The sequence below is a fragment of the Bartonella henselae str. Houston-1 genome (assembly GCF_000046705.1).
In the GTDB taxonomy this organism is placed as follows: domain Bacteria; phylum Pseudomonadota; class Alphaproteobacteria; order Rhizobiales; family Rhizobiaceae; genus Bartonella; species Bartonella henselae.
This window is the reverse complement of record NC_005956.1, coordinates 1,094,315-1,151,985: the sequence shown is the minus strand read 5'-3', so window position 1 is coordinate 1,151,985 and position 57,671 is coordinate 1,094,315. Positions and strand designations below refer to the sequence as shown.

General features: G+C 37.9%; 50 protein-coding genes, 1 tRNA gene and 1 pseudogene (2 of these 52 running past the window's edge). 39 read left to right on the top strand and 13 right to left on the bottom strand.

The features are described from left to right. The 22 genes from rpmC to alaS all read left to right on the top strand — a co-directional run. On the top strand, positions 1-185 hold the 3' portion of the coding sequence (rpmC, locus tag AYT27_RS05320) for a 50S ribosomal protein L29 (RefSeq protein ID WP_011180906.1). It extends 16 nt beyond the left edge of the window; 185 of the gene's 201 nt are visible here — the last part of the coding sequence; the start codon falls outside the window, past its left edge; the stop codon is at positions 183-185. Between the two features lie 11 nt (positions 186-196). Beyond that, entirely contained in the window at positions 197-436 is a 240-nt protein-coding gene (gene rpsQ, locus AYT27_RS05315; RefSeq protein ID WP_011180905.1) for a 30S ribosomal protein S17, read from the top strand. Between the two features lie 144 nt (positions 437-580). After that, positions 581-949 carry a 50S ribosomal protein L14 gene (gene rplN / locus AYT27_RS05310; RefSeq protein ID WP_011180904.1) on the top strand — a complete coding sequence of 123 codons (369 nt, stop codon included), beginning with the start codon at positions 581-583 and terminating at the stop codon, positions 947-949. Between the two features lie 12 nt (positions 950-961). Beyond that, complete coding sequence (gene rplX, locus AYT27_RS05305; protein WP_011180903.1) at positions 962-1,276, top strand: 50S ribosomal protein L24; 315 nt, start codon at positions 962-964, stop codon at positions 1,274-1,276. Continuing rightward, positions 1,269-1,826 carry a 50S ribosomal protein L5 gene (gene rplE, locus AYT27_RS05300; protein ID WP_011180902.1) on the top strand — a complete coding sequence of 186 codons (558 nt, stop codon included), beginning with the start codon at positions 1,269-1,271 and terminating at the stop codon, positions 1,824-1,826. The genes rplX and rplE overlap by 8 nt, the downstream gene beginning before the upstream one ends. Before the next feature lie 24 nt (positions 1,827-1,850). After that, the gene (rpsN, locus tag AYT27_RS05295) at positions 1,851-2,156 is read left to right on the top strand and encodes a 30S ribosomal protein S14 (RefSeq protein WP_011180901.1); all 306 of its coding nucleotides are present in this window, start codon (positions 1,851-1,853) and stop codon (positions 2,154-2,156) included. A gap of 14 nt (positions 2,157-2,170) precedes the next feature. Beyond that, positions 2,171-2,569: a 30S ribosomal protein S8 gene (gene rpsH, locus AYT27_RS05290; protein WP_011180900.1), complete on the top strand. Its 399-nt coding sequence runs from the start codon at positions 2,171-2,173 to the stop codon at positions 2,567-2,569. A gap of 38 nt (positions 2,570-2,607) precedes the next feature. Continuing rightward, positions 2,608-3,141, top strand: a complete 534-nt coding sequence (rplF, locus tag AYT27_RS05285) for a 50S ribosomal protein L6 (RefSeq protein ID WP_011180899.1) — start codon at positions 2,608-2,610, stop codon at positions 3,139-3,141. 12 nt (positions 3,142-3,153) lie between these two features. Next, positions 3,154-3,516 (top strand): 50S ribosomal protein L18, encoded by a 363-nt coding sequence (gene rplR / locus AYT27_RS05280; protein WP_011180898.1) that lies wholly within the window; start codon positions 3,154-3,156, stop codon positions 3,514-3,516. 117 nt (positions 3,517-3,633) lie between these two features. After that, positions 3,634-4,182: a 30S ribosomal protein S5 gene (rpsE, locus tag AYT27_RS05275; RefSeq protein ID WP_011180897.1), complete on the top strand. Its 549-nt coding sequence runs from the start codon at positions 3,634-3,636 to the stop codon at positions 4,180-4,182. A gap of 31 nt (positions 4,183-4,213) precedes the next feature. Then, a complete protein-coding gene (gene rpmD / locus AYT27_RS05270; RefSeq protein WP_011180896.1) occupies positions 4,214-4,420 on the top strand; it encodes a 50S ribosomal protein L30 in 207 nt (68 codons plus the stop codon). Between the two features lie 20 nt (positions 4,421-4,440). Then, entirely contained in the window at positions 4,441-4,905 is a 465-nt protein-coding gene (rplO, locus tag AYT27_RS05265; RefSeq protein ID WP_011180895.1) for a 50S ribosomal protein L15, read from the top strand. 164 nt (positions 4,906-5,069) lie between these two features. Continuing rightward, a complete protein-coding gene (gene secY / locus AYT27_RS05260) occupies positions 5,070-6,416 on the top strand; it encodes a preprotein translocase subunit SecY (protein ID WP_011180894.1) in 1,347 nt (448 codons plus the stop codon). Further along, entirely contained in the window at positions 6,413-6,991 is a 579-nt protein-coding gene (locus AYT27_RS05255; protein WP_011180893.1) for an adenylate kinase, read from the top strand. The genes secY and AYT27_RS05255 overlap by 4 nt, the downstream gene beginning before the upstream one ends. Before the next feature lie 181 nt (positions 6,992-7,172). Then, positions 7,173-7,541: a 30S ribosomal protein S13 gene (gene rpsM, locus AYT27_RS05250; RefSeq protein ID WP_004859152.1), complete on the top strand. Its 369-nt coding sequence runs from the start codon at positions 7,173-7,175 to the stop codon at positions 7,539-7,541. Positions 7,542-7,689: 148 nt separating this feature from the next. Continuing rightward, positions 7,690-8,079, top strand: coding sequence for a 30S ribosomal protein S11 (gene rpsK / locus AYT27_RS05245; RefSeq protein ID WP_011180892.1), 390 nt, complete (start codon positions 7,690-7,692; stop codon positions 8,077-8,079). A gap of 94 nt (positions 8,080-8,173) precedes the next feature. Further along, positions 8,174-9,187, top strand: a complete 1,014-nt coding sequence (locus AYT27_RS05240; RefSeq protein WP_011180891.1) for a DNA-directed RNA polymerase subunit alpha — start codon at positions 8,174-8,176, stop codon at positions 9,185-9,187. A gap of 24 nt (positions 9,188-9,211) precedes the next feature. Then, positions 9,212-9,640 carry a 50S ribosomal protein L17 gene (gene rplQ / locus AYT27_RS05235; RefSeq protein ID WP_011180890.1) on the top strand — a complete coding sequence of 143 codons (429 nt, stop codon included), beginning with the start codon at positions 9,212-9,214 and terminating at the stop codon, positions 9,638-9,640. A gap of 284 nt (positions 9,641-9,924) precedes the next feature. Then, positions 9,925-11,316 carry a DegQ family serine endoprotease gene (locus AYT27_RS05230; protein ID WP_011180889.1) on the top strand — a complete coding sequence of 464 codons (1,392 nt, stop codon included), beginning with the start codon at positions 9,925-9,927 and terminating at the stop codon, positions 11,314-11,316. Positions 11,317-11,324: 8 nt separating this feature from the next. Next, the gene (locus tag AYT27_RS05225) at positions 11,325-12,644 is read left to right on the top strand and encodes a replication-associated recombination protein A (protein WP_011180888.1); all 1,320 of its coding nucleotides are present in this window, start codon (positions 11,325-11,327) and stop codon (positions 12,642-12,644) included. Positions 12,645-13,259: 615 nt separating this feature from the next. Next, positions 13,260-14,303 (top strand): recombinase RecA, encoded by a 1,044-nt coding sequence (gene recA, locus AYT27_RS05220; protein ID WP_011180887.1) that lies wholly within the window; start codon positions 13,260-13,262, stop codon positions 14,301-14,303. A 208-nt stretch (positions 14,304-14,511) separates the two neighbouring features. Beyond that, positions 14,512-17,175 (top strand): alanine--tRNA ligase, encoded by a 2,664-nt coding sequence (gene alaS, locus AYT27_RS05215; protein ID WP_011180886.1) that lies wholly within the window; start codon positions 14,512-14,514, stop codon positions 17,173-17,175. An 88-nt stretch (positions 17,176-17,263) separates the two neighbouring features. Here alaS and AYT27_RS05210 read toward each other — a convergent pair whose 3' ends face one another. After that, positions 17,264-19,051 (bottom strand): glucan ABC transporter ATP-binding protein/ permease, encoded by a 1,788-nt coding sequence (locus AYT27_RS05210; RefSeq protein ID WP_011180885.1) that lies wholly within the window; start codon positions 19,049-19,051, stop codon positions 17,264-17,266. Between the two features lie 238 nt (positions 19,052-19,289). Here AYT27_RS05210 and AYT27_RS05205 point away from each other — a divergent pair, with 238 nt between their 5' ends. Then, positions 19,290-20,273, top strand: a complete 984-nt coding sequence (locus AYT27_RS05205; RefSeq protein ID WP_011180884.1) for an RluA family pseudouridine synthase — start codon at positions 19,290-19,292, stop codon at positions 20,271-20,273. Positions 20,274-20,561: 288 nt separating this feature from the next. On the opposite strand, the pseudogene AYT27_RS09695 reads toward AYT27_RS05205, so the two are convergent. Further along, positions 20,562-20,771: pseudogene (locus AYT27_RS09695) on the bottom strand (transposase); the annotation flags it as partial. 245 nt (positions 20,772-21,016) lie between these two features. Here AYT27_RS09695 and AYT27_RS05195 point away from each other — a divergent pair. Beyond that, positions 21,017-21,799 carry an ATP12 family chaperone protein gene (locus tag AYT27_RS05195; protein ID WP_011180883.1) on the top strand — a complete coding sequence of 261 codons (783 nt, stop codon included), beginning with the start codon at positions 21,017-21,019 and terminating at the stop codon, positions 21,797-21,799. 44 nt (positions 21,800-21,843) lie between these two features. On the opposite strand, the gene AYT27_RS05190 is transcribed toward AYT27_RS05195, so the two are convergent. From AYT27_RS05190 to uvrA, 4 genes are all read right to left on the bottom strand, one after another. Beyond that, positions 21,844-22,389, bottom strand: coding sequence for a hypothetical protein (locus AYT27_RS05190; RefSeq protein WP_011180882.1), 546 nt, complete (start codon positions 22,387-22,389; stop codon positions 21,844-21,846). A gap of 151 nt (positions 22,390-22,540) precedes the next feature. Beyond that, on the bottom strand, positions 22,541-23,950 hold the full coding sequence (gene glnA / locus AYT27_RS05185) for a type I glutamate--ammonia ligase (protein ID WP_011180881.1): 1,410 nt from the start codon (positions 23,948-23,950) through the stop codon (positions 22,541-22,543). 56 nt (positions 23,951-24,006) lie between these two features. Further along, positions 24,007-24,345 (bottom strand): P-II family nitrogen regulator, encoded by a 339-nt coding sequence (locus AYT27_RS05180; protein WP_011180880.1) that lies wholly within the window; start codon positions 24,343-24,345, stop codon positions 24,007-24,009. Positions 24,346-24,621: 276 nt separating this feature from the next. After that, positions 24,622-27,537: an excinuclease ABC subunit UvrA gene (gene uvrA, locus AYT27_RS05175; protein ID WP_011180879.1), complete on the bottom strand. Its 2,916-nt coding sequence runs from the start codon at positions 27,535-27,537 to the stop codon at positions 24,622-24,624. Positions 27,538-27,877: 340 nt separating this feature from the next. On the opposite strand from uvrA, the gene ssb reads away from it, so the two are divergent. The 7 genes from ssb to AYT27_RS05140 all read left to right on the top strand — a co-directional run bounded on the left by ssb (position 27,878) and on the right by AYT27_RS05140 (position 37,333). Then, on the top strand, positions 27,878-28,396 hold the full coding sequence (gene ssb, locus AYT27_RS05170; protein ID WP_011180878.1) for a single-stranded DNA-binding protein: 519 nt from the start codon (positions 27,878-27,880) through the stop codon (positions 28,394-28,396). 232 nt (positions 28,397-28,628) lie between these two features. After that, positions 28,629-31,424 (top strand): DNA gyrase subunit A, encoded by a 2,796-nt coding sequence (gene gyrA / locus AYT27_RS05165; RefSeq protein WP_011180877.1) that lies wholly within the window; start codon positions 28,629-28,631, stop codon positions 31,422-31,424. A gap of 24 nt (positions 31,425-31,448) precedes the next feature. Then, a complete protein-coding gene (gene coaD / locus AYT27_RS05160; protein WP_034448154.1) occupies positions 31,449-31,967 on the top strand; it encodes a pantetheine-phosphate adenylyltransferase in 519 nt (172 codons plus the stop codon). Then, complete coding sequence (locus AYT27_RS05155) at positions 31,957-32,529, top strand: peptidylprolyl isomerase (RefSeq protein WP_011180875.1); 573 nt, start codon at positions 31,957-31,959, stop codon at positions 32,527-32,529. Before coaD ends, AYT27_RS05155 begins: the two co-directional genes overlap by 11 nt. Before the next feature lie 22 nt (positions 32,530-32,551). Beyond that, positions 32,552-33,064, top strand: coding sequence for a peptidylprolyl isomerase (locus tag AYT27_RS05150; protein WP_011180874.1), 513 nt, complete (start codon positions 32,552-32,554; stop codon positions 33,062-33,064). Positions 33,065-34,227: 1,163 nt separating this feature from the next. Further along, the gene (gene tgt, locus AYT27_RS05145; RefSeq protein ID WP_011180873.1) at positions 34,228-35,346 is read left to right on the top strand and encodes a tRNA guanosine(34) transglycosylase Tgt; all 1,119 of its coding nucleotides are present in this window, start codon (positions 34,228-34,230) and stop codon (positions 35,344-35,346) included. A 796-nt stretch (positions 35,347-36,142) separates the two neighbouring features. Next, positions 36,143-37,333, top strand: a complete 1,191-nt coding sequence (locus AYT27_RS05140) for an MFS transporter (protein ID WP_011180872.1) — start codon at positions 36,143-36,145, stop codon at positions 37,331-37,333. A gap of 44 nt (positions 37,334-37,377) precedes the next feature. On the opposite strand, the gene AYT27_RS05135 is transcribed toward AYT27_RS05140, so the two are convergent. From AYT27_RS05135 to AYT27_RS05125, 3 genes are all read right to left on the bottom strand, one after another. Then, positions 37,378-38,805: an MFS transporter gene (locus tag AYT27_RS05135; protein WP_011180871.1), complete on the bottom strand. Its 1,428-nt coding sequence runs from the start codon at positions 38,803-38,805 to the stop codon at positions 37,378-37,380. Positions 38,806-38,921: 116 nt separating this feature from the next. Beyond that, complete coding sequence (locus AYT27_RS05130; protein ID WP_011180870.1) at positions 38,922-40,136, bottom strand: NADP-dependent isocitrate dehydrogenase; 1,215 nt, start codon at positions 40,134-40,136, stop codon at positions 38,922-38,924. Positions 40,137-40,707: 571 nt separating this feature from the next. Continuing rightward, positions 40,708-40,782 (bottom strand) — tRNA-Glu (locus tag AYT27_RS05125). A gap of 1,619 nt (positions 40,783-42,401) precedes the next feature. Between AYT27_RS05125 and AYT27_RS05120 the strand changes: the two genes are divergently transcribed. Together AYT27_RS05120 and glpX are read left to right on the top strand one after the other, a co-directional pair. Beyond that, positions 42,402-43,712 carry a homoserine dehydrogenase gene (locus AYT27_RS05120; RefSeq protein ID WP_011180869.1) on the top strand — a complete coding sequence of 437 codons (1,311 nt, stop codon included), beginning with the start codon at positions 42,402-42,404 and terminating at the stop codon, positions 43,710-43,712. Positions 43,713-43,864: 152 nt separating this feature from the next. Next, on the top strand, positions 43,865-44,851 hold the full coding sequence (gene glpX, locus AYT27_RS05115; RefSeq protein ID WP_011180868.1) for a class II fructose-bisphosphatase: 987 nt from the start codon (positions 43,865-43,867) through the stop codon (positions 44,849-44,851). 125 nt (positions 44,852-44,976) lie between these two features. On the opposite strand, the gene AYT27_RS05110 is transcribed toward glpX, so the two are convergent. Further along, positions 44,977-46,083: a branched-chain amino acid aminotransferase gene (locus tag AYT27_RS05110; protein ID WP_011180867.1), complete on the bottom strand. Its 1,107-nt coding sequence runs from the start codon at positions 46,081-46,083 to the stop codon at positions 44,977-44,979. A gap of 307 nt (positions 46,084-46,390) precedes the next feature. On the opposite strand from AYT27_RS05110, the gene AYT27_RS05105 reads away from it, so the two are divergent. Beyond that, complete coding sequence (locus AYT27_RS05105; protein WP_011180866.1) at positions 46,391-46,666, top strand: hypothetical protein; 276 nt, start codon at positions 46,391-46,393, stop codon at positions 46,664-46,666. Between the two features lie 190 nt (positions 46,667-46,856). Here the strand turns inward: AYT27_RS05105 and AYT27_RS05100 are convergent, their stop codons facing one another. From AYT27_RS05100 to AYT27_RS05090, 3 genes are all read right to left on the bottom strand, one after another. Continuing rightward, positions 46,857-49,376 carry an SPOR domain-containing protein gene (locus AYT27_RS05100; protein ID WP_011180865.1) on the bottom strand — a complete coding sequence of 840 codons (2,520 nt, stop codon included), beginning with the start codon at positions 49,374-49,376 and terminating at the stop codon, positions 46,857-46,859. A gap of 143 nt (positions 49,377-49,519) precedes the next feature. Next, entirely contained in the window at positions 49,520-51,277 is a 1,758-nt protein-coding gene (gene argS / locus AYT27_RS05095; protein ID WP_011180864.1) for an arginine--tRNA ligase, read from the bottom strand. 30 nt (positions 51,278-51,307) lie between these two features. Continuing rightward, positions 51,308-52,510 (bottom strand): deoxyguanosinetriphosphate triphosphohydrolase, encoded by a 1,203-nt coding sequence (locus AYT27_RS05090; protein WP_011180863.1) that lies wholly within the window; start codon positions 52,508-52,510, stop codon positions 51,308-51,310. A 108-nt stretch (positions 52,511-52,618) separates the two neighbouring features. On the opposite strand from AYT27_RS05090, the gene erpA reads away from it, so the two are divergent. The 5 genes from erpA to glmS all read left to right on the top strand — a co-directional run. After that, the gene (gene erpA / locus AYT27_RS05085) at positions 52,619-52,942 is read left to right on the top strand and encodes an iron-sulfur cluster insertion protein ErpA (protein WP_011180862.1); all 324 of its coding nucleotides are present in this window, start codon (positions 52,619-52,621) and stop codon (positions 52,940-52,942) included. Between the two features lie 60 nt (positions 52,943-53,002). Then, positions 53,003-53,974, top strand: coding sequence for a carboxypeptidase-like regulatory domain-containing protein (locus AYT27_RS05080; protein WP_034448150.1), 972 nt, complete (start codon positions 53,003-53,005; stop codon positions 53,972-53,974). 46 nt (positions 53,975-54,020) lie between these two features. Further along, positions 54,021-54,809, top strand: coding sequence for a cytochrome c biogenesis CcdA family protein (locus AYT27_RS05075; protein ID WP_011180860.1), 789 nt, complete (start codon positions 54,021-54,023; stop codon positions 54,807-54,809). 16 nt (positions 54,810-54,825) lie between these two features. Then, positions 54,826-56,172: a bifunctional UDP-N-acetylglucosamine diphosphorylase/glucosamine-1-phosphate N-acetyltransferase GlmU gene (glmU, locus tag AYT27_RS05070; protein WP_011180859.1), complete on the top strand. Its 1,347-nt coding sequence runs from the start codon at positions 54,826-54,828 to the stop codon at positions 56,170-56,172. Positions 56,173-56,344: 172 nt separating this feature from the next. Continuing rightward, positions 56,345-57,671 carry the 5' portion of a glutamine--fructose-6-phosphate transaminase (isomerizing) gene (glmS, locus tag AYT27_RS05065; protein ID WP_011180858.1) on the top strand. It continues 497 nt past the right edge of the window, so the window shows 1,327 of its 1,824 coding nt (coding positions 1-1,327); its start codon is at positions 56,345-56,347; the stop codon falls past the right edge of the window.

Genomic DNA, 57,671 nt, shown 5'->3' with positions numbered 1-57,671 from the left:
TACGGGCGCAGACGCTCGACCAAATGAAAGATGAATTGGTAAAATTAAAGAAAGAGCAGTTTAATTTGCGCTTTCAGAAGGCGACAGGGCAATTAGAAAAGGTTTCGCGTGTTAAGCAGGTTCGGCGTGATATTGCGCGTGTTAAAACTTTTCTTCGTCAAAAGATAAACGAAAATAAGGTTTAAGGAAATAAGAGATGCCTAAACGCGTTTTGCAAGGTGTTGTTGTAAGTGATAAAAACGATAAAACTGTGGTTGTCAAAGTGGAACGCCGTTATTCTCATCCACTTCTCAAAAAGACTGTTAGGCAGTCTAAAAAGTATAAAGCACATGACGAGAGTAATCAGTTCAAGATTGGGGATCAAATTTTTATTCAGGAATCTAAACCAATTTCGAAAGATAAGCGTTGGATTGTTGTTAAAGACAGTGTAGCGTAGTTAACCAAGCTTATTATTTTAGAGTTTAACGGTAATTTTTTTGTTGGTAAATTTGAGAGCGAAAGCTTTATAGTTATTTGGCGGGCAGATCCGGGTATGTTAGAAGCATGACCGGATATAAATGTTAAGAGAAGGTAGTTGGTCATGATTCAGATGCAAACAAACCTCGACGTTGCCGATAATTCCGGTGCCCGTCGTGTCATGTGCATCAAGGTGTTAGGCGGTTCAAAGCGCAAATATGCTTCGGTCGGTGACATTATTGTTGTTTCGGTTAAGGATGCTATTCCTCGTGGCCGTGTTAAAAAAGGTGATGTGATGAAGGCTGTAGTGGTTCGTACTGCTAAGGATATTCGTCGGGCGGACGGTAGTGTTATTCGTTTTGATGGTAATGCTGCTGTTTTGGTGGATAATAAGAAAGAGCCGATCGGTACACGTATCTTTGGACCAGTTCCCCGCGAACTTCGCGCTAGGAATCATATGAAGATCATCTCGCTCGCTCCTGAAGTGTTATAAGGAGCAAATGTTATGCAGAAGATTCGAAAAGGTGATAAAGTTATTGTTTTATCCGGTAAGGATAAAGGATGTAGTGGTGAAGTGATTAAAGTGAATCCGAAGGAAAATAGAGCTTTTGTTCGTGGTGTGAATATGATTAAACGTCATCAGCGTCAAACACAAAATCAAGAAGCTGGGATTATTTCTAAAGAAGCTCCGATTCATTTATCTAATTTGGCCATTGCTGATCCTAAAGATGGTAAACCTACGCGTGTGGGTTTTCGTGTGAATGCAGATGGTAATAAGGTTCGTTTTGCCAAGCGTTCGGGAGAGTTGATTAATGGCTGAGGAAAAACAAACACCCCGCATGAAAACGCATTATTTTGAAGTGGTTCGTAAAACACTTCAAGAGAAGTTTAATTATAAAAATGTTATGCAAATTCCGCGGGTTGATAAAATTGTGATTAATATGGGAATTGGTGAGGCAACTGCCGATTCCAAGAAACCGTCTATTGCTGCTGAAGATTTGGGACTCATAACGGGTCAGAAGGCTGTTGTTACTCGTGCACGTAATTCTATTGCAACCTTTAAGGTTCGTGAAGGCATGCCACTTGGTGCTAAAGTCACATTGCGTAAAGATCGTATGTTTGAGTTTTTAGATCGTCTTGTTACGATTGCGCTTCCGCGGGTTCGTGACTTTCGTGGTCTGAACCCGAAAAGCTTTGATGGTCGTGGCAATTTTGCCATGGGTATTAAAGAGCACATTGTATTTCCAGAGATCAATTATGATAAAGTTGATCAAATTTGGGGTATGGATATTATCGTTTGTACGACAGCAAAAACGGATGATGAGGCGCGTGAATTGTTACGTGCTTTTAATTTTCCTTTTCGTTCGTAACGGCAAATGTAGCGAGGTAAGATTATGGCCAAAGTAAGTGCCGTTGAGAAAAATAAGCGTCGTGAGATAATGGTGAAGCGTTATGCTGCACGTCGTGCACGTTTAAAAGCGATAGTTATGGATCAGAAGATTTCTCTTGAAGAGCGTTTTAAAGCTTCTGTTCAATTGGCAGAATTACCACGTAATTCTGCAAAAGTTCGTGTTCGTAATCGTTGTGAAGTTTCAGGGCGTCCTCGGGCTTATTATCGTAAGTTAAAGATGTCGCGAATTGCATTGCGTGAACTTGGTTCTGTGGGACATATTCCCGGTATTATTAAGTCTAGTTGGTGAGAGGAGATTACTCAATGTCTATGTCAGATCCTCTTGGTGATATGTTAACACGTATTCGTAATGCCCTTGCTCGTAAAAAAGGTAAAGTAGTTACACCTGCTTCTAAGCTTCGTGCACGTGTACTTGATGTTCTTCAGTCGGAAGGTTATATTCGCGGATATAATCAAGTCGATTTAGGTGATGGAAAGTCTGAAATTGAAATCGAGTTGAAATATTTTGAAGGATTGGCTGCTATTCGTGAGATTTCACGTGTTTCAAAGCCAGGCCGTCGTGTATATGTTTCTGCTAAGTCAATTCCTCACGTGGCAAATGGTCTTGGTATTTCGATTTTATCAACTCCTAAAGGCGTTATGGCGGATTATGAAGCGCGTAAACAAAATGTCGGTGGAGAGCTTCTTTGTCGTGTTTTCTAAGTTGTATCAAGAAAACAGAAGAAAAATAGGTTAGAACAATGTCTCGTATTGGGAAAAAGCCCATTTCAGTTCCTTCTGGTGTTACCGCGACTGTCGAAGGTCAGTTGGTTAAGGCAAAAGGTCCAAAAGGTGAACTAAGTTATCTTGTCAATGATGAAGTCTTAGTTAAACTTGAGGAAAGTTTTATATCAGTTTCTCCCCGTGATCAATCAAAAGATGCGCGTTCCAAATGGGGTATGTCGCGTTCAATGATTGAGAATATTTTTTGTGGTGTCAAGGATGGTTTTGAAAAAAGGTTGGAGATCAACGGTGTTGGTTATCGTGCTGCTTTGCAGGGTAAGGATATTCAGTTATCGTTAGGTTTTTCGCACGATGTGATTTATAAAGTGCCGTCGGGTGTGACTGTGAGCATCCCTAAGCCTACAGAAATTGTTGTTTCTGGAATTGATAAGCAGCAAGTTGGGCAAGTCGCAGCAGAAATTCGAGAATATCGTAGGCCTGAACCTTATAAAGGCAAAGGTATTAAACATGCAGATGAGCGTATCTTTCGTAAAGAAGGCAAAAAGAAATAAGGGTTTTGCATCATGGTTTCATCTAAGGACATTATTCAGCGTCGTGCAAGGCGTGTTCGGCGTAGAATTAAAATGGTTTCTGGTAATCGTCTGCGGCTTAGTATTTATCGTTCAAATCAAAATATCTATGCTCAAATTATCGATGATTTGCGTGGGTGTACGCTTGTTTCTGCATCTACCCTTGACGGTGATTTGAAAAAATCGTTAAAAAGTGGTTCTGATAAAGAAGCTGCCTTTGCTGTTGGTAAATTAATTGCTGAGCGTGCCAAGAAAGCTGGTGTTAATGAAGTGGTTTTTGATCGTGGTGCCTATGTTTACCATGGTAGAGTAAAAGCTCTGGCTGAAGCTGCTCGTGAGGGTGGTTTAAACTTCTAAGGTACCTTATTTAGGAGAAATTGAGGTAAAGAAATTTTAGGGCGTTTCGTTTAAGTTCCTTTGCTTTGATAATGGGACTGTGTTAACGTGCTTCCGGAAAAGAAAAAGGAATGAGGAATGGCACAAAAAGAACGTAGTGAGCGAGATGAACGTGAGAGTGAATTTGTCGATAGGCTTGTTCATATCAATCGTGTTGCTAAGGTTGTAAAGGGTGGTCGGCGTTTTGGTTTTGCCGCCCTTGTTGTTGTTGGAGATCAAAAAGGACGTGTGGGGTTTGGTCATGGTAAAGCACGTGAAGTGCCAGAGGCAGTTCGTAAAGCTACAGAATCTGCGAAGCGTGGGATGATTTATGTTCCACTTCGTTCTGGACGTACTTTGCATCATGATCTTGAAGGTCATCATGGAGCTGGTCGTGTTTTATTGCGTTCTGCTTCTGCAGGTACCGGTATTATTGCTGGGGGACCAATGCGGGCTATTTTTGAAACCCTTGGTATGCAAGATGTTGTTGCAAAATCACTAGGGTCTTCCAATCCTTATAACATGGTGCGCGCAACTTTTGATGCATTAAAACGTCAGATGCATCCTAGAGATATTGCAGCTCAACGTGGTATCAAATATTCGACTTTGCAGGCACGTCGTCAGCATTTAGTTGATGCGGAAGGATAATTTCTGAGATTATCAGAAAAGGAATTAAGAAATGGTTCAGAAAAAATCTCAGAGTAGTAAAACTGTGACGGTCGAACAAATTGGAAGTCCGATTCGGAATTCGCAGATTCAGCGTGCGACTTTGAAAGGACTTGGATTAAATAAAATGCATCGGCGACGTGTTTTAGAGGATACACTTTGCGTACGGGGGATGATCGCTAAAGTTCAGCATCTTGTTCGTGTTATAGATGAAAGTTAAAGGTCGCAGGAGTACAAAAGATGAAACTCAATGAACTGAGTGATTGCAAAGGTGCAATAAGGAATCGTAAGCGTGTTGGGCGTGGTATTGGTTCGGGTACTGGTAAAACGGGTGGTCGAGGTGTGAAAGGGCAAAGATCACGTTCTGGTGTTTCTCTTAATGGTTTTGAAGGTGGGCAAATGCCTATCTATCGTCGTTTGCCAAAGCGGGGATTTAGGAATTTTTTCGCAAAAGATTATAACGAAGTTTCCTTGGGGCGTATTCAGTCTGCGATTGATACAGGGAAGTTGAATATTGAGAAGCCTGTTGATATTATTGCACTGAAAGAAGCTGGTATTATTCGTCGTGTAAAAGATGGAGTCCGTCTTCTTTCTGATGGTGAATTAAAAGTGAAAATTTCTTTTAATGTGTCTTATGCTTCTAAAGCTGCTCGTCTTAAAATTGAAAAAGCTGGCGGCCAGGTTCATTTTCCTGAAACTGTTTGACGAGTTTTTTGATCTGAATGATTATCTAAGGAAATATGTGTACTTCATTTGAAGCTTTTTGGGAGAATTGTTTAGGTTTTACATTTATTATATTATAAAGGTATGAGTTTTTAGAATTATACTTCTGTGATTTAAAGAACTGGAGTGTGGACGGGAGACGTTTTATGGCATCAGCAGCAGAGCAATTTGCTTCCAATATAAACTTCGGTACTTTTTCGCGTGCGACCGAGTTAAAGAAGCGCATTTGGTTTACCTTGGGAGCGCTTCTTGTGTATCGTTTTGGTACATATATTTCTCTTCCTGGTATTAATATTGATGCTTTACGGCAAACATTTGAACATCATGCTTCTGGCGTTTTGGGTTTATTTAATATGTTTGCTGGAGGTGCTGTTGGGCGCATGGCAATTTTTGCACTGGGAATTATGCCTTATATATCGGCGTCAATTATTGTGCAATTGCTCACCTCCATTATTCCTTCTTTGGAAACTCTTAAAAAAGAGGGGGAATTAGGTCGTAAAATTATTAATCAGTATACCCGTTATGTAACAGTGGTATTGGCAATTTTACAGGCGTTTGGTATTGCGGTTGCTCTTGAAACGGGTATAGGAACAGGTCTTCAAATTGTTTTAGAACCCGGTTTTATGTTCCGTATTTCTTCCGTTATTACCCTTGTTGGTGGGACAATGTTTCTCATGTGGCTTGGCGAACAAATTACATCACGTGGTGTTGGTAATGGGGTTTCTCTTATTATTTTTACAGGTATTGTGGCTAATCTCCCTTCTACTTTTGCTCAACTCTTGACTGCTCATAGTCAAGCTGATTTATCAACTTTTTTGTTCATAACAATCATTTTTATTGCGGTTTCTGTCATCGCAATTATTGTTTTTGTTGAGCGAGCACAACGACGTATCCTTATTCAGTATCCGAAACGTCAGGTTGGTAACCAGATGTTTCAAGGTGATATGTCACATCTTCCTTTAAAGCTGAATACTGCTGGTGTTATTCCACCGATTTTTGCTTCCTCTTTGTTGTTATTACCTGCAACTGTTAATAATTTTTCTGATAAAATGCCACAATGGGTTCAAGCTATTTCTTATTCTCTTGGTCACGGACAGCCACTTTATATGATTGTCTATGCCATTTTGATGGCATTTTTTTGCTTTTTTTATACAGCTATTGTGTTTAATCCAAGTGATACAGCAGATCAATTAAAGAAACATTCTGGCTTTATTCCAGGAATTCGTCCTGGCGAGCGTACAGCTGAGTATATTGATTATGTTTTGACGCGTATTACTGTTGTGGGAGCTATTTATATTATTTTGGTTTGTTTGTTGCCGGAATTTATGATATCCGCACTACAGGTTCCTTTTTATCTTGGAGGGACGTCTTTGTTGATTGTTGTTACTGTTACGCTTGATACAGTTGCCCAAATTCAGGGACATCTTGTGGCACACCAATATGAAGGATTGATTAAAAAGTCAAAACTTCGTGGAGGCAGAAGGAATCGATGAGGATTGTTCTTTTAGGTCCTCCTGGAGCTGGAAAAGGTACACAAGCTAAGATGTTGTGTGAGGAATATCACATCCCTCAGTTATCAACAGGCGATATGTTGCGTGAAGTTATTCGCAGAGAAACGGAAATTGGCAAGAAAGCTAAAGCTATGATCAATGCTGGTACTTTGGTCTCTGATAGTATTGTTAATCAAATTGTATCCGATCGCATTGACGAATCTGATTGTATAAACGGTTTTGTTTTGGATGGATATCCGCGCACTGTAGGACAGGCAGAAGTTTTGCAACAGGTTTTACAGTCAAAAAATATGCAGCTTGATGCCGTTATTGAGTTAATTGTTGATGAAGATGCATTGCTTGAACGAATGAAGAAGCGTGTTCAGGAAACAATAATTGCCGGTGGACAGGTCCGTTCGGATGATAATCCTGTTGCTTTTGCAAAACGATTAGTGGAATATCGTGAGAAGACAGCTCCTTTGTCGGAATTTTATTTGCAAAGGAGATTATTGAAGCTAGTTGATGGAATGATTGGTGTTACTGAGGTATCACGCAAAATTAGAGAGGTTCTTAAATAGGGATTTTTTTAGAAATAAATGAAAAGAGTTGACTTTTTGGGTGAAATCTATCAAAAACTGCTTTAATCTATTTCATTAAAATGATTAGGATTCGGAAAATGTTTATTGCCGGATCTGTTTCTTCTGTAAAGTACATCAGGTATTTTATGGTTAATTGTCAATATAATCAAGGAGAACAGGCGTGGCTCGTATTGCTGGCGTCAATATCCCGACAAATAAGCGTGTGATTATTGCGCTTCAGTATATCCACGGGATTGGACCAAAATTTGCTCAAGAAATTACTAAAAAGGTTGGCATTCCTATAGGGCGTCGTGTGCATGAGCTTTCCGATGCAGAAGTGTTGCAGATTCGTGAGGCGATAGATCAGGGTTATCAAGTTGAGGGAGATCTTCGCCGTGAGGTTGCAATGAATGTTAAGCGTTTGATGGATCTTGGTTGTTATCGAGGATTACGTCATCGCCGTTCTTTACCTGTTCGTGGGCAGCGTACGCATACAAATGCGCGCACTCGTAAAGGACCGGCTAAGGCAATTGCCGGTAAGAAAAAATAGCAATTGCCGATAAGGAAAAATAAGAGTCTCTTTAAAGAAGGCTTTTGTTTTTTTTAGTGTTCTATTTCTTGTTAAGAATTTTTAACAAGAATAAATTAGGTGGAGCTGCTGGTGTTACGGCAGTGCAGAGATCGTTGGAAGGAAAGCTATGGCCAAGGAAGCCACACGTGTTCGTCGCCGCGAGCGCAAAAATATTTCATCCGGTGTTGTGCATATCAATTCAACATTTAATAATACAATGATTACCATTACTGATGCTCAGGGAAATGCAATTGCCTGGTCTTCCGCTGGTGCTCAGGGGTTTAAAGGTTCACGTAAATCTACGCCTTTTGCAGCGCAGGTGGCTGCAGAAGATTGTGCTAGAAAGGCGCAGGAACATGGTATGCGTTCATTAGAAGTTGAGGTTTGCGGTCCTGGATCAGGTCGTGAATCAGCTCTGCGTGCATTACAATCTGTCGGTTTTATTATTACTTCAATTCGTGATGTAACGCCGATTCCTCATAATGGATGTCGTCCACGGAAAAGGCGGCGTGTTTAATTGGGTGTTGTTTTTCGTTGTCGGAGGCTTCTCTGATGTTCACATTGTCCGTTACAATTGAATGGTAGCGGAACTAAAGAACGGGAATAAAAATATGATCCAGAAAAACTGGCAGGAACTCATTAAACCCAATAAGGTTGAGTTTTCTAAACATGATAATCCGAATATTTCAAGCGTGATTGTGGAGCCTCTTGAGCGGGGTTTTGGCTTAACATTAGGCAATGCGCTTCGTCGCGTATTATTGTCATCACTTCGTGGTGCTGCAATTACTGCTGTACAGATTGATGGTGTCTTACATGAATTTTCATCAATTCCGGGTGTTCGTGAGGATGTTACAGATATTATTTTGAATATCAAAGAAATTGCACTTCGTATGCGAGAAGAGGGGCCTAAACGTATTGTTGTTTGTAAAGAGGGCCCTGGTGTTCTGAGAGCTGGGGATATCAGTACCGTTGGAGATATGGAAATTTTGAATCCAGATCATGTTATCTGTACTCTTGATGAGGATGCTGAGATTCGTATGGAATTTATTGTTAATACAGGGAAAGGTTATGTGCCCTCTGATCGCAATTGTATTGATGATGCGCGAATAGGTCTTATTCCAGTTGATAGTCTTTATTCACCAATTCGTAAAGTGTCTTATAAGGTAGAGAATACCCGTGAAGGTCAAGTTCTGGATTATGATAAATTAACGCTTACAGTTGAAACGAATGGTGCTGTTAATGGAGAGGATGCTCTTGCTTTTGCAGCACGTATCCTTCAGGATCAATTAGCGTTGTTTATCAATTTTAAGGAGCCAGAGAAGCCAACTGTTGAAGAGTCTAATTCAGAGCTTGCTTTTAATCCCGCGCTTCTCAAGAAAGTGGATGAATTAGAGCTTTCAGTTCGTTCGGCAAATTGTCTTAAGAATGATAATATTGTTTATATTGGTGATCTTATCCAAAAAACAGAATCTGAAATGCTTCGTACACCAAACTTTGGTCGCAAGTCGTTAAATGAAATTAAAGAAGTTTTGGCATGTATGGGATTACATCTTGGTATGGAAGTTCCTACGTGGCCACCTGAGAACATTGATGATCTTGCTAAACGCTATGAAGATCAGTATTAACGTTAAAATTTAAGGAGAAGGTTTATGCGCCATAGTAAGTCAGGTCGCAAGTTGAACCGGACTGCCAGTCACCGTAAAGCAATGTTTGCAAATATGGCGATTTCGCTAATCGAACATGAGCAAATTGTGACAACGCTTCCAAAAGCTAAAGAAATTCGTCCTATTGTTGAAAGGTTAGTTACGCTTGGTAAACGCGGAGGTTTGCATGCCCGTCGACAAGCAATAGCTTCACTTCGTGATGCAGGGAAAGTTGCAAAGTTATTCGATACCCTTGCTCCTCGTTATGCGTCGCGCAATGGTGGATATTTGCGTATTATGAAAGCAGGTTTTCGTACTGGCGATAATGCGCCCATGGCTGTTATAGAGTTTGTTGATCGTGATGTTGATGCGAAGGGCGCTGTAGATCGTGTGCGTACAGAAAGTTCTGCAAATGAAAAAGAAGCTTCTTCATGAAAATAGAGCGTTTTCTTTCTGTTAAATTTTAGAAAGCCGCCTTTCCAGGGCGGTTTTTTTTGTGACCACTTTGAAGATAATTTTACTCAAAAAGGAAATAAAGTGAAAAGATTACAATATATTGAATTATATGATTTTTATAATATTTATTGCTCAAATGGTTGTTTTTCTTCTTCATTATAAATATTAATGAATGTTTTTAGCTTATGCAATATGAGAGGTTTTCTTATATCCTATTAATGTTAAAGAGTAGGCTAGTTGTTAGTTTTTTTAAGGAGAAAGTCATGAGGTATTCTTTTGTAGGGTGGTTTTTTTGGGCGATTATGGCACAGATATCATTTCATTGTGCTTATGCTGAAATTCCACAAACACAAAAAGAAATCACTCTTTCATTTGCTCCTTTAGTTAAAAAGACTATTCCATCTGTTGTGAATATTTATGCAGCTCGACAAATTAGAGCACGTTCCCCTTTTGAAGGTGATCCATTTTTTGAGCAATTTTTTAGTCGTTTTCAAAATAATTTGCCTGTACGTAAGCAATCTTCATTAGGGTCTGGAGTGATTGTAGATAAGCGTGGTTTAGTTGTTACGAATTACCATGTCATTAAGGATGCAAACGAAATTAAAGTTGCTCTTTCTGATGGGAGGGAATTTGAAAGTAAGGTTATGCTAAAAGATGAGGCAACCGATATTGCTGTGCTGGAAATAGATGCCAAGGAGGCGCAGTTTCCTGTTCTTCCTTTGGGAGATTCTGATGCAGTTAAAGTGGGCGATCTTGTTTTAGCAATTGGTAATCCTTTTGGTGTTGGTCAAACGGTTACAAGTGGTATTGTTTCAGCACAAGCGCGTACACGTGTTGGTATTTCTGATTTTGACTTTTTTATTCAAACAGATGCGGCCATTAATCCAGGGAATTCCGGTGGGGCTTTGATTGATATGAAAGGACAGTTAATTGGAATTAATACGGCTATTTATTCGCGTTCAGGTGGTTCGGTAGGGATTGGCTTTGCTATTCCAGCAAATCTTGTAAAAGTGATGCTTGATACTGTTAGACGTGGTGGAAAATATTTTGTGCCCCCTTATATTGGGGCGTCTTTTCAAAATGTTACCCCTGATATTGCTGGTGGCTTAGGCTTAGAACGCCCTTATGGTGCTCTTGTCATCGAAGTTATAAAAGATAGTCCTGCTAAAAAAGCTGGTTTAAGAGTAGGTGATGTTATTTTAAGTGTGCAAGGGATACGGGTTGATAGCCCAGATAGTCTTGGATATCGTTTGATGACAGCTGGTATTGGAGATAGCCTTGTTTTAGAATATTTAAGAAGTGGAAAAACTTTTCAGACGAAAATAACTATTTCATCAATACCGGATGCATTTTCAAAATCTGAAAAAATTATTGATGAAGGTCCTCTTTCTGGTGCTGAAGTGTTAGATTTAACACCGCAAAATAGTCGACGTTTTCATCTTTCTACATCTGCAAAAGGTGTTGTGATTAGCAATCTTGATGAAATGAGCAATGCTGCTGGGATTTTTCGTACTGGGGATATTTTGCGGGTTATTAATGGTCATAAGATTCAAACGGTCAGTCAGTTGAAAAAGATTCTTATGCAAGATCGTCCGCGGGTTTGGCAATTGGAATATGAACGTGATGGTATGTATATTCGCCAATTTATTCGCTGAGGTTTTTTTTGAATAAAGATCTTTTTATTTCGTCTTTTGATCATCGGGTTTATAAAAAGCAGCCGCTTGCAGAAAGGATGCGTCCTCACTCCCTTAATGATGTAACGGGACAAAGTCATTTGGTAGGAGAGAAAGGTTTGCTTTCACGGATAGTGGCAGCTGGCTCAATTGGTTCGATGATTTTTTGGGGGCCTCCAGGGACAGGAAAAACAACAGTTGCGCGTTTATTAGCACTTGAAACAAATTTCGCTTTTGAACAAGTTTCTGCTATTTTTACTGGGGTTGCTGAGCTTAAGAAGATTTTTGAAAGTGCTCAGGCGCGTTTTATGTCTGGAAGTCAAACAGTTTTGTTTGTCGACGAAATTCATCGCTTTAATCGTGCACAGCAGGATAGTTTTCTTCCCGTTATGGAAGATGGTACTGTTATTCTTATAGGGGCAACAACGGAGAATCCTTCGTTTGAACTTAATGCTGCCCTTCTTTCTCGTGCACGTGTTTTGACATTTCTTCCACATGACAATGAAAGTTTGGGCATGCTTTTGAAACGTGCTGAGGCATTGGAAGAAAAAACTCTTCCCTTGGATGATAACGCCAGAGACGTTTTGATAGACATGTCTGATGGTGATGCACGGGCAGCGTTAACATTGGCAGAGGAAGTTTGGTCGGTTGCGCGACCGGGAGAGATATTTGATGCTGCTGCTTTGCGAAAAATCGTTCAACGTCGTGCTCCAATTTATGATAAAGGACGAGATGGTCACTATAATCTCATTTCAGCGTTACATAAATCAGTTCGTGGATCTGATCCTGATGCTGCACTTTATTATTTGGCACGTATGTTTGATGCTGGTGAAGATCCTCTTTATATTGGGCGAAGATTAGTTCGTATGGCTGTTGAAGATGTTGGTTTGGCAGATCCGCAAGCTCTTGTCATTTGTAATGCTGCAAAGGATGCTTACGATTATTTAGGATCACCAGAGGGAGAGTTGGCTTTAGCACAAGCATGTCTTTATGTTGCAACGGCACCAAAATCAAATGCAACCTATCTTGCGTATAAGGCAGCTATGCGTTGTGCACGCAAAAATGGTTCTTTGCCTCCCCCTAAGCATATTCTTAATGCACCTACAAAATTTATGAAGGAAGAAGGGTATGGGCATGGTTATTGTTATGATCATGATGAACCAGATGCTTTTTCGGGACAGGAATATTTTCCTGAAAAACTTGGGCGTCAGAGTTATTATCAACCAGTTGAGCGTGGTTTTGAGCGTGAGATTGCAAAGCGTCTTGAGTGGTGGAAGCAATTGCGCAAAAAACGCGCTAATCAAAAATGAAATTTTAGTTGAGACAAGTTTTTTATTGGTCTTGAACCTATTTTACATCAATTGTGTGATTATAATTTTATTCATTGTCTATGTTATGTCTTAAACGCTTATTATTCTTCGTAGAATAAAAGCTCTGCTTTTTGTATAAAAGTTCATATAGGCTTAAAATCAGATTTGAGAAATAATTGTTTAGCTGTAATTCGTGGGCTGTTTTATATTTTTGGTTTCAGTTGTGTGCGGTGTACGAAGTTTTGTTTGCAGATCAATTTTGGGGTTATCAATGTGGGGGGCTAAGAATTACACTTCGTTAAGTGCTTATAAAGAAATATTAGGAGGGTTATTTATAAAGCATCGTGTTAAAATTTAAATTGTTTCTTTTCGAGAGGAGATATATAAATATGTCAGTTTCTCTCCTTTAATAGGCAGGTATTTTTTTAAAGTGTATTGGTGTTATAATATAAGGAATGCCAACTTTTTCCATCATTGAGGCGAAATGTTGTGGACACAATATGGGAGATAGAAATGGAAATAGTCTGTGAAAATCTCAACTGAAGACTTTAGTTTATCTAAAATAACAGTGTACAGTGGATATTAGATTATTGTGAATCGGTCAAGGATATAATCGTGGATAAAATAAAAGCTCTCGATGCTGCTCTCTCACAAATTGAACGTTCCTTCGGTAAAGGCTCAATTATGCGTCTTGGGCAAAAAGAGCAGGTTGTTGAAATTGAAACAATACCAACTGGTTCATTATCTTTGGATATTGCTTTGGGTGTTGGTGGATTACCAAAGGGGCGTATTGTTGAAATTTATGGACCAGAAAGTTCTGGAAAAACAACATTAGCTCTCCATGCTATTGCTGAGGCACAGAAAAATGGTGGAGTTTGTGCTTTTATTGATGCGGAACATGCTCTTGATCCTATTTATGCGCGTAAGCTTGGTGTTGATTTAGAAAATTTATTCATTTCTCAACCAGATACGGGTGAACAGGCGTTAGAAATTACAGAAACATTGGTTCGTTCTGGTGCTGTTGATGTGCTCGTTGTTGATTCCGTAGCCGCTTTGACACCGCGTGCGGAAATTGATGGTGAAATGGGAGATGCTTTGCCTGGATTGCAAGCTCGGTTAATGAGCAAAGCTTTGCGGAAACTCACTGCATCGATTTTCCGCTCTAACTGTATGGTCATTTTTATTAATCAAATTCGTATGAAAATTGGGGTGATGTTTGGTTCTCCTGAAACGACAACGGGCGGAAATGCTTTAAAGTTTTATGCTTCTGTTCGTTTGGATATTCGCCGCATTGGCTCTATTAAAGATAGGGATATGATCGTTGGAAATCAGACCCGTGTTAAAGTGGTCAAAAATAAGTTGGCACCTCCATTCAAACAGGTTGAGTTTGATATTATTTATGGTGAAGGTATTTCCAAATTAGGTGAGTTGATTGATTTGGGGGTCAAAGTTGGTACTGTAGAAAAATCTGGTTCGTGGTTCTCTTATAATTCTCAACGTTTAGGGCAGGGACGAGAGAATGCGAAGCAGTTTTTACGCGAACATCCAGAAATAGCTACAGAGATCGAAACGGCTTTGCGTCAAAATGCTGGTTTAATTGCAATTGAATTGTTAGAAAATGCAGGATCAGAAAATACAGAAAGTGATGAGGTCATTTGATGGCGTGTTTTTTTGAGTACAATTCCTTCATTTAAAATTTTTCTGTTTTTATTTGTAAGCTTTTTGAAGATAAAATCGCTTATTTCTTAACTTTTTTAAAAAAGTATTCCACTTTTTTATTAAATCGACTCCAGGTGTGGCAAAGGGGATATTTAATGAGAGGCGATTTTGCTTTTAGCGTTTTATGCTGTATTCTGCAGGTGTCGATATGAATAGCGTTAATAGTATCCGCTCAACTTTTCTGGATTATTTTCAGCTTAATGGGCATAAGATTGTTTCTTCTAGCCCACTTGTTCCGCGTAACGATCCTACACTCATGTTTACAAATGCAGGAATGGTGCAGTTTAAAAATGTTTTTACTGGACTTGAACAGCGTCCTTATAAGCAGGCAACAACAGCACAAAAATGTGTCCGTGCGGGTGGAAAGCATAATGATCTTGACAATGTTGGCTATACGGCACGCCATCATACATTTTTTGAAATGTTGGGTAATTTTTCTTTTGGTGATTATTTCAAAGAAGAAGCCATTTTTTTATCATGGAATCTTTTAACGAAGGAATTTTGTCTTCCAGAAGACAAATTGTTGGTGACAGTTTATCATAATGATGATGTTTCTACTGAATTATGGCGTAAAATCTCAGGTCTTCCAGACGAAAAAATTGTTCGTATCGCGACGGCTGATAATTTTTGGGCAATGGGAGACACAGGACCTTGTGGTCCTTGTTCGGAGATTTTTTACGATCATGGTGATGAAATCTGGGGTGGACCGCCTGGAAGTGCTTATGAGGATGGTGATCGCTTTATTGAAATTTGGAATCTGGTCTTTATGCAATATGAGCAGGTAAATAAGGAAAAGCGTGTTGAGTTGCCTCATCCTTCTATTGATACAGGTATGGGATTAGAGCGTATTGCTGCTGTTTTACAGGGGGGGCACGATAATTATGACATTGATCTTTTTCGTGCGTTAATTGCTGTCTCACAGGAAATTACAGGGGTTAAGGCAACGGGGGATTTTATTGCGAGCCATCGTGTCATTGCTGATCATCTTCGCTCTTCTGCATTTTTGATTGCTGATGGTGTTCTTCCTTCCAATGAAGGAAGGGGATATGTTTTACGTCGCATCATGCGTCGTGCTATGCGTCATGCACATCTTCTTGGTGCGAAAGAACCCTTAATGTGGCGGCTTTTGCCTGTTTTAATTCATGAAATGGGACAAGCTTATCCGGAATTGGTGCGTGCTGAATCTTTGATTTCAGAAACTTTAAAGTTAGAAGAAATACGTTTTCGTAAAACGCTTGAACGAGGACTTGGTTTGTTAAGTGAAGCAAGTACCGATCTTAAAGAAGGGGATCACTTAAATGGTGAAATTGCGTTTAAGCTTTATGATACCTATGGTTTTCCGCTTGATTTGACGCAAGATGCTCTTCGATGCCGTGGAATATCCGTTGATGTTGCGGCTTTTAATAAAGCGATGGAAGGTCAAAAAGCGAAAGCACGTGCCAATTGGTCTGGTTCTGGTGAAACTGTAACTGAGGCCATTTGGTTTTCTGTTCGTGATCAGCTGGGAGCTACAGAATTTTTAGGTTATGAAACAGAAAAATCTGAAGGTATTCTTACAGCTCTTGTACGTGATGGTGAAATTGTTGATGATATTTCTTCGGGGCAGAAAGCCATCCTTGTCGTGAATCAAACACCTTTTTATGGTGAATCTGGTGGGCAGATTGGTGATAGTGGTACTATTTCTGGTAAAAATTTTGTTTTTGAAGTCCATGACACCCAGAAAAAAGCTGATGGTGTTTTTATCCATATTGGAGAAGTTAAATCTGGTCAAGCAAGGATGTCTGAGTGTGTAGAATTAACCGTTGATGGTGTTCGTCGTAAAAAAATTCGTGTGAACCATTCTGCTACTCATTTATTACACGAAGCTTTACGTCAAGTATTGGGATCTCATGTTACACAGAAGGGTTCTCTTGTCTCGCCGGATCGATTGCGTTTTGATTTTTCTCACCCAAAGTCTGTTTCTTTGGAAGAATTGGAAAAAATAGAAGATTTAGCAAACGAGATTGTTTTGCAAAATAGTGAGGTAACAACACGTCTCATGCTCGTGGATGATGCGATTTCTGAAGGAGCAATGGCACTCTTTGGTGAGAAATATGGCGATGAAGTGCGTGTTGTTTCTATGGGAAACCGGCTTGAAAAAGGAAAATTAAAAAGCCGTTGGTCAATTGAGCTTTGTGGAGGAACACATGTGGAAAGAACAGGCGATATTGGTTTGATTCATATTGTTTCTGAAAGTTCTGTAGCTGCTGGAGTTCGCCGTATTGAAGCTTTAACAGGTACAGCTGCACGTCTCTATCTCAGCCGTCAAGATGCGCGTGTCCATGAAATTGCTGATCTTTTAAAAACTTCTGCTACTGATGTGGAAGAACGTGTGCGGATTTTGCTTGAGGATCGTCGTAAACTTGAAAAAGAGTTGAATGACGAACGCAAAAAGAGTGTGCTAAGTGGCGGGATAGTAAAAAGTGATCAAGAGGATATTACCATCATCAATGGCATTTCTTTTATGGGACGTGTTGTTAAAAATATTTCGCCACGGGATCTTAAGACATTAGTAGATTCTGGGAAGAAGAAAATTGGCTCTGGAGTTGTTGCCTTCATTGGTGTTTCAGAAGATGGTAAGGGGAGTGCTGTTCTTGGGGTTACTGATGATTTAACGCATAAGTTGAATGCTGTTGATTTGGTACGTATTCTTTCAGGTATTCTTGGTGGTCAAGGCGGTGGTGGACGCCCTGATATGGCGCAGTCTGGCGGTCCCAAAGGTAATAAGGCTGATGAAGCACTTGCGGTCCTTAAAGCCTCTCTTGAAGGATAATCTCTAATCTGTGTTGCCTTGCTTTGCGATCTGTTAAGGGGATTTTGTGTTTTAAATACGCTTCTTCTTTAAAGCTGGAGAGCTTAGTCTATGATGCGATGGCTTCATGCAGAGGGATCACATTTTCATCTTTTGTTTCTATCGTTGGTTGATTGATGGCCAAACTACCGGCTTTTAACAGTTTATAGAAGCGGCCACCTTTAGCAATTAATTCTTGAAAACTTCCTTTTTCAATTAAGTGACCTTGTTCTAGAAAAAGCACAAGATCAGCATTTCGTACTGTTGAAAGGCGGTGTGCTATAATAAAAGTGGTGCGGTTGTGACTTATGCAATCAAGAGCATCTTTAACGCGCGCTTCTGTTTCAACATCAAGAGCACTGGTTGCTTCATCTAGAATAAGAATAGGTGCATTTTTTAAAACAGCGCGTGCAATTGCTAATCGTTGCTTTTCTCCACCTGACAATTGAGAACCTTGCTCGCCAATCATTGTATTGTAACGATCGGTTTTTTTCAAAATAAAATCATGAGCAGCTGCTATTTTTGCTGCTTCATAAAGTTCTTCATTCGTTGCGGTTGTTCTTCCTATCGAGATATTGTCGTGAATAGTACGATTGAAAAGACCAGCATCTTGAAACACCGTTGCTAGGGATTTGCGTAAGGATTCACGATTAACAGAGCGTATATTTATTCCATCAATGGAAATATGTCCAAGTGTGGGATCGTATATGCGTTGTAATAAATTGATTAATGTTGTTTTACCAGCACCTGTTGGTCCTACAATCGCGACAGTTTGTCCTGTTTTAACCTCAAAGGAAATGTCAAAAATACCTTGAGAGGAATTTGGGAATTTATAGGTTACGTGATGGAATTGTATCGCACCCTTGACATTTTGCAAAGAAGGGAGATTTTCAGGTTCTTTGCTCTGAAAGGTTGAGTCTTCCATTGCGAAGAATTCTTGCAGTTTTGCTTGTGAGGATATGGTTAAATTAATGAAATTGCTCATTTGATCAAGACGACTAATCATTAATTGTGCAAATCCTACAAAAGAAACAACTTCGCCTACACGTAATTGGCCTTTTGCTACAAAAAAAGCTCCAAGAAGAAGGACACAAACTATTGAAATGGTTGAAGCCATTCGATTTAAGCCACTGGCAAGAGCCCACCAATTGAGAACAGGATTTTGTGCTTTAAGAAGATCGTTTGTATGCTGATGCAATATGGAGGTTTCTTCCTTTATTCGGTTATAGCTTTGTACAATTGAAACATTAGAGATTGAATCACTGACATGTTGAAAAAGGTTATGATGATAGCATTCTACAGCGGCTTGACCATCTTTTGTTTTGCGCATCACTAAACGTGCAATTAATACATAGATGATGGCGAGAACAACCAAAACTATTGAAAGACGCCAATTCATGTTAAAAGCTATGGGGATGAGAACGAATAATGCAACAAGAGTTGAGAGATGTTGACGCATAAAATCAAGCCATATGGTTGCCATAGAGTCTACGGCGCGTAAAAGTATATGGAGAGCATTAGATGTTCCGCGCTGTTGATGCCAGATTAAAGGCATAGCGATGATACGTTCGAAAGATTCCGTTAAAACGGCTAAGCGACGTCTATGTACTAAGCGGTCAGCACCGCGAGCAATAAGCACGTAAGCAAGAATATGGGAAATACCAAAACATACCCAAATCGTAAGAGTTGGGATAATAGCTGATTTTTCTGCAATGGAGTCAATGACGTGTCCAAATAAAATGGGTTCTGCAATGGTGATAATAGCTAACATAACATTAGCAGAACAGATTAAAAGGGATGCATTTTTTTCTTTATTTAGATAAGTGAGGACACGTGCATAGGTTCTAAATAGGGACACAGGTGATCATCTCCACTAGCTGTTGCAAGTATAAAATGTCGATTGTAATCGCTAGGCTTTGAGTTAATAAAATTTTGACAATAAAAAAATGCAATTTTGGATACTGATTGTAATATGGTGTGATAAAACCAATCCTATAGAATATGGATTCTCGTATTTATAAGAGTAGGGTGCAACATGGGTCAATAAAATTATTTAGCAAAATTATTTGATAAAATTACTGGGCAAGGAAACTTTCATGGCAGGTGTAGAAATAAAAAAGGTTGAGGTAGATGAAAGCGGAATGCGCTTAGATCGTTGGTTTAAAGCGCATTATCCAGGACTTGGATTTGGGCATTTGCAGAAATTGTTGCGTTCTGGCCAGATACGAATTGATGGTCGGCGTGTTAAGGCTGATACGCGTCTTCTTATGGGGCAAGTTGTGCGCATACCGCCTTTACCTGTTAATGACATGGGAAGCCTTCCTGTAACGGATAAAACACTTCGGGGACAGGATGATGAAGTCATTTTGAAAAAAATGCTGCTTTATGAAGATCCAAAGATTTTTGTTTTTAACAAGCCAGCTGGTTTAGCTGTACAGGGTGGCTCTGGTTTAACGCGTCATGTGGATAGTATGCTTAGGGTATGGCGTAATAAAAAAGGCGAAAAACCGCGTTTGGTTCATCGTCTTGATCGTGAGACATCAGGTGTCCTGATTGTTGCACGGTCAAGAGGGGCTGCACAGGCTTTAACGACGGCTTTTAGAACACGCGAAACGAAAAAGACTTATTGGGCATTAGTTCGGGGAGTGCCTAAAAAAAAGCAAGATAAAATTTCAACATGGATGGTTAAGGATATCAGTACACAAGTTGATAAAATGCGGGTTTGTGAACATGGGGAGCCGGATTCTTACCATGCAGTTTCTTACTATCGCGTTGTAGATACGCGAGGGAGAGCTCTTTCGTGGCTTGAAATGGAACCTTATACTGGGAGAACACATCAGTTACGTGTACACGCTGCCCATATGGATCACCCTATTATCGGTGATGCAAAATATTTTTTTTCTGATAGTAATTGGACGTTACCGGGGGGAATTCAAAATCGCCTTCATCTTCATGCACGCCGGATTCGTATTCCTCATCCTTCAGGGGGGATATTGGATATCGTTGCACCTTTACCGCCTCATATGGTACAAAGCTTTAATCTTTTGGCTTTTGATGAGCATGAGGGTGAGACAGAATAGGGCAGGATAAAAGAAGGATTTTTGTAGTTTGTTCTGTTTAATTTGTTCAGTTTTTTGTAAATTTGATTAAGATGTTATCTATATCACTTGTTATGAAGAAAGCTCTTGATAAGTAATCGTTATGAAAGAATTGTGTTTTTAGTGATGAATTTGTGGATATCATTTATAATTTTTTTCTACAGTTTTTTTATTTTATTATGTTTTAGAATATCGTTTTTTAGGGGGATATAAGATATATAATTTCATACATCAGGTGTGTTCCGCTGTTAAGTATATTGACAAATAGTGTCAATTAATGCGGCCTCCACAGTTACGAGCAAAATAGGATGGTGACCAAAGGTTATTGCCCCATAACTTTTTTAAGTGATAAGGGATTTTTTCTACTTTAATACTCTGCTCGCAATATCTTTTAAACTTGTTAACGAGTGTAGATATTATTACTTTAGATGGATAGTTGATAAGAAGATGAACGTGATCACTTTCACCATCAAATTCAGCACATTCAGTTTTTTAATTAAGACAAATCCTTTTAAAAATTATTCTAACAGTTGCTTTTGAATGTAGAAACAAAGCATCATCGTTGTCTTGTTTGTAAAATAGACATGAAATATAGTCTTAAATTAGATAGGGGCTGGTAAGATCTTTTCCCTTTTTTAGGGAGGGGAGGTCAACTTAAACCTTATGAGATAGGTAGAACCTTGAAAAACCAGTCGGTTTTTTAAAAATATCAGAGATAAAACAATATGCGTGAAATTTTGAATCATTTTGATAGGCCATTGAATAAAAAAAATTCTTTTCAGAAGATTCAAAATCTTTCATGCCAGACGCATACTAAACGATTTTATAGGGAAGTAAAAATTTCATGTGAAGAGGGGGGATTTTCTGTATTATTGGATGGATGTCCTGTTAAAACACCGGCAAAGCGCCATTTTTGTCTGCCAACAGAAGTGTTTGCTGCATTTGTGGCGGAGGAATTTGAAAACCAAAAGCAAGTTATTGATCCAGCAAAAATGCCAATGACGCGTCTTGTGAATACCGTTATTGACGGTATAGCTGATAATATGCAGGCTGTATTTGAAGATTTATTGCGTTTTGTTGCATGTGATATGATTTTTTATCGCGCACAAACACCAAAAGAGTTGGTACAGCGACAATGTGAACAATGGGATCCTTTATTGGATTGGGCAGAAGAAAAACTTGGTGCCCGTTTTCATGTAACAGAAGGGCTTATGCATATTGAACAATCACGCGAATCTATTCAAGCAGTAAGCAATTATTTACGTAAAGTTGAGTCTCCTTATATGCTTGCTGCACTGCATACGATAACTACTTTAACGGGATCAGCTCTCATTGCTCTTGCTTTTTCTGAGGGAAAAATCGATTCAGAGCATGCTTGGAAGATTGCGCATTTGGATGAAAATTGGATGATGGAACAATGGGGAATCGATGAAGAAACGCTAGCGCGATCTTCTCATAAGAAAAGTGAATTTGACGCAGCAGGAACAATCATTACAACTTGTTTATAGGTCAAATTTCCTACTGCTTTTGTTCATGCACTTATTCTCAAAAGTTACATTATTTTTGTGATTTTTTGGGGATTGATTTTTATTTTCTCCAGTCCAGGAAATGCGTCATTGGTTATGTTTAAGATTGCTTCGTCATTACCACGGATAAAATACCATTGGTTATTGGAAAAAAGAGCAATAACTTCAGTTTGAATAGAACGCTTTTTTCCAGAATTTGTTGTGGTTATAAAGTTCACAGGTATAACGAAATAAGGAATACCATTATCAAGTTTTCCTTCACGTTTTTGCTTTTGGTTGATTTGTATACTTTCAATCTTATAATTTTCTGCCAATCGTTGTATTTGGCTTTTCATGATTTGTTGGAATTGTGATTTACTGAGATTTTTTTTGGCCATTAAGCTGTTGATGATTTGGGGGGGGATAGCATTTAAAATGGCATTTGCATCGGCATTTTGAAGTGCTTTACTGTATGCAGATGCTGCTTTTTCAAAGGCTATAAGTTTTGGACTTGTAATTGTATAAGCTTGAGTTATTGAGATAATAAAGGCAATGCATAAAAAAATAGGAAAAAGATTACGAGTTCGCAGCATTGGAAACCTTATAATTGATTTGAAGAAATTTAAATAAACTTATAAAGTAAAAGCACATAAGCAAAAAGTTATTTGTGCTCTTTGATGAGAATAATACCCACAAAAATGGAGATTTAACTTCTATTTTTAAATCAAAAAGAATGACTATTATTTAAACAGAATAGTACATATCGAATTCGATGGGATGTGGAGTTGTTTCGTAACGTAAAACTTCTTGCATTTTTACTTGAATGAAAGAATTAATCTGATCATCATCAAAAACGTCACCAGCTTTAAGAAAGCTACGGTCTTTATCAAGTGCTTCAAGTGCTTCACGCAAACTTCCTGAAACCGTAGGAATGTCTTTGAGCTCTTTTAGGGGAAGATCGTAAAGGTCTTTATCCATAGCGTGTCCAGGATGAATCTTGTTTTTGATGCCATCAAGACCAGCCATTAAGAGTGCTGCAAATGCCAAATATGGATTTGCTGTTGGATCAGGAAAACGAACTTCTACGCGTTTTGAATTTGGCGAAGGAGTCATTGGAATACGGCAAGATGCAGAACGATTACGTACAGAATAAGCAAGAAGAACGGGAGCTTCATAACCAGGAACCAAACGCTTGTAGGAGTTTGTAGATGGATTGGTAAAGGCGTTGATTGCTTTTGCATGCTTAATGATACCACCGATAAAGAATAAGCAGGTTTCTGACAATCCGGCATATTCATTTCCGGCAAAGATAGGTTTACCATCTTTCCAAATGGACATGTGAACATGCATACCTGAGCCGTTATCACCAAAAACTGGTTTTGGCATAAAAGTTGCTGTTTTTCCGTAGCTATTTGCTATTTGATGCACAACATATTTAAAAATTTGCATCTTATCAGCTTCCCGAACAAGAGTATCAAAACGAATACCCAATTCATGTTGACCTGCTGCAACTTCGTGATGATGCTTCTCAACGCGGATACCCATATCTTTGAGTACTGTAAGCATTTCAGAACGCATATCTTGGCAGGGATCAATGGGGGGAACTGGAAGATACCCTCCTTTCATTCTGGGGCGATGACCGAGATTGCCTGTTTCATATTCTGTATCATCATTTGATGGAAGTTCACTTGAATCGAGTTTAAATCCTGTGTTGTAAGGGGCAACTTTATAGCGCACATCATCAAAGATAAAAAATTCTGCTTCTGGACCTACATTAATTGTATCTCCAATTCCTAAAGATTTCATATAAACTTCAGCTCTTTTGGCAATAGAACGAGGATCTCTCCGATAAAACTCTCCAGAAACAGGATCGAGCACATCACAAAATATGACCAAAGTTGATTGGGCAAAAAAAGGATCAATATGAGCTGTTTCTGGATCTGGCATCAAAACCATGTCGGATTCATGAATTGTTTTCCATCCGGAAATTGAAGAGCCGTCAAACATAACACCATCGTTAAATGTATCCTCACTGATTTCTGCAATATCTATAGTGATGTGATGCAATTTTCCTCGTGGATCGGTAAAGCGTAAATCAACAAAACGGATGTCATTATCTGCAATTTGTTTAAGAATGTCTGATGCAGTTGTCATATTCCATTTCCTTATTGGACTGAGGTAGATAAAAAAGGTGAAAAACTTTGTAGCTGTTAAAGCGCATCGATTCCGGATTTACCTGTGCCGATACGAATGGCATGATCAATGGAAGAAACAAATATTTTTCCATCTCCAATATGCTTTGTTTGCGCTGCTTTACGTATTGTGTCAATGGCTTGTTCTAGTTTTTCATCGGCAATAACAATTTCAATTTTTACTTTAGGTAGAAAATCAATAACATATTTAGCACCACGATAAAGTTCTGTATGCCCTTTTTGACAACCAAACCCCTTTGCTTCTGTTACTGTAATACTATGTAATCCAATTTTTTGAAGCGCTTCTTTCACTTCATCAAGTTTGAAAGGTTTTATGATGGCTTCAATCTTTTTCATGCTGAAATTATCTCTAACGTTATTATGTCTTTTTAGACTACACTACATTATATTGACAACTATGAGATATGTTAAAAGATACTTTCTACACGGAAAATTCAAAAATTATGTCACGGTATATTTTGGGAAGGAAGATTCCTTTAAAGCATAGAATAAAATGCTATTATTTTATAAGGAAAACGCTTTGAGGGGTATAAAGAATCAAAATGATAAAATAAAAAATATTTGGTTTTCTTTTTTACTGTTCTATTATGTATTTCATAATTTGCAGACTTTTTAAGAATTCGGATTTATAAAAGGTTGACGCAGCAAAATTTCTTTCAGAAATTTTCCAGTGTAGGAAGCAGAAACGTTAATAATATCTTCAGGTCGTCCAATCGCAACGATTTCACCACCGCGATCTCCACCTTCTGGTCCTAGATCAATAATCCAGTCAGCTGTTTTTATAACTTCAAGATTATGTTCAATGACGGCAACTGTATTCCCCTGCTCGACAAGTTCATGTAGGACTTCAAGAAGTTTAGAAATATCGTGAAAATGCAATCCCGTTGTTGGTTCGTCCAAAATGTAGAGTGTACGACCTGTTGTTTTGCGTGAAAGTTCTTTGGCAAGTTTTACACGTTGAGCTTCACCACCAGAAAGTGTTGTGGCTTGTTGTCCTACTTTAATATAGCCAAGGCCGACTTTCATGAGGGTCTTCATTTTGTTATGAATATTAGGAACAGCTTGAAAAAAATCTTCTGCTTTTTCGATTGTCATGTCCAAAATATCGGCGATCGATTTTCCTTTAAATTTTATCTCTAGGGTTTCTCGATTATAGCGTTTTCCTTGGCATATATCGCAGGTAACGTAGATATCAGGCAAAAAGTGCATTTCAATTTTGATCACTCCATCTCCCTGACATGCTTCGCAGCGTCCTCCCTTCACATTAAATGAAAAACGCCCGGCTTGATAACCACGGGCTTTTGATTCTGGAAGTTCTGCAAACCACTCACGGATTGGGGTAAAGGCACCTGTATAGGTCGCTGGATTAGAACGCGGAGTCCGTCCAATAGGTGATTGGTTGATATCAATAACCTTATCAAGAAATTCTAATCCCTCAATTTTATCATAGATTGCGGGACTTTGATGTGTGCCCATGATATGATGTGAGGCAGCTTTGAAAAGAGTTTCAATGAGGAATGTTGATTTTCCTCCACCTGAAACACCAGTTATGCACGTGAAGGTTCCAAGAGGGATGGTCGCACTGATGTTTTTGAGGTTATTGCCCTTGGCCCCAATTATTTTCAATATTTTTGATTTTGATATTTTGCGTCGTTGAACAGGTACGGTAACTGCCATTTTTCCTGAAAGATATTGGCCTGTGAGAGAAGAAGGACTTTCTATAATTTCTTGCGGTGTCCCTTGCGCTATAACTTCTCCACCATGAACACCTGCTGCTGGCCCCATATCAACTACATGATCTGCTATGCGAATGGCATCCTCATCATGTTCAACAACGATAACTGTGTTGCCCAGATCACGTAGATGGTGCAGCATCTTCAAAAGGCGTTCATTATCGCGTTGGTGTAAACCGATAGAGGGTTCATCTAAAATATAAAGGACACCTGTAAGACCAGAGCCAATCTGGGATGCTAAACGAATCCGTTGACTTTCTCCACCTGAAAGTGTGCCTGAATTGCGAGATAAGCTAAGATATTCAAGTCCTACATGATTTAAAAAAGCTAGGCGTTCACGAATTTCTTTTAAAATGCGGACTGCGATATTCCATTGTTTTTCAGTGAGATATTGATGAATATTGGCAAACCAATCATCTGCTTTTAAAATTGAAAGTTCTGATATTTGTCCAATATGTTTTCCGTTGATTTTGACAGCAAGTGCTTCTGGTTTTAAACGATAACCATGACAGGCTGGACAAAGCGAAGAGGACATATAATGTTCAATTTCTTCACGTGACCAAGCAGAATCGGTTTCTTTCCATCGTCGTTCCATATTGGGAATGATACCTTCATAATATTGGATCGTTTTGTATGCGCTTGGATCACTTTTGTTATCAAAGGGGATTTCCTTTCTTTTTATGCCATAGAGAATAGCTTGTTGCGCTTCATTTGAGAGTGTGTTCCATTTATCCGTGAGTTTGAATCCATAAATTTTACCTAGTGCCTCTAAGATTTGGCTCTGAGAGGATGAGGCTGATTTCGACCAAGGAGCAATTGCTCCAGCTTCTAAGGTGAGATCTTCATTTGGTACTATTTTTTTAGGGTCAATTGCCTTTTTTGTGCCAAGTCCGTCGCAACTAGGACAAGCCCCAAAAGGGTTATTAAATGAAAAAAGCCGTGGTTCAATTTCAGGGATAGAAAATCCAGAGATTGGACAGGAAAACTTTTCTGAGAAAATAAGCCGTTTGTGCGTTTCATTTTTTGATTTATGAGCAGATTCCTTTGCGGTTGCTTTTTGTGCTAAAGGTTGATCTGCCATCTCAACAACTGCAATCCCATCTGCTAGCTGTAAACAGGTTTCTATACTATCAGCTAAGCGAGCAGCAATGTCACCTCGCACAACAATGCGGTCGACCACAACATCTATGTCATGTTTATATTTTTTATCAAGAGAAGGAATATCAGGAATTTCATAGAAAATTCCATCAACTTTAGCACGCTGAAACCCTTTTTTTAAAAGTTCCGTTAACTCTTTTTTATATTCTCCCTTTCTCCCTCGAACGAGAGGGGCCATAATAAAAATCCGCGTATCTTCTGGTAAGGCCATAATTTGATCAACCATTTGGCTTACAGTTTGGCTTTCAATAGGAAGTCCCGTGGCGGGAGAATGAGGGATACCGATACGGGCAAAGAGAAGGCGCATATAGTCGTGGATTTCAGTGACGGTTCCTACCGTTGAGCGAGGGTTGCGGCTAGTTGTTTTTTGTTCAATGGAGATGGCGGGAGAAAGACCATCTATGCGGTCAACATCTGGTTTTTGCATCATTTCCAGAAATTGGCGTGCATAAGCAGAAAGGCTTTCAACATAGCGGCGTTGACCTTCAGCGTAAATTGTATCAAAAGCTAAAGACGATTTACCTGATCCAGAAAGTCCCGTTATGACAATCAGTTTATTACGAGGGAGGTCTATATCAATATTTTTAAGGTTATGTTCACGTGCACCGCGAATGGAGATGTATTTTTGATAAGCCATATTTTATCCTTGGCATAGATGACAAAAATTAAGCATCCAAAGTGGAATAAAACTGTTTCTTTAGAATTACAACGCGTTTCATTGCTTTAACTTAACAAGAGAATACAAGCTCTGTGAAAACACAACCAAGGAATTAGCTTTTTACTTTCTGATGATGAAATAAACTATGCGTTGTTATCATCTTTTGCTATAATTACACGATACAATATTTTAAAAAGGGTAGCAAGATCCACATTGAGGCCAATTGCAAATGTAGATAGGTAAATGGTAAGATTAAGATAGTAATGATCGTTATACAACAGAAATTGTTTTGCAAATTTAAGACTTTGGAGTTTATAAGATGGCTGGTAGCCTTAATAAAGTTATTTTGATTGGTAATCTTGGCGCTGATCCTGAAATTCGCCGTTTGAATTCTGGTGATCAAGTGGCAAATTTGCGTATTGCGACTTCAGAGAGTTGGCGTGATCGTAATACAAATGAGCGTAAAGAGCGCACAGAATGGCATAATATCGTTATTTTTAACGAAAATCTTGTTAAAGTTGTAGAGCAATATTTAAAAAAAGGTAGTAAGATCTACATTGAAGGTCAGTTGCAGACGCGTAAATGGCAAGATCAAAATGGTAATGATCGTTATACAACAGAGATTGTTTTGCAAAAATACCGCGGTGAGTTACAAATGCTTGATGGGCGCGCTGCAGCGGGGGGAGAACAAATGCAAGGAGCAAATCAGTCAAGCGGTGCTTATAGCAGTGTTGGTTTTGGCGATAATAGCGCAAATCAGAGAGATGTTTTTGGTTCCAACAACAGTCAATTAGGAGAAAGCTTTTCACACAAATTAGATGATGACGTACCTTTTTAATGATTCTTAATAAGTGCTCTTATTCTTGCTCTTCGTATCTTTTTAGTTGTTTTTGTGAGGTTTTTTACGTTCAAAAAATTAGATACTGTTGATTTTATCGGTGATTTTTAACATAAATAAAATGTTGAAGATTTTATTGTTAAATTTCCTCTCTGTTGTAGGGGAAATTAGCGTTTTAGTGTATTTTTCGCTATACAAAGAGTAAAGTGATTCCTTTTGAAAGTCTAAAGCTGTGACAGATCTAAACCCGCATCCAGAACGCGATGTAATGGCCGGTATTGAACCAGTTAGTATTATTGATGAAATGCAACGCTCCTATCTCGATTATGCGATGAGCGTGATTGTTTCGCGCGCTCTTCCTGATGTCCGTGATGGTCTTAAGCCTGTTCATCGGCGTATTCTTCATGCTATGAATGAGATGGGGCTTTCTTTCAATAAGCCTTATCGTAAGTCTGCAGGTGTTGTTGGTGAAGTTATGGGGAAATTTCATCCTCATGGAGATGCTTCGATTTACGATGCTTTGGTGCGTATGGCACAGGATTTTTCTTTACGGAATCCATTGATTGATGGTCAAGGAAATTTTGGTTCTGTTGATGGTGATCCCCCTGCGGCGATGCGCTATACGGAATGTCGTTTAGAAAAAGTTTCCGAAGAGCTTCTCGCTGATATTGATAAAGATACTGTTGATTTTCAGGATAATTATGATGGACGTGAGCGTGAACCGGTAGTCTTACCAGCACGTTTCCCTAATCTTTTGGTCAATGGATCAGGGGGTATTGCCGTGGGAATGGCAACCAATATTCCTCCCCATAATCTTGGTGAGGTCCTTGATGCTTGTATCGCCTTGATTGATAATCCCGATATAACGCTTGATAAAATCATTGAAATCATTCCTGGTCCTGATTTTCCCACGGGTGGTATTATTCTTGGTCATTCCGGTGTTCGTTCTGCTTATGAAACGGGACGTGGTTCAATTATTATGCGTGCTAAGGTTGATATTGAAGAAACTCGCAATGGTCGGCAGGCAATCATTGTAAGCGAAATCCCTTATCAAGTTAATAAAGCAACAATGATTGAGAAAATGGCCGAATTGGTGCGTGATAAACGTATCGAAGGAATTTCTGATTTGCGTGATGAGTCTGATCGTGATGGATATCGCGTCGTTATTGAGCTTAAGAGAGATGTTATCGCGGATGTTGTTTTGAATCAATTGTATCGTTATACGCCGCTGCAAACTTCCTTTGGTTGTAATATGGTGGCGTTGAACGGTGGAAAACCTGAACAGATGACGTTGCTTGATATGCTGCGTGCATTTGTTTCTTTTCGGGAAGAAGTTGTTAGTCGAAGAACAAAATATCTTTTACGTAAAGCACGCGAGCGTGCGCATGTTTTGGTCGGTCTTGCACTTGCTGTTGCCAATATTGATGAAATTATAGCGCTCATTCGCAAGGCACCTGATCCACAGACAGCCCGTATAAAGTTAATGGAGAGGCGCTGGCCGGCTGCTGATGTGGCACCTTTGATTAAACTTATTGATGATCCTCGTCATATTATCCATGCCGATAATACTTACAATTTATCTGAAGAACAGGCGCGTGCTATTTTAGAATTGCGTTTGCAAAGATTAACAGCGCTTGGACGTGATGAAATTGCTGATGAATTGAATAAAATTGGAGTGGATATTACCGATTATCTTCATATTTTGGCATCCCGTTCACGTATTATGAGCATTATTAAAGATGAACTTAATGTTCTTCGTGAGGCTTTTGCAACCCCTCGGCGTACCGTATTTGGTTTTGGTAGCGCTGAGATGGATTGTGAAGATCTGATTGCACCAGAAGATATGGTGGTCACGGTGAGTCATAGTGGATATATTAAGCGGGTACCTCTTAGTACATACCGTGCGCAACGGCGCGGTGGTAAGGGGCGTTCTGGTATGTCTACCAAGGATGAGGATTTTGTAACGCGTTTATTTGTGGTTAATACCCATACACCGGTTCTTTTCTTTTCAACGCGTGGAATCGTTTATAAAGAAAAAGTTTGGCGTTTGCCACTTGGTACGCCGCAATCGCGTGGACGAGCTCTGATCAATATGCTTCCCTTACAGCAAGGTGAGCGCATAACGACGATTATGCCCTTGCCAGAAGATGAAGCCCGTTGGAGTGCATTGGATGTGATGTTCGCAACTACGCGTGGAACTGTGCGTCGTAATAAATTATCGGATTTCGTTCAGATTAATCGCAATGGCAAAATTGCCATGAAACTTGATGAAGAAGATGAAATTCTCTCTGTCGAAACTTGTACAGAACGTCATGATGTCGTTCTAACAACTGCTAAGGGACAATGTATTCGTTTCCCGGTCGTTGAGGTTCGTGTTTTTGCAGGCCGGAATTCGGTGGGAGTCCGTGGTATCAATTTGGCTAACGATGATAAAGTCATTTCAATGACAATCTTAGAACATGTTGAAGCAACGTCTGTTGAGCGTTCTGCCTATATTAAACGTGTGATTAATGAACGGCGTGCTGCTGGTTCTGATGCTGAGGATCTTGTAACTCTTGATGAGGAAGATGAGGCAGTCGACACAGAGTTGACAGAGGGTCGCTATTTAGAACTTCATGCGCGTGAACAGATGCTTTTAACGGTAAGTGAATTTGGTTATGGAAAACGATCTTCCTCATATGAATTTCGGATTTCAGGACGTGGTGGGAAAGGGATTCGTGCCACAGATCCATCTAAGACAGCTGAAATTGGTAAATTAGTAGCGGCTTTTCCGGTGAAGGCCCAAGATCAAATTATGTTGGTCTCAGATGGTGGACAGCTTATTCGCGTTCCTGTGGAGGGTATTCGTATAGCTGGTCGTTCAACTAAGGGGGTGACAATTTTCAATACAGCTGAAGGTGAAAAAGTTGTATCAGTTGAGCGTATTTCTGAATCCGAAGATGATGATAACCAATTAGATGATGAAACTGAAAAATGTTCCGAGGCGGTTGATGATTCTGAGATGATTGATTTGAGCGAAGGAAAATAATTTTTAAGAGTGCGGATTGAAATGATGAAAATTGCTCTTTATGCAGGTTCCTTCGATCCTCTTACAAATGGTCATCTTGATATTTTAAAAGCCAGTTTCGTTTTGGCTGACAAGGTGATTGTGGCTATAGGTATACAGGCTAAAAAAGAATCACTTTTTAGTTTTGAAGAGCGTGTTGATTTAATTACTCAGGCAGGAAAAGAGTTGTTAAATATGGGGTCTGATCGGTTACAGGTTATTTCGTTTGAGACTCTTTTGATTGATAAGGCTCGGGAAATTGGTGCTTCTTTTCTTATTCGCGGATTACGTGATGGCACTGATCTTGATTATGAAATGCAAATGGCGGGGATGAATGGTCTCATGGCTCCTGAATTGCAAACTGTTTTTTTGCCGGCAGGCGTTTTGGGGCGTGTAATAACTTCTACATTGGTACGACAGATTGCCTCTATGGGAGGTGATGTGGCACCTTTTGTGCCTGCGAATGTTGCTAGAGCTTTGCATTTAAAATTTCAATCTTCAAGGGGGAGTGATTGTGTCTCTTAGAGTTCTTAGTGTTTTAATATGCTTTTTTTGCTTTTTTTCCTTGAGTGCTGTAGCAGATGATTCTAACGTTCTTGTTTTATCTCTCAAAAATGGTGATGTAGTTATTCGTCTTCGTTCTGATCTAGCACCAAAGCATGTTGCACAAATCAAGAAGTTAACTAAGGAAGGTGCTTATAACAATGTTGTATTTCACCGTGTCATTCCTGGTTTTATGGCGCAGACTGGTGATGTGCAATTTGGAAAAAAGGGCAGTGTAGATTTTGATCCTAAACGCATTGGTATGGGACGTTCCAATTATCCCAATATACCGGCGGAATTTTCAAAGGAGCCGTTTAAGCGTGGCACTGTTGGGATGGCACGTTCCCAAGATCCAAATTCCGCTAATTCTCAATTCTTTATTTGTTTTAGTGATGCTGCTTTTTTAAATGGTCAGTATACTGTTGTGGGAGAGGTGATAAAGGGAATGGATGTTGTTGATAAAATTAAAAAAGGTACCACAAGTAATAATGGATCTTTGACAAATCCTGATGTTATTAATGCTGCCACTTTACAAGCTAAGTGATGAGCCAAAGGAGTTTAACTATATGGCCGAAATTAAAGATCCAGAAAATACTTTAATTCTTGAAACAACGAAGGGTAGAGTTGTTATTGAATTTTTTGCTGATTTAGCACCTAGTCACGTTGCACGTATTAAAGAGCTTGTACGTGAAGGTGCTTATGATAACGTCATTTTTCACCGTGTTATTGATGGTTTTATGGCGCAAACTGGTGATGTGCAATTTGGAAAAAAAGACGGTGAAAAATTTAATTTATCACGTGCAGGTATGGGAGGTTCAGAAAAACCTGATTTAACAGCAGAGTTTTCGAATCTTTCTCATAAGCGTGGTACAGTTTCTATGGCACGCAGTCAGAATCCAGATTCTGCTAATTCGCAATTTTTTATTTGCTTTGCCAATGCTCCTTGGCTTGATCGTCAATATTCTATATGGGGACAAGTTATTGAAGGTATGGAAAATATCGATCAAATTAAGCGCGGTGAGCCTGTTGTAGATCCTGATGCAATCATTAAAGCTACAATTGCTGCTGATATAGAATAGGGTAAATTATATAGGTTTCTACCGGTAAGCTCACTAAGTAAAGATATTGTTCTCTTGAGCACAATGAAGAAAAATTTTCGTAACTTTAATCTATAAAAAACTTCAGTTGTTATTTGCTTTTTTTAGTATTAGGCTTTGTTTTTTACAGGCGACGAGTTTATGATGCTTTCCCATTGTTGGCATCTATCATTTACTTATAAGAGAGTATTCATAAGATTGAGTGTTTACGTAGTACTGCTTGTTTGTAATTTAGGTGCGATTAGCCCGTTCCACAATAAAGATTATAGGATTCATTGCTTTTTATAGCTATTTTTATATTTCTAGTGCGTTGATTTGCGTTGACCGTTTTTATGTAAATGGAATTTAGAAAGTACTTATCGAGTGTAATATTTTGCATTGGGTACATTGCCTGGATGCAAGGATGGTTTTGCTTTGTGTTTCTTGAAAGTAGATAGGAGAAGATTTTCGTATCTATGCTTTTTTGAAGATTTTTGATGAAGGCAAATATTCATTTAAACGATATAAGGTCATTGGGGTATAGCAATAAGATATACTCTTGATGTTTAGCTATGATGTGCTTTTTCAACGTAAATATATTGCTGCTCTCATATTGTGGTCACAGTGTGTTTAGGTATTGAAGGTAAAAATGTGAAGTTCTTTTTACTTGTAAAAAAGTGACAAAGCATTCTCTAACAATTTGCATTTTATTAGGAGATCACTGGATAGCTTTAGGCTATTTACATGTATATATAAGCGCAATTTTTTTATCTGTAAAAGTGAAACCTATCTGAGGCTATACTCGATATTTAGAGTTCCTTCTATTAATGCAAAATTCTTTAGACATTGTTGGTAGTTAAAGTGTATGGGAATAGGGTCGTTATTGTTGAAAAGTAGTTTCAAAATTATTTAAAATTATGGTAAGTGAGCGTAGTCTCTTGAGGTGTTATGTTGTCAGGTTCCTTCTGAGAAATGAGATTATCGCTTTGATTGTGCTCATCGCTTGATAACAGAACTTTCTTTATCTTGTTTAATTTTTTTATGCTAGTGACACTATTTAGCAAATAAAGAATCAATCCATAAAGTTTATGCTGTTGCTGGTAAGAGAGGTATAGCTTTTCTTTCTTATAACAATATGGATTTATGGAAGCGAAAAGACGAGAGTGATGATAAAGACATTTCATTATAGAAAAATTGCTCAAGATGGGTCTGCACGTCGAGGCGAAATTATAACGGGACGTGGGTGTATTCGTACACCGGCATTTATGCCTGTTGGAACGGCTGGAACCGTTAAAGCTATGTATATGGATCAAATACGTGCTCTTGGAGCAGATATCATTTTGGGTAATACTTATCATTTAATGCTGCGTCCAGGAGCTGAGTGTGTTGCGCGTTTAGGGGGCTTACATCATTTTTCACGTTGGCATGGACCTATTTTAACGGATTCTGGTGGATTTCAGGTTATGTCGCTGGCGGGAATCCGTAAAATTACCGAACAAAGCGTGATTTTTCGCTCTTATATTAATGGAGCGTATTATGAAATGAGTCCAGAGCGTTCTATTGAGATTCAAGGGCTTCTTAACTCTGATATACAGATGCAGCTAGATCAATGTATTGCATTACCTGCAAGTGAAAAAGAAGTAGAATCTGCTATGGAACTTTCATTGCGGTGGGCGCAGCGTTGTAAAACAGCTTTTGGTGATCAGCCAGATAAAGCATTGTTTGGTATTGTTCAAGGCGGTGATAATATGAAAATGCGTGAACGGTCTGCCCAAGCATTGAAAGAGATGGGTTTAAAAGGCTATGCTATTGGAGGGTTGGCAGTTGGTGAACCGCAGAATGTTATGACAGCTGTATTGGATGTTACTTGTCCAATTTTGCCAGAGGATAAGCCACGTTATCTCATGGGGGTTGGTACACCTGATGATATTTTACAAAGTGTTGCTCGTGGTATTGATATGTTTGATTGTGTTATGCCGACACGTGCAGGGCGCCATGGTTTAGCTTTTACGCGCTTTGGGAGAATTAATTTGCGCAATGCGCGTTATGCAGAGGACCCACATCCTCTTGATCCGCAGTCACTTTGTCCTGCGGCAAATGATTATAGTTGTGCTTATTTGCATCATTTGATTAGATCTGGCGAATCTCTTGGTGGTATGTTGTTAACTTGGAATAATCTTTTTTACTATCAGCAGCTTATGCAAGGAATTCGTGATGCCATTGAAGAAGGATGTTATGCTGATTTTTGTGCTGAAACCCGTGCTTTATGGACGAAAGGACGATAAGACGTTGATCCTAATGCATGGCGTCTGTTTTTTTCATGTTGTTTTTTTATTTTTGCATTAAAGAGTTTTGCTAAAATTATGAAGTGGGAAATGCTTTTCAAAAGAATAAAATTATATTGCTCTAAAGGGTGGATGTATAATTTAAGCGTAAATATTCTCTCTGTAATTGTCATACAAAACAGAAACTGTTCCTCCGGTACGCGCTACCTGATCCGGAGAAAAACAGTTTTTTCTGTTTATGATGACTGTTTAGAGCAACAATATTAATGAGGAGTTAGCGAACCCTTAAAGAAGTATGAAAATCGCATTTTTATGGGGTATTTTATGTTTTTTTATTGTTCTATAGTGAGGTTTCAATAAAAGGTATCAATATAACTGATTTGTACATAAAATCATTGAAGCTTATTCGTTTGTGTATTAAAAAGTCCGCAGTATTTTATAGTGGAAAAGGTGTTTCAGTTATGGTGATATAAAACTGAGGGAGTTTAAAAAATTACAGTTTTGAAAATGCAAACGGTTAAGATTATAAATTGCTGAATTTATTTCTAATGGTAGTCATATTGCAATAACTAAAATCCTATTTAAGTTACAGAAATTGTATTTGCCGTGCAGTTAAAAATTTATAAATGCACATTTTCTTATGGCCTCTACGAAAGAAAATTAAAGGTGCTGTAGTCTTTTCTTTGTGGAAAATGTTTTTAACAAACTATTTGGCATAAGTGTAAGACATTTGTGAGTTTGTTTGTGCATAGCATGGATATTCATGCTTAAAGTATGATTATACAGAAGTGATTATATGAAGTTTTCTCATAAACAAAACGTTCTTGCATCGGAGATTGATGTGAGAACACGGCGTTTGGCAATTTTAGCTCTTGCGGTGGGAAGTTTTGCTATTGGTACGGCAGAGTTTGTTGCAATGGGGCTACAGCCGGAGATGGCACGAAATTCATCTGTTGATATTCCTACAGCGGGTCAATATATTTCTGCTTATGCATTGGGGGTTGTGATTGGAGCCCCTGTTTTGGCTGTTGCGACAGCTCCGTTCTCACGCAAAACTGCTTTAATAGGATTGATGTTTTTTTATGCGCTGGCAAATATTGCCACTGCTTTTTTTTCTGATTTTAGCATATTAGGAACATTGCGCTTTCTTAGTGGTCTTCCCCATGGCATCTATTTTGGTCTTGCGACTCTGGTGGCAGCTTCAATGGTGGAAATGAATGAACGCTCCAAAGCTGTTGGGTCTGTTATGCTTGGTTTAACAATAGCAACTGTTTTGGGGGCACCAGGTGCAACTTGGATTGGACAGATTGTTGGTTGGCAGATTGCTTTTATTCTTGTAGGTGCTCTTTCTTTATTGTGTTGTTTACTGATTGGGGTGTTCTTACCTGCTGTTTTAAATGCTCAAAAAACAAGTCCTCTACGCGAACTTTGTGTATTAAAGCAAAAGCAGGTGTGGTTTCTCTTGATGATGGTTTCGGTTGGAGCATCAGGATTATTTTCTGTTTTTACTTATATTAAGTCAACATTAATGCATATTTCCGGTGTTTCGCTTGATTGGGTACCATTTATTATGCCGTTAGTTGGATTGGGGATGGTGGTAGGTAATCTTTTGGGACCTAAATTGGCAGTAAAAATTGGTATTTCACCATTGATATTTTTTTCTATGCTTTGGAGCACATTTGTTTTTTTCTTTTTATCTCATGCTCCATTAACCGCAGCATTAGGATGCTTTTTGGTTGGTACTTCTTTTGCAGCTATGCCTTCTATACAAACAAAAATCATGAATGTTGCTTTCCATGGACAGATTTTAGCGGGAGCATTGATGCAATCTGCTTTTAATATTGCCAATGCTCTTGGAGCGGAATCTGGAGCATGGGTTTTGAAGTTGGGCTATAGTTATGAATACACTGCTGTTCTGGGGGGTATTTTAACCCTCTGTGGATTATTAATTTTTTGCTTTTTATGGTATATGGAAAAGCGTAATTAACATTTCTTTTTGTTCTTGAGAGAAAAAGATATTTTTTTGTCTTTTTAGTTTTTTGATTGTCCTGTTGGATTTTTAAATAGGCTATAGGAAACCCGTAGGGCAAATGGAATACCAAGACAGAATAAAAGACTGATAAGTACTGCAAGAAGAGTTTTGGCTGCTAAAATCATTCCTATGATCCCTCCAGGGTCAAGAAGTCCAGCAAGATTGGTGATTGTTCCTGCTACAGTTGCGCTTAACGCGCCTGAAAATAATTGTACAGAGGTAAGTGATTCGCTGGCACGCAAAGAATCTTCATCATTTGCACATTGTAAGATTCGTTTTAACAAATGCGGCCATGCTATACCAGCACTCACTCCGATAGTAAGCAATGCTAAGCAAATAATGAAAATATATTCAGGTGTGGAAACTTCTGTTGGAATAAGCCATAAAAGAGTGCATACGCCTAATAGGCTTAATATGGGGGAATAGACAATGATTCTGCGAATTTTTTTTGCCGATACATCGGCACTTAATAGAGCACCACATGTCCAACCAAGGTTCATGAGGGCTGCTATATAACCGGCAGTAAGGGGATCCTGTCCATGAAGCTCTTGAAGGAAAAGCGGAAAATAGAGCTCTGTACTATACACAATTGTTGTCATAATCAGGATGAGTGCATAAACAGGAAAAAACTCAGAAGAGAAGGAAAAGGATTTACGCGGTAACATAGGATGAAGTGTAGATAATTCGATCTTTGCTAAAACAAAGAGAAGACTTAATCCGATAATTAATCCGCAGATTTTCGTAATTGTTGTATCTGTAGCTCCTCCAGCAGAAATGATAAAAATTAATAAGGTAAGTATGAAAAGTTGTAGAAGGGGGAGTGGAGATGTTGGAATATCGTTTTTGTTTTCTTTTGGCAAAACTTTCAGAGCTATAAGTGAGAAGATTATTGCTAATATGCCAATTATCCAAAAGGATACTCTCCATACGCCATATTGTACAGAAATACCACCGATAGCTGGTCCTAACAATGTTGATATTCCCCACATTCCAGAGATAACACTCAACGCATGTGACCATAAAGATGGGTTGAAAATAATACGTATCATAGAATAGGATAAGGATAACAGAGAACCACTTCCAAATCCTTGAACAAAGCGCCCTATTAAAAATAATGGCATATTCGAAGCAATGCTGCACGTGAAGGTGCCAACGATAAAGATAAGGCAAGAGATAAAATAGGCTTTGCGAGGGCCTATTTTCACTAATATTTTTGTTGCAAGTGAAGTGCCAAGGAGTGAAGCTGTGATAAAAACAATAACTACCCAAGAATAATACAGCTCGCTGCCAATATCATTCATAAGAGAGGGCAAAATAGTCACCACAATGTAAACGTTGGTGGCGTGTAACAAAACACCGCCTGTAAACGTTAAAAAGCAAATACTATTCTCACCCCATAAAAGTGCAGACCAGTTTTGTTTTTTCATTTTTTTTACTATTTATAAAAAAATCCCTCTTCTCTAATTTATAAGGTAGTTTTTTGCATTTGCCAAGGGAAGGTTTCTCTTTTAGCAGAGCTTTGAAATTTCAATGAAGTTATGACTTAGTTTCCCATTGCTTTTTTGAGATTTTCATCAATTTTATCGAGAAAACCTGTTGTAGAAAGCCATTTTTGTTTAGATCCAATTAAAAGTGCGAGATCTTTGGTCATAAAACCTTCTTCAACGGTTTTAATACAAACGCTTTCCAGTGTTGTGGCGAAATTTTTTAATTTTTCATTGTTATCAAGTTTGGCACGGTGCGTCAGTCCACGTGTCCATGCGAAAATAGAGGCAATAGAATTTGTTGATGTTTCTTCATTTTTTTGATACTGACGATAATGGCGTGTTACTGTACCATGTGCAGCTTCTGCTTCAACAATTTTACCGTCTGGTGTCATGAGAACAGAAGTCATAAGCCCAAGGGAACCAAAACCTTGAGCAACGATATCTGATTGAACATCACCATCGTAGTTTTTACATGCCCACACGTAGCCCCCTGACCATTTCAGTGCAGAAGCAACCATGTCATCAATTAGGCGATGTTCATAATATAATTTACGATTTTCAAATTCAGCCTTAAATTCTGCATCAAATATTTCTTGAAAGATGTCTTTAAAACGACCATCGTAAGTTTTCAGAATGGTGTTTTTTGTTGAAAGATAAACTGGAAGATTTCGCTGTAGTCCATAATTAAAAGATGCGCGGGCAAAATCACGAATTGATTCATCGAGGTTATACATAGCCATTGCAATACCTGCACTTGGAGCGTCAAAAACATCATGTTCGATAACTTGATTGTCATCGCCAACAAATTTAATACTTAACTTTCCTTTGCCAGGAAATTTGAAATCTGTTGCCTTATATTGATCACCAAAAGCATGACGTCCGATAATAATTGGCTTTGTCCAGTTAGGAACGAGGCGGGGGACATTTTTACAGATAATAGGTTCGCGAAAAATAACGCCTCCTAAAATATTACGGATCGTGCCATTGGGTGATTTCCACATTTTTTTTAAATTGAATTCTTTAACACGCGATTCATCTGGTGTTATAGTTGCACATTTTATACCAACACCATATTTTTTAATAGCATTGGCAGAATCGATAGTTACCTGATCATTGGTTGCGTCTCGATTTTCCACGGAAAGATCGTAATATTTGAGTTCAATATCCAGATACGGGTGGATTAATTTGTCTTTGATATATTTCCAGATTATACGGGTCATTTCATCCCCATCGATTTCAACAATGGGGTTTTCCACTTTGATCTTTATCATTAGAAGTCCTTTTTCATTTAAGTGATGTTATTTTTTTATAGCACTTTCAGGCTTATAATGAAAAGTAAAAACAGGAATGATAGAGGGGTATTTAAATATGATACAGTTAGAATATATCATCTATAGAATGTAAAAATTTTCATTGAGAAACTTAATGTCTTAATAGATATGGCTGAGAAATGAGACGTAGGGATAACTTTTATCTTCTGTAAAGATTGAAGAAAGGTGTGTATCCACTTGGAATGAAAGAAAAGATCGTAAAACAGCTGTGAGCTTTAGCTAAATATACAGAATCTCTTTTTAAAAAAGAAGTCTACACTTGTTGCAAGAGATTTACAATAAAACCTTCTAATTTATTACAACATGAAACTGTTGGCACGTTTATTAGAATTTTAAATGCTCTACCCCAAAAGAACTTAGTAGCACTCAAAGAATTCTTAGAATTAAGTTGCCAAGAACGTATTTTGTAGAGGTACGTTAGAAAATTCTATTCCCTCACTTTTATTTACGTATCCCTCATCTTTAAAAAGATTAAATAAAATTAAAATGTTAAGTGGCTTGAAAAAAAGAATGGTACGCCCAAGGGGAATCGAACCCCTGTTTCCGCCGTGAAAGGGCGGCGTCCTGACCGCTAGACGATGGGCGCAAACCAATGATGAGGCTTATAGAGAGGATCTTTTTACTTCGCAAGCCCTCTGCGTAATTTTTTTAAAAAAAATCTATTTTATTAAATTATTTTTTGCGTATGTCTCTGTGAGATTTGTCTAGGTTATTTTACTTTTTAGAGTTTTGCATGAGAAAATATAGAGAGTAATTATAACGATTAATAGAGAGTTTTGATGTTAGAGTCACAATAATTGAATGCTCTTTTTTGTTATTTTTGGTTTGAGAAAGAGCAGAAAAATAAAATCAGCTCTTTGGAGTTACTATGTTGTGGTATGATTTTATTAATTTTTGGGTGATGTCTGCATGATGAGAGTCTTGCTTTAATTGCTCAAAAATATTTCATAAAAAGAGTATTCTTCTAGCATTTTATTAGTAAAAAGCTATTTTAGGGCAGTTTGTTGAACTAAAAATAGTACTTATGCTCATAAGCAACGCGATCGTATAAAATTGTCTCTCAGCTATAAGTTTGTAGATTGATTTAATGGAATGAGAAAAAACTGTGTATCATAAAAATGAAAAACATTGAATCATTTTGTGCAAAGTGGAAGTGAATAATTACTTTTCGTCATATTTACTTCTCAATGATTCAAGTAAGAAAACTTTGAAAAAAATTATGGCTCACTTTTTGTATCTGAATGGTTTTTATATACAAGATGTTGTCTTTCCAGAGAGTTGATTGATGTATGAACAATCTTAATTTCTTAACATTTTAAGTTTCTGTTGATCAGCTGATATCAAATGTTTGGAGTCTCTAAATCTTACCTTTATTTTATAATATTTCAGGATTGTATTGTATACAAGTGAAGTTTTGTAATCTTCTGCTTTGATGTAAAAATTCATTTAAATTATGTAGCGCGTTTAAGATCTTTGGATGAAAAAAAGAAGTTTTTATATAGCTCAAGCTGTGCAATGATGGAGAGATATTGTATTATTTTTTAGCCAATCTTATTTCATCCATTCTCTTAATTTATCGTATGAAAGACTATTGTTCGTTGGAAGTTTTTTGTTGCTATGCTCTTTTTTTATTGAATTTAGTTTTTATGGAAAAGATTTTTTTATCCAGAAATAAAATTATTCTTTTATATGATTTATGATAATCTGCATCTGTAAGTTTTGAAAGCTTCCATAGTAGTTTAATTTATGTTTCAATGTTAGGATAGCAGAGAAGTTTTTCTGTTGGAAAGAGATAAGTTATAGTTTTTTATGCATATAAAATTCTTTTAGGTTATGGAGCACTTTTGTTTTCATAAAAATTATGGTTAGGAATACCTTTAAAAAATAAGGTTTCTTTTATCTTGCTATCATTTGAAAGATATATAAAAAAATGGGGGGGTGTAAGTGCAAGTTTTTCATGTACAGATTTTAGTTTTCAGTATCTGAAACAGTCATTTTATAAAGGTTCTTAATCTTTGAAAAAAGTAAGTATTTGTTTTCTTTAGGAATTTTAATTAAACGAGCAGTGTTGTTGTATTAGGGAAAAATGAGGTTAAATGGAGCAGGGGATTTCTTTAGATTTTATGGCTTGTAGAGCATTATTTTGCGTTGATTTGAGCATCATTTAACGTTTTTTAGTGAAGATTAAGGATAAGCAATTAGATAATGGAAGAATCTTTAAAAGTTGGCATTGCAGGGCTTGGTACGGTTGGTAGTTCAGTTGTTCGAATTCTACGCGAAAAAGCCAATAGTTTGACTTGTCAGTGCGGTCGATCAATCAAAGTTGTTGCTGTTAGTGCGCGCGATAAAAGTCGCAATCGTGGAATTGATCTTAGTGATGTAAAATGGTTTGATTCACCTGTGGAGATGGCATCTTCTGATGAGATTGACGTTTTTGTTGAATTAATTGGTGGCGAATCGGATGTCGTGTATGCAGCCGTCAAAAAGGCGCTTGAAACCGGACATCATGTTGTTACTGCTAATAAAGCGCTTCTTGCTCAACATGGGGGGAGGCTTGCTGTTAGTGCAGAAAAAAAAGGGGTTTTTCTTCATTTTGAAGCTGCCGTTGCAGGGGGAATTCCTATCATCAAAGTGATGAGAGAATCACTTGTCAGTAATCATATATCGCGGATTTATGGCATTCTTAATGGAACATGCAACTATATATTAACGCGCATGTTTACTGAAGGACTTTCATTTAAAGAGTGTCTGGAAGATGCACAAAGACTTGGTTATGCTGAAGTTGATCCCACTTTTGATATTGGAGGAAATGATACCGCTCATAAATTAGCTTTATTGACAAGTTTAGCATTTGGAACGGCGGTTTCATTAGACGATATTTATGTTGAAGGAATTAGCAATATTTCGCAGATTGATATCCGTGCAGCTGATGAATTAGGATATCGGATTAAGCTATTAGGGGTTGCATTAAAAACCGAGACGGGAATCGAGCAACGTGTTCATCCAACCATGGTACCAACATCATCAATGATTGCACAGATTCATGGTGTGACGAATGCTCTTTCTATTCAAAGTGATTTATTAGGTGAATTACTGCTTTCTGGTCCTGGTGCTGGAGGAACAGCAACAGCATCAGCGGTTATTGGTGATTTGGCTGATATAGCGAAAGCGCGTCCTGGTTTTCAGTATGCGCCTGTTTTAGGAAGACCAGCATTGGGGCTTGCTCCTCACAAAAAAGCACGTATTTCTCATCATGCAGGTGGTTATTTTATTCGTTTGAATGTTCATGATCGTGCTGGTGTTTTTGCAGCGGTTGCAAAGCATATGGCTGGTAATCACATCTCATTAGAATCGATTGTTCAAAGGTCTTTTGTAGAAAGTCAGAGTGTGAAAACAATTATTTTAATAACCCATGAAACAACAGAAGTGAATGTACAACAAGCGCTTGCTGCAATTGAAAAAGATGGTCATCTTGTTGCAAAGTCTCAATTTATTCGTATCGAACCTATGGTGTAGAATTGACATTTTGTTTTATATAATAGCCGAAGAGAAAGCTTGAGTGCTTTTTTTCTTGTAGAAAGTTCTCATCTTTGTCAAAAACTTTATTTAAAATGCTTTGCAATAAATATTCATGTTTTTTGCAGTACTCATTCAGTAGGATTTTTCATATGCCCACAACTCAGAAAATTTTAAATGGACTTGATCGTATTCTAACGCTCGAGTTAGTACGTGTCACTGAACGGGCTGCTGTTGCAGCTGCACGCTGGCGCGGGCGTGGTGATGAAAAGGCTGCTGATCAAGCAGCTGTAGATGCAATGCGTAAGGAACTTAATCGATTGCCTGTTGATGGTACAGTGGTGATTGGAGAGGGTGAACGTGATGAAGCTCCTATGCTTTATATTGGAGAAAAAATAGGTCTTCAAAATGGATTGGCGATTGATATTGCACTTGACCCACTTGAAGGAACAACAATTTGTGCTAAAAATCTTCCTAATTCTTTAGCTGTGGTTGCAATTGCTGAAAAGGGTAACCTCCTTTATGCCCCTGATGTTTATATGAAAAAAATTGCTATTGGCCCTGGTTATCCAAAGGGGGTTGTTGATATAGATGCTTCTCCTACCGATAATATTTACGCCCTTGCAAAGGCTAAGGGAGTGGTTGTTAATCAGATTACTGTTTGTATTATGGATCGACCTCGCCACGAAAAACTGATTAATGAAGTGCGATCAACGGGGGCATCAATTCGCTTAATTGGTGATGGGGATGTTGCTGCCGTTATTGATACAACTGATCCAGATGAAACCGGCATTGATATCTATATGGGTATTGGTGGAGCACCAGAGGGTGTATTAGCTTCTGCAGCTTTACGCTGTATTGGTGGGCAGATGCAAGGATGCTTGCTGCTTGATACAGACGAAAAAATTGCACGCGCGGCAAAAATGGGGATCGATAATCCTCATAAAGTTTATACAATGGAAGAAATGGCAAAGGGTGATGTTTTGTTTTCTGCAACAGGTGTAACAGATGGAAATATACTCTCTGGTGTTAAATTCACCTCTCGTTATATTCAAACAGAAACCCTTGTGATGCGTTCACACACTGGTACAATTCGTAATATCAAAGCACAACATAGAGACCATTCAAAATTTGATTAATCTCATCTTTTTCTGTGGCTATTAAAAATAGTAAAGTATCTTTTGAAAGTGTATGCTTCCATGAAGGTTCTAAGAGATGCTCTCATGGAAGCATGAGGGTTGTGTTTAGAAATATTTTTTTATTGTTATGAGAGCTGAACAGAATGGACCCAGCCATTTTTATCTTCTCTATTGCCTTTTTGAAGATCAACAAGTTGTGTGCGAAGTTTTTTCGTGACCTCACCAATCATTCCATTTCCGATAACGAATTCACCACCTTTATATTTAAAACGGCCGATTGATGTGACAACAGCAGCAGTACCGCAAGCAAAAACTTCTTTCAGGTGATTACTTCTTGCATCTTCCTGAAGCGATTCAAAAGAATAAGGGCGTTCTTCTATTTTTAAACCCATTTTTTGGGCCAACTTCAAAATTGAATGACGTGTTATTCCTGCAAGAATTGTGCCATTAAGTGCGGGTGTTACAAGCGTATTATTTTCCATAATAAAACAAACATTCATACCGCCGAGTTCTTCAATCCACTTATGTTCAACCATGTCAAGGAAGAGTACTTGACTACAATTATTTTGTTCTGCATTCTTTTGTGCAAGTAAACTTGCTGCATAGTTACCACCACATTTTGCTACACCTGTTCCGCCTGGACCAGCACGGCTGTAATCTGTTTCAAGCCATACACTGACAGGTTTTTCTTCTCCTTTAAAATAGGATTCAACAGGAGATGCTATAATACAGAAAATATATTTTTCAGAAGGGCGAACTCCCAAAAAGTTTTCATTACCAAACATAAACGGACGTATGTAAAGGCTAGCATTGGGATTTCCAGAAATCCAATTTTGATCAATTCTTACCAATTTATGAACAGCATCTAAAAAAATGTCCTTTGGCAATTCAGGCATAGCTAATCGTCTTGCTGATTCTATAAAACGTTGCGCATTGGCATCAGGACGAAATAACAAAATACGCCCATCTTTTGCACGATACGCTTTTAAACCTTCAAAAATCTCTTGCCCATAATGCAGAACGGTACTTGCTGGATTAATTTCTAAAGATTTGTATTGAGAGATGACAGCATTATGCCAACCTTTATCTTTAGTCCATTTAATGATCACCATGTGATCTGTAAAAAATTGACCAAAACCAGGATTTTTGAGAATATGCTCACGTTCTTCGTCTGATAAAGGTGATGGATGTTTTTCTATTTTAAATGGAATTGATGATGTAGGAGATTTCATCAGTAAAACCTTTTGAGATATGCTTTATTTCTAGATGTTTTATATTATAAAAATAATAAACTGCTTTCATTACAAATTTATTATTAGCAAATCATTTGTGTCAATGCCTTATATAGAATTGAAAGAGAAGGCTATTGAGAGATGTTTTTTCTCTCTGTTTTCATAATTTTTCTTCTCAATTTTATCAAGTAATCTGGAACCTTTATACCTATTTATCGTTTTCATAAAATAAGGACCTGAATAATTTCGTATATGTATATCTTTTAAATAACTTGACAGGTAGGGAAATTGAGAAAAGGAATTCACTATGATTGATAGAAATTACCAAACATACGAGGAACGGATAGCTGCAGAAAAGACAAAGCATGAACAACATAATTCAATTTGGAAAGGCATTTTTGTTATTCTTCTTACGCTTTTTATTCTCTGGTTTATTTTCGGCTTTTTAGGATCTTTTTTTACAAAATCCCCCGACCGTATCTCTCACTATAATACGACAGAATCGAGCCAAACTGTAACAACTCCGAGAAAAGATTTAAATCCGATATCTCCAGTACCTCATAATTATAAAGATACAAGATAACCTTTATTTTATGAATAAAGCTTTTCAAAGGAAAGAATCCAACCAAATATGGATCAAAGAGTAAAATAATCTTAAATTTTAAAGCTGGAAAAAATCTGATAAAATGTTAATTTCTGAAATGAATCAGTCATCAATTAATCAGTAGAAGAACAAATAATGCAACGGTTTTAACAACCGTTGCATTATTTGTTTAGCGTGTGATAAAACAGCTTCCTCCAGAATTTTTGATGTTTTCACAAAGGTTTATAGCTTCATTACGGTTTTGCGCTTGAACACGAACACGATAATAAGTTCCTTTTCCTGGTATGACAGCAGACTGAATATTTAAAGGACGAGTGCCGATAAGGAATCCAAATTTAGATTTCATGTTTTTCAAAGAATCCTTAGCAAGTGCATGTGTTGGTTGAGATGCAAGCTGTACATAATAATTTTCTGAATTTTGTGTGCGTACTTGAACTGGTGGGTTTTTGTGAGAAGAAGCAGGCGTTTGTACTTCTGAATTGCTCTTCGCATGTGAAGGAAGTGGTACAAATGAATTTTCAACTTTTTTCTCAACACTAGATGTAGAAATATTTTCAGCGATTATTTTATCAATATTGCTCGTGAGATTATCTTCTGCTTCTTTGTCCTTTGTATCAGAAAAGTGGGAAGAAATTGGTTGGGATTCTTGAAGCTGATCTACAGTAGTTTGATCAATTTTTTCTTCATATTTATCAGTAGTTTTTTTCTCTGTGTCATGCATTGGCGAGAGCACAACTGTACCATCTTGTTTTACAATAACAGTTTGTACTTTTTGCGTTGGAATGGTGTGATTGATGGCTTCTGTCACTGCATCTTCAACATCAGAATCATCAAGAGAGGAGGGGGAAAAGCTTGTGGATTCTTGTTGATTTAATGCTGCTAAATCTTCAGGGGGTTCCGAATTATCAATAAGAAATTGTTGTGTATTTTCTTGTTTTTCATTTTGTCCCGTTGTTTGTTTATAAATATCTAAATTATGCTCAACATCATTCTTTGTTTCTGTTGATTGATGTTTAAATTTAAAAGGTGTATTGTCAGCGTGGATAATAGGTGTGCTTTCATTCTTTTGTGAGGACATAAAAAAGCGAGAATAACCTACAAAACTAACTGCTATCAAAATAAGAAGAATAATACTCTTAGTAAGAGTTTTACTAAAAATAGAATTTTCTAGGGAAAGAGGATTTGATGTGTAGGGGATTTCATCTACACTCTTGTATGATAAACTCTCGGTATGCTTCGTATTGTCAGCAGGAAAATAGTTGGTACTCTCTTCTTGGGGATTTATATACGTATTTTCTTTTGAATTTTGTATGGTTTGATTAAAAATTTCATTGAAAACTTTATCTTGCGGTTTTTGCTGCGAAAAATTTTCTGCTGAAACATTTCCTACATTAAGTACATCCGAAAATTCTTCTTTTAAACCATCAGTAGGGACATCATATTCGGGGACTTCATACGGAACTTCTGGAACCATAATAGGTCCGGTTTTTTCTACGATTTCATCCGAAAACTTATAAGTATCAACACTTGGAGGAGAAGTATCCCTTTGCATAGTATTATGAGCAAAAAAACGATCTGTTTGTGTGTCCTTAAAAACCTTCGATGAGGAGGAAATCTTATTTAAATTGTTTTGTTTATACACAACCTCTTTTTCATTGTTTTGCTTAGAGATATTTTCAGCATTATTGATGTATTGGTCTTGAGAATCAACATATTGGGGAGTTTGTGCGGCATAAGTTTCTTGTTCTGAGAGTTTCTCTTCATAAAATTGAGGATAAGAATCAGTGTGATTTTCTTGTAGGAAACCTTTTAAATCAGATGACTTGTTTGTTTGCGTCGAATCCAAAGGTGATGGAAAGTCACTTGTTGATTTACTTCTTTCAGTGCCTTCTCTTTCTGAAATAAGGGTAGCAGATGAAAAACCAGTGTTTGCTTTCATGGAAGGATTTGGAACATTGGTATAATATTCTTCAATCCAATTTTCTTGATCAGCTGAAACTTTATAGGGATGGTTTATAGGAGAGTTATGAAGGCTTTGATTGTCATCATAATTTTGTTGTATGTTCGATGTGTTTTGTTGTGGCGCGATTGTTTGTGAAAAACGCTTGTTTTGTTCACCTAGTTCTGGAATAATTCTATTATTATCTTGTCTCTCAGATTCATCAAAAAAGAAATTTTCTGATAGCGGATCAAAGTTACTTTCTTCAAAAGAGGGATGAGCAGGAGTTTGTGATGTTTTGTTTTGAGATGACAGATTCTTTTGAATTGGTAATGGAGAAAGTGCGTCTAAAATTTGTTCTTCATTATGGGACTGAGGTAAAGAAAGCTTCTCTTCAGACAAAAAGCTATCTTTTTCTGGATGGTTAAACAAGGTAGTTGATATAACATCTGAATTTGTTTTATTTTTGGTTTTGTGTAAGTTAAACTGTTTTTTTTGCTCATCAAGTGGCAAGTCATTCTTTAAATTATTTTCAAATTCCGCTTCTAAAAAGGACAAATCAAAATCATCACCATGAAGTGAAGTTTTAGGAGACTGAGATATTGACTGATCAATCTGCAAAGAAGACAGGTCTTTTTGATTTTTTCTTTGTTTGTTTGGAGTAAAAATTCGCGTAAGTTTTTCCAAAGGGTTATGATGTTCATAATCCTGTTTCATTTCGTACGGATTTTTGCGATTGTTATCGCTCATAGCTTTTCTCACATGACGATTTGCATCTGCGTGCAATAATAGTTAATTTTTATATTCTTAAATATAAACTTTCTCCCTCCTATAAAGGATACACGAAAAAATTTATCAATAAAGTACTCATTTTATGTATTTGTAGAACTTTTTCAACGCATTTCTGTTGCTGCTTTGATTCCCACAATTGCAAGTCCTGATGATAAAATATTCATGATAGCTTGTATCAAGCCCAATCTGGCAAATGAAAGATTCCTATCATCAGGCTGAATAAAGCGTAAATTGAGATTATCACTCCCTTTATTCCAATGGGTATGAAAACTGGAAGCAAGATCATAGAGATAAAATGCTAATCGATGTGGTTCTTTATGAACTACTGCTTGTTCAATGATGCGTGGATATTCAGAAAGTTTGCGTATTAAGAATATTTCATTATCATCTGTTAATCTGTTAAGATGCTCAATTATTTTGTCATTTGAAATATTTTCAATACAGAGGGTTTCTTGTGCTTGACGAAAGACTGAATGACATCGTGCACTTGCATACTGTACGTAAAAGATGGGGTTATCTTTTGATTGTTCTGTCACTTTTGCAAAATCAAAATCAAGAGGTGCTTCACACTTACGGTATAGCATCATAAAACGTACTGGATCACTCCCAACTTCTTCTACAACATCACGTAAAGTGACAAATGATCCTGCTCTTTTCGACATGCGTACAGGATGACCATTGCGAAAGAGTTTTACCAATTGACATAAGAAGACACTCAATTTGGCTTTATCATTGGAAATCGCTTTTGCCATTGCTTCCAATCGCTTTACATAACCAGCGTGATCTGCTCCTAAAATATAGATCATTTCGTCAAAATGGCGATTGAATTTATCACGAAAATAAGCAACATCGGCAGCAAAATAAGTGTAAGAACCATCAGATTTAATTAAGACACGGTCTTGGTCATCTCCGACATCCGTTGAACGGAACAAAGTTTGTTCACATGGCTCCCAGTCTTCTGTGTTTTGCCCTTTTGGTGGTGGGAGCTTACCTTTGTAGATATATCCCTTTAAAGTAAGATCATTAATCGTATTACGAATAGCACGTGCATTATCGGCATAAAGCATCCGCTCAGAGAAAAAAATATCATGATAAATATTAAGTGCAGCCAAATCTTTTCGAATCATTGACATCATTTCATGAATCGCACGTTCTTTTACGATAGAGAGAGCTTCCTCTTTATCTATAGTGAGTAATTTGTCGCCAAATTCTTGAGCAAGCGATTGACCCAATGGTATCAAGTATTCACCAGGATACAGCCCTTCTGGAATTTCATTGATTTTTTGTCCAAGAGCTTCACGATAACGTAACAATACGGAATGGGCGAGGACTTCGATTTGTTTACCAGCATCATTGATGTAATATTCTTTTGTAATGTTATAACCGACAAATTGCAGCAAGTTTGAGAGAACATCTCCAACAACAGCACCCCGGCAATGCCCCACATGCATCGGCCCTGTCGGATTTGCTGATACATATTCAACATTGATGCGCTTTCCCTGTCCCATAGGAATACGGCCATAAGATATTCCTTTTTCAAGCATGGATTTTATTAAATCTTGCCAAAATGGTTTTGTAAGCTTGATGTTGATAAATCCAGGACCGGCAACATTAATACTTTCGACAGAAGGATCATTTTTGAGAAGTTCTATGATCTTTTCTGCAAGTGCACGTGGATTAAGCCCAGTAGATTTTGCAAGCACCATGGCAGCATTGGTTGATAAATGTCCATGTGACGAATCGCGCGGAGGATCCACGGTAATTTTTGATAAATCTAAATCTTCTCCGTTTTTTCCTTTTATATCAGATGACTCTAATGATTTTTTAATTTTTTTTTCGAAGTTTTTAAAGACATTCATATTCAACTTCCATTGTGTATTCAAAAGCTGTTAAATAAAATTATCTGTGCAGTCAAATAAATGCTGATATTCACGTAGAGCGTAGTGATCGGTCATACCTGACAGAAAGTCAGCAATAAGACGCGCTAACTCTTGATTTGTTAAGTGAGCTGTTTTGTTATGCCAGTTTTCAGGCATTACATCTGGGTTTTCATAATAACATTCGAATAGTTTTTGTACAATGCGTTTTGCTGCATTGCGACGATTGAGAACTTGATCATGGTAATAAAGGTTTTTAAACAGAAAATCTTTTAGTTCTCTTTCGTAAACGGCCATTGTGGGGGAGAAGGTAACAATGGTTTGTTCTGCTTGGTGAACATCACTTATACTTTTCGGTTTGACGCGTGCCAAGTTTTCTTGTGATTGTTTGATAACATCTTCAACCATGGTTTTTATCTGTCTGCGCACTAGTGTGTAGCCCCGCCGAGTTTGATCGAGTTGTGGATGCTCTTTTTTTATGTCATTTAATAATGCTGCAGTGAGTGAAACCTGTTCGAATTGATCAAGTGTTAAAAATTGTGATCGTAACCCATCATCAACATCATGCGCATTATAAGCAATATCATCAGCAATCGCAGCACATTGTGCTTCTAGTCCAGCAAAGCAATTGAGCTGAAGATCCTGCTTTGCATTATATTGTAGAATATCGATAGGGATATCTTTGTTTTTAGCATAAGGACCTAAAAGGGGGCCATTATGTTTAACAAGTCCCTCGAGGGTTTCCCAAGTCAGGTTAAGTCCATCAAAATTTGCATAGCGCTGTTCTAATTTTGTAACAATGCGTAACGCTTGTGCATTATGATCAAAGCCGCCATAAGGTGCCATTGCTTCGTTAAGAGCATCTTCTCCTGCATGGCCAAAAGGTGTATGTCCAAAGTCGTGTACAAGAGCAATAGATTCGGCAAGATCTTCATCAAGATAGAGTGCACGAGCTAATGTTCTTGCAATTTGAGAAACCTCTATTGAATGCGTCAGTCGTGTACGATAATGATCGCTCTCATCAGCAATAAATACTTGGGTTTTATGTTTAAGACGCCGGAATGCGTTAGAGTGAATAATACGATCTCTATCTCGTTGAAAAGGTGATCGTAGAGTATTCATAGTTTCATGGAATAATCTGCCACGGCTTGTTTGCGGATTGGCACTATAGACCGCTCGAGATTGGTAATTGAAATTGATCTTGCTTTTATCCATTGCAAGCTATCCATTTCCATCCTAAATTTAAATTGAAATTATTGTATTATGAATAAATTCTTGTTTAGGATACTCTTTCTTGATAGTTTAATGCAAGGATATATAAAAATGGGCGTGAATATTTCAGATGCAGCCGCCAAACGGATTGTACAGATACTTTCGAGTGAGCCGGATAAAATAGGATTACGGGTTTCCGTTGAAGGTGGTGGGTGTTCCGGTTTTTCTTATAAATATAATTTGGTTTCTGAAACAAATGAAGATGATTTCGTTCTAAAAAAAGGTGGGGCGATTGTCCTTATTGATTCACTTTCACTTCCCTTCATGGAAGGGGCTGAAATTGATTTTGTTGATGATCTTATAGGGCAATCTTTTCAAATTCATAATCCCAATGCTGTCTCATCGTGCGGTTGCGGTGTAAGTTTTTCAATTTAGAATGGTGACTTTGTGGTATGGCTTCTTGAAAAGATTATCGCTTTGATCAACAATGCAAGAATGGATGTCCTTACGAAGATATTGCACCGATGTTTGTGGTTCGGCGTGGCACTTATTCTTTTATTGATGTGGAGTCGTTGTGCCTTTTCTCAAGAAGAGGGGGAGCAAGAGCGTAAACAAGAACAATCAAGAAGTTTTATTTCAAAATCTCAAAACAATGAAAAAGAAAATTTAATTTCTCAGACCCAACTTATATTGCATGCTCGATTAACAAACAGTAATGAAAATATTGTAAAAGGGCTTGTGTGGCGGGTTTATGCTCCTATCTTAGGGGTTGACAATAAATTACCACTGATTACAACTTATGAGGGTGGTAGTGCACGTTTTGATTTAGAACCAGGAAGTTATCTTGTTCATGTTTCTTTTGGTCATGCAAGTGCGGTGCGTCATATAAGTTTAGAAAATGGAAAGAGCCTTGTTCAAAATTTTAATCTTGATGCTGGTGCTGTTACTTTAAATGCCACATTATTAAATGGTATAGTTAATGAAAAGGAATTACGTTTTACTCTCTATGAGGATGAGAAAGAAAACGATGATACTGGTGTCGTTCTATCAAATATTAAACCTCATTCCATTGTACGTTTGAAGGCTGGTCGCTATCATGTTGCTTCCCATTATGGTTCCATTAATGCCGTTGTTCATTCGGATATCCAAGTGGATGCAGGTAAAATTACAGAAGTAAGTCTTGAACATCAGGCGGCCCAAATCGTTTTAAAATTGGTAAGGCAAGAAGGAGGGGAAGCGCTTGCCGATACAAGTTGGTCTATCACCAATAATTCTGGTGATATTATGTACGAAACTGTTGGCGCTTATGTTTCGCTTGTGTTAGCTGAAGGGGAATACATTGCGATTGCTAAGAATAAAGATCAAATTTATCAAAAAGTTTTTTCAGTTGTTTCTGGCCGTGATGAAGATATAAATGTGGTAGCGAAAGCACAAAATATGCAACAAATTGATGAAGAAATCGATTGATGGTTGTGCATGTGCATAAACTGTTATAGAAAACGGATAGAGAGTTTTGATTGTAGAAATTTCGACAGTTGGTGTATTTTTTGCTGGTGCACTCTCTTTTTTATCACCGTGTGTTTTGCCGTTAGTTCCTCCTTATTTGTGCTATATGGCGGGCATTGGTATTGATGATTTTCGTTCAGAAAAACATAAGGGAAGAGTGTTTATACGGTGGGCGCTTTTATCTTCTGTTATTGCCTTTGTGATGGGTTTTACAACCGTTTTTGTCGCTTTAGGTGCCAGTGCAAGCACAATTGGAAAGCTTATCGCTTATTATCGTGATTGGTTTGCACTTTCTGCTGGAATTATCATTATTATTTTTGGTTTAAACTTTTTGGGTCTTTTCAAAATTGCTTTTTTATTTCGTGAAGCGCGTTTTCAAATACATAAAAGGCCTTCTGGTCCTTTAGGTGCTTACGTTATTGGTTTAGCTTTTGCATTTGGTTGGACACCTTGTATTGGCCCAATTTTAGGACCCGTTATAACACTTGCTGGAACAAAAGAAACTGTGGGTGAGGGAGCTGTTCTTTTAGGGGTTTATGCCTTAGGACTTGGTGTGCCTTTTCTGATAGCAGCTTTATTTTCGAGTAGTTTTATGAGATTTTTAGGAGCTTTTCGTATTCATTTAGGAAAAGTTGAAAAAATTATTGGTATTTTTTTGGTTGTGACGGGTATTTTATTTTTAACAGGCTCTATGCAGGATTTTTCATTTTGGCTTTTGGAACATTACCCTTTGTTGAATCAAATTGAAACTATCCATTGGCATGATATTGTGAATTTTTTAGGTTTTTCTCGTTAGTTTGATGAGTTTTATGATGAGAAGTTGTCTTTCTATTGTTCTTGCAGCAGGTGAGGGGACGCGCATGAAGTCGTCGCTTCCTAAAGTGCTTCATAAAATTGCTGGATTGCCTCTTATATGCCACGTTATAAAACAAATAGAATTAGCCGGTGTTTCACAATTAGCAGTCGTTGTGGGTTTTGGGGCTAAAGATGTCGTGCATGTTGTTGAATCATTTGTAAAAAATGCAATGATTTTTGAACAAAAAGAACGTTTAGGAACAGCACATGCTGTTTTATCTGCTCGCTTAGCTTTGCAAAAAGGGGTGGATGATGTTCTCATTGTTTTTGGTGATACCCCTTTGATTGAGCAAGATTCATTGTTACAACTTCGTGCGCAACTTGCTGGTGGAGCAGATGTTGTTGTTGCTGGTTTTCGTGCTTTTAATCCAACAGGTTATGGGCGTCTTCTTGAGAAAAATGGTAAACTTATCGCGATTATAGAAGAAAAGGATGCTAGCGACGAAGAAAAAAAGCTCTCTTTTTGTAATGGTGGGATATTGGCCCTTAATGGAAAGTATGCACTTTCTCTGTTAGAGAAGATTGGTAACAATAATTCAAAGCGAGAATATTATCTCACAGATATTGTCTCTATTGCATCGCAAGAAGGATTAGATGTTCGTGTTGTTGAAGTTCCTTTTGACAATATTATAGGAGTTAATAATTGTTTTGAGCTTTTTGAAGCTGATTCTTTATGGCAAAAACGTAAAGCACGCGATTTAATGTTGTCTGGTGTGACAATCCTTAAACCAGAAACTGTTTATTTTTCTTATGATACGCAGATTAAACCAGGGGTGATGATTGAGCCAAATGTTTATTTTGGGCTGGGCGTAAAAGTACATTCTGGTGCAGTTATTCATGCATTTAGCTATCTAGAGGGTGCTGTGGTTGGTACAGATGCACGGATTGGACCCTATGCGCGTCTGCGACCTGGAACAGAGTTGGCAGGATCGGTAAAGATTGGAAACTTTTGTGAAGTCAAAAAAGCTAAAATAGGAAAAGCCTCCAAGATTAATCATTTGAGTTATATTGGCGATGCCGAAATTGGAGCACAGGTCAACATTGGAGCTGGGACTATTACTTGCAATTATGACGGATTTCATAAACATAAAATTATGATTGGTGATCATGCTTTCATCGGATCTAATTCCGCACTTGTTTCTCCATTGATGATAGGGGACGGTTCTTATATCGCCTCAGGCAGTGTAATTACTGAAGATGTTCCTATGAATAGTATAGCTTTGGGCCGTGCACGACAAGTGACGAAAAAGGATTATGCAATGAAATTGCGTGCGCGTTTATCAGCCAATCAACAAAAAAAGTGATCATTTTTACTCTATTTTCTTTGTTTTATGGTGATCTATAATTTTGTAAGAGGCTTTTTAGATATCGCCTACATATATATGTGATTTATTTGATACCTGAAAGTTTTGAAGGAAGATAATTTAATTATTTTATGAAATTATATAAATTTCAAATATGAGTTGGAGCTTTTTAATGTGTGGAATTATCGGAATTCTTGGAAAAAGATGTGTTACATCCTCTTTGGTTGAAAGTTTAAAGCGCCTTGAGTATAGAGGGTATGATTCATCTGGTATCGCAACAGTTCATAATGGGCGTCTTTATCGTATACGGGCCGAAGGGAAGCTTGTTCATTTAGAAGAAAAATTACAGAAAACGCCTTTAAAAGGAAATTTAGGGATTGGCCACACGCGTTGGGCTACGCATGGAGTTGCTGTGGAGCGGAATGCTCATCCTCATGTAACGGAACGGCTTGCAATTGTTCATAATGGTATTATTGAAAATTTTGTAGAATTGCAAAAAGAACTCATTGAAGATGGTTATACCTTTGAAACAGAGACGGATACAGAGGTTATTGCTCATTTAATTACGCGCGCGTTAAAAAGTGGTCTTTCTCCACAAGAAGCGATACGCACAAGTTGGAAACGGTTGCAGGGGGCTTTTGCTATTGTTGTTATTTTTGAGGGTGAAGACAATCTTATGATTGCTGCTCGTTCTGGTCCTCCATTGGCAATTGGCTATGGAAAAGATGAGTTTTTTGTCGGATCGGATGCAATTGCTTTGGCTCCATTCGTAGATTCTATCAGCTATATGGAAGATGGGGATTGGGCTGTTCTGACACGGGAAGATATAACAATTTATGATGTAGATAATCAACCGGTAAAACGTCCTCTTACCCCATTATTTGAAGGAGCTTTATTGGCTTCTAAGGGTAATCATCGCCATTTCATGCACAAGGAGATGTTTGAACAGCCTGAAGTTATTTCTCATAATTTGGCGCATTATCTTGATCTTGGCAATTATACGGTTCGCTCGTTTCAAAAATTGATTGATTGGAAGAAAATTAATAGAATACTCTTTGCAAGCTGTGGAACAGCTTATTATTCAACCTTAGTTGCACGCTATTGGTTTGAGAGTTTTGCTGCTTTAAGTGTTGATAATGATGTTGCTTCAGAATTTCGTTATCGTGAACCACCCATCAATTCTGATGTATTGTCGGTGTTTGTTTCTCAATCTGGTGAAACAGCTGATACATTGGCATCTTTGCGTTATTGTCGTGAATATGGTGTAAAAACAGCAACAATTGTAAATGTTGAACAATCGACGATGGCAAGAGAAGCTGATTTTGTCTTACCAACACGAGCCGGTCCAGAAATTGGTGTGGCTTCAACAAAAGCTTTTACTTGTCAATTGGCAACTCTTGCTGCAATGGCCCTTGATGCTGCTAAGCAACGTGGTTTCCTTGCAGAGCAGGCAGAACATCAGTTTGTCCAGCAATTGGCAGAAGTTCCTAGAATTTTAA

What these genes read in the sequence shown, in the direction of transcription:
- AYT27_RS05240 (WP_011180891.1), top strand. Translation starts at nt 8,174, where the DNA reads ATGATCCAGAAAAACTGGCAGGAACTCATTAAACCCAATAAGGTTGAG.
- AYT27_RS05140 (WP_011180872.1), top strand. Translation starts at nt 36,143, where the DNA reads ATGAAGTTTTCTCATAAACAAAACGTTCTTGCATCGGAGATTGATGTG.
- rplN (WP_011180904.1), top strand. Translation starts at nt 581, where the DNA reads ATGATTCAGATGCAAACAAACCTCGACGTTGCCGATAATTCCGGTGCC.
- AYT27_RS05130 (WP_011180870.1), bottom strand. Translation starts at nt 40,136, where the DNA reads ATGATAAAGATCAAAGTGGAAAACCCCATTGTTGAAATCGATGGGGAT.
- alaS (WP_011180886.1), top strand. Translation starts at nt 14,512, where the DNA reads ATGAATAGCGTTAATAGTATCCGCTCAACTTTTCTGGATTATTTTCAG.
- AYT27_RS05120 (WP_011180869.1), top strand. Translation starts at nt 42,402, where the DNA reads ATGGAAGAATCTTTAAAAGTTGGCATTGCAGGGCTTGGTACGGTTGGT.
- AYT27_RS05100 (WP_011180865.1), bottom strand. Translation starts at nt 49,376, where the DNA reads ATGAGCGATAACAATCGCAAAAATCCGTACGAAATGAAACAGGATTAT.
- AYT27_RS05080 (WP_034448150.1), top strand. Translation starts at nt 53,003, where the DNA reads ATGGATGTCCTTACGAAGATATTGCACCGATGTTTGTGGTTCGGCGTG.
- rplX (WP_011180903.1), top strand. Translation starts at nt 962, where the DNA reads ATGCAGAAGATTCGAAAAGGTGATAAAGTTATTGTTTTATCCGGTAAG.
- rpsQ (WP_011180905.1), top strand. Translation starts at nt 197, where the DNA reads ATGCCTAAACGCGTTTTGCAAGGTGTTGTTGTAAGTGATAAAAACGAT.
- rpmD (WP_011180896.1), top strand. Translation starts at nt 4,214, where the DNA reads ATGGTTCAGAAAAAATCTCAGAGTAGTAAAACTGTGACGGTCGAACAA.
- coaD (WP_034448154.1), top strand. Translation starts at nt 31,449, where the DNA reads ATGAAAATTGCTCTTTATGCAGGTTCCTTCGATCCTCTTACAAATGGT.
- rpsN (WP_011180901.1), top strand. Translation starts at nt 1,851, where the DNA reads ATGGCCAAAGTAAGTGCCGTTGAGAAAAATAAGCGTCGTGAGATAATG.
- AYT27_RS05110 (WP_011180867.1), bottom strand. Translation starts at nt 46,083, where the DNA reads ATGAAATCTCCTACATCATCAATTCCATTTAAAATAGAAAAACATCCA.
- AYT27_RS05105 (WP_011180866.1), top strand. Translation starts at nt 46,391, where the DNA reads ATGATTGATAGAAATTACCAAACATACGAGGAACGGATAGCTGCAGAA.
- rplR (WP_011180898.1), top strand. Translation starts at nt 3,154, where the DNA reads ATGGTTTCATCTAAGGACATTATTCAGCGTCGTGCAAGGCGTGTTCGG.
- glpX (WP_011180868.1), top strand. Translation starts at nt 43,865, where the DNA reads ATGCCCACAACTCAGAAAATTTTAAATGGACTTGATCGTATTCTAACG.
- rpsE (WP_011180897.1), top strand. Translation starts at nt 3,634, where the DNA reads ATGGCACAAAAAGAACGTAGTGAGCGAGATGAACGTGAGAGTGAATTT.
- uvrA (WP_011180879.1), bottom strand. Translation starts at nt 27,537, where the DNA reads ATGGCTTATCAAAAATACATCTCCATTCGCGGTGCACGTGAACATAAC.
- rpsH (WP_011180900.1), top strand. Translation starts at nt 2,171, where the DNA reads ATGTCTATGTCAGATCCTCTTGGTGATATGTTAACACGTATTCGTAAT.
- glmU (WP_011180859.1), top strand. Translation starts at nt 54,826, where the DNA reads ATGAGAAGTTGTCTTTCTATTGTTCTTGCAGCAGGTGAGGGGACGCGC.
- rplF (WP_011180899.1), top strand. Translation starts at nt 2,608, where the DNA reads ATGTCTCGTATTGGGAAAAAGCCCATTTCAGTTCCTTCTGGTGTTACC.
- AYT27_RS05135 (WP_011180871.1), bottom strand. Translation starts at nt 38,805, where the DNA reads ATGAAAAAACAAAACTGGTCTGCACTTTTATGGGGTGAGAATAGTATT.
- AYT27_RS05090 (WP_011180863.1), bottom strand. Translation starts at nt 52,510, where the DNA reads ATGGATAAAAGCAAGATCAATTTCAATTACCAATCTCGAGCGGTCTAT.
- secY (WP_011180894.1), top strand. Translation starts at nt 5,070, where the DNA reads ATGGCATCAGCAGCAGAGCAATTTGCTTCCAATATAAACTTCGGTACT.
- AYT27_RS05180 (WP_011180880.1), bottom strand. Translation starts at nt 24,345, where the DNA reads ATGAAAAAGATTGAAGCCATCATAAAACCTTTCAAACTTGATGAAGTG.
- argS (WP_011180864.1), bottom strand. Translation starts at nt 51,277, where the DNA reads ATGAATGTCTTTAAAAACTTCGAAAAAAAAATTAAAAAATCATTAGAG.
- AYT27_RS05205 (WP_011180884.1), top strand. Translation starts at nt 19,290, where the DNA reads ATGGCAGGTGTAGAAATAAAAAAGGTTGAGGTAGATGAAAGCGGAATG.
- glnA (WP_011180881.1), bottom strand. Translation starts at nt 23,950, where the DNA reads ATGACAACTGCATCAGACATTCTTAAACAAATTGCAGATAATGACATC.
- AYT27_RS05150 (WP_011180874.1), top strand. Translation starts at nt 32,552, where the DNA reads ATGGCCGAAATTAAAGATCCAGAAAATACTTTAATTCTTGAAACAACG.
- rplQ (WP_011180890.1), top strand. Translation starts at nt 9,212, where the DNA reads ATGCGCCATAGTAAGTCAGGTCGCAAGTTGAACCGGACTGCCAGTCAC.
- AYT27_RS05255 (WP_011180893.1), top strand. Translation starts at nt 6,413, where the DNA reads ATGAGGATTGTTCTTTTAGGTCCTCCTGGAGCTGGAAAAGGTACACAA.
- ssb (WP_011180878.1), top strand. Translation starts at nt 27,878, where the DNA reads ATGGCTGGTAGCCTTAATAAAGTTATTTTGATTGGTAATCTTGGCGCT.
- rplE (WP_011180902.1), top strand. Translation starts at nt 1,269, where the DNA reads ATGGCTGAGGAAAAACAAACACCCCGCATGAAAACGCATTATTTTGAA.
- AYT27_RS05190 (WP_011180882.1), bottom strand. Translation starts at nt 22,389, where the DNA reads ATGCTGCGAACTCGTAATCTTTTTCCTATTTTTTTATGCATTGCCTTT.
- tgt (WP_011180873.1), top strand. Translation starts at nt 34,228, where the DNA reads ATGATAAAGACATTTCATTATAGAAAAATTGCTCAAGATGGGTCTGCA.
- erpA (WP_011180862.1), top strand. Translation starts at nt 52,619, where the DNA reads ATGGGCGTGAATATTTCAGATGCAGCCGCCAAACGGATTGTACAGATA.
- AYT27_RS05230 (WP_011180889.1), top strand. Translation starts at nt 9,925, where the DNA reads ATGAGGTATTCTTTTGTAGGGTGGTTTTTTTGGGCGATTATGGCACAG.
- rpsK (WP_011180892.1), top strand. Translation starts at nt 7,690, where the DNA reads ATGGCCAAGGAAGCCACACGTGTTCGTCGCCGCGAGCGCAAAAATATT.
- AYT27_RS05195 (WP_011180883.1), top strand. Translation starts at nt 21,017, where the DNA reads ATGCGTGAAATTTTGAATCATTTTGATAGGCCATTGAATAAAAAAAAT.
- rplO (WP_011180895.1), top strand. Translation starts at nt 4,441, where the DNA reads ATGAAACTCAATGAACTGAGTGATTGCAAAGGTGCAATAAGGAATCGT.